Here is a 56,631-nt window from a genome sequence, read left to right as displayed (position 1 = left end):
AACGCCGAAAGCGCCGTACATGCTTTTCGACGCGACGCCCCTCATATAGCTGCCGAGCAGCAGTTTGAGCAGCTCGAAGCCGACCGCGCCGATCAGTGCCGCCACGACCAGGCGGCGGCGCGGCGGCTGCACCCCGGGCAACAGGGTCAGCATGTACAGCAGAATCAGGAAGTCCGCGACGACGGCGATCACGAGGGCCACGATCTGCAGCAGTACGCCACTGGCTCCGCCCTCGTCGATGCCGAGCCGCTCGGCGGTCCAGCCGACGGTGGTGGAGCCGAGCGCGGAGGCGGCGAGCGAGGCGAGCGCGGTCGCGCCGAGCCCGAGCAGCACACCCGCGTCCTTGAACTTGCGCAGGACGGGGTTGCCCTGGACCTCGTCGTCCAGCTCCCAGACGGCGCGCAGACAGTCCCTCATCGAGCCGATCCAGCCGATGCCGGTGAAGAGCAGCAGCGCGCCCGCGACAAGCCCGACCGTGCCCGCGTTGGCGACCAGGGAGTTGATGTCGAGCTGGTCGGAGATGCCGGGCACCTGCTCGCTGAGCTTGTTCTCCATCTTGTCCAGCTGCTCGTCGTCGAGCAGCGCGGCGCCGATCGCCGCGACGACCGTGATCAGCGGGAAGAGCGCGAGAAAGCTGATGAACGTGATGGCGCCGGCGAGTCGCGTCCAGTGCACCCGGTCGAGAGTCTCGTACGAGCGCCACGCGTGGGTGCGCATCAGCCTGGCCACGAGCGGGCCGATGACGGGGAGCTTGGTCAGCCAGTCCATGTCGTACGCGTACCCTCCACACCGAATACCAGCGTCCCCATTCGCCGGAATCGCAGGCAGGCGGCGAGGACTGCCCCTGCCGACCCGATCCGACCGGTCCGACCGGTCCGGCCCGATCCGATTCGCAGGCCGCTCACAGATCGGCGACCGCCATCCCGTACATCGCCGCCCACACCAGCCCGATGACGGCGAGCGCCCGGTCGCGCAGCACGACGTCCTCGGGCGCGCCGGCCGTACCCCTGTCCGCGAAGACCGCGTACCGCAGCACGGCCAGGATGAACGCGATCATCGACAGCTGCCGCCAGGGCAGCAGAGCCCGGTCGGCCACGCCACCGCTCTCCATGGCCCACAGACAGTAGGCGAGCACGGCGACACCGGCCGCGAGCTGCCAGACGAAGCGCAGATATCCGGTCGTGTACTCATTCAGCAGCGCACGCGTCACGCCCTTGGCGCCCTCCATCTGCACGGCCTCCGAGTACCGCTTGGCCGCCACCATGAAAAGCGCGCCGAAGCCTGTGGTGATCAGGAACCACCGGGACAGGGGGATGCCGAGCGCGATCCCGCCGATCATCGCGCGCATCAGGAACCCGGTGCTGACGACTGCCAGATCGACGACGAGAACATGCTTGAGCCAGATGCAGTACGCGAGTTGCATCGACAGATACGCGATGAGCAGCGCGCCGGTCATGGCATTGCACAAAGTGACGGCGCCGGCGATCGCAGCGCCGGCGAGCAGCGCGCCGACGGTATGGGCAAGGGCCACCGGGACGTCCCCGGCGGCGACCGGCCGTCGGCATTTGACGGGGTGCGCACGGTCGGCACCGGCGTCCCGGGCGTCGTTGATCAGGTAGACGCCCGCGGCGGCCGTCGTGAACAGAACGAAGACAACGGCCAGTTGGACGGCGGTGTGCCGCGAGTCCAGCGCTCCGGCAGAGGCGGGGGCGGCCATGACAAGTACGTTCTTGACCCACTGGCGCGGCCGGGCGGTCCTGATCAGGCCGACGGGCAGTCTCATGGCCCGAAGTGAGGTGGGCTGATCCGGCCGGTCCAGCAGCGCGGTGCCGCGCTCAGTCATCCCGCCCGCCTCCGGCGGCTCCTGCGGCGCCCGAGGCGAGTTCCGCGGCTCCCGCGAGGGGGCGCGTCATCCAGGCCGCACCCAGACCCGCGGTGAGCCCGCCGAGCACGGCACCCGCGGCGATGTCCGTCGGATAGTGGACGCCGGCGACCAGGCGGGACACGCACATCGCGGCAGCCAGCGGCGGCGCCAGCCGGCGGCCGACGGGGCGCACCGCACCGAAGGCGACGGCGGCCGCGGCCGACGATGTGGCGTGCGAGCTGGGAAAGGAGTGCCGTCCGGCGGTGCGCACGAGGGGCTCACGAGCCAGGAGTTCGGGCCGGGGGCGGCGTACCAGCCGCTTGATTCCCGTACTCGCCAGATGAGCTGCGCCCACCAGGGTCGTGGCGCGCAGCCATGCCCCGCGCCGCTCCCGGTCGGCAGCCGCTCCCGCGAGCCCGGCGACGAGCCAGAGCGCGCCGTGCTCTCCGGTGAAGGAGAGTGCGCGGGCGACCGCGGCCACACGCGGCTCGCCGCCGCAGTCGCGCATCGCCGCCAGCAGCCGCCGGTCGGCGGTCGCACAGTCGACGTATCCCATGTGCCTTCGCCACCCCTTCTCATGAGCCAGGGGCGACTCTTCTCGGCGATCGGCCCACTTTCACGCCCATCTTTAATGACACTCGTTTAATCACCCATTTCGGCGAGTCCGGTGACGTACAGAGCAATTGATCAATAGGCGGCTATACGGTCAAGGGCATGCTCAGTGCCGACTTCGTGTCCGTCACCGGTTGGGGCCGGACCGCCCCGACGACCTCCCGTATGCTGCGGCCCCGTACATCCACGGAGGCCGCGGCGGCGGTACGGACGTGGGGGGCGCGCGGCGGCATCGCCCGCGGGCTCGGGCGGGCGTACGGCGACGCGGCGCAGAACGCGGGCGGATCCGTACTCGACATGACCGCGCTGGACCGGATCCGTACCGTCGACGCGGAGGCAGGCCTCGTCGTGTGCGACGCGGGCGTGAGCCTGCACCGGCTGATGGAGGTGCTCCTGCCGCTCGGCTGGTTCGTGCCGGTGACCCCCGGGACCCGCTATGTCACGGTGGGCGGCGCGATCGGCGCCGACATCCATGGCAAGAACCACCATGTCTCAGGATCCTTCTCCCGCCATGTGCGGTCGCTGGAACTGCTCACCGCGGACGGCGAGATCCTCGATGTCGTCCCGGGTACCGACCTCTTCGACGCGACGGCGGGCGGCATGGGACTGACCGGGGTGATCCTCTCGGCGACCGTGCAGCTCCATCCGGTCGAGACCTCGCTGATGTCGGTCGACACCGAACGGACCACGGATCTCGACGATTTGATGGCCAGGCTCACCACCACCGATCACCGATACCGGTACTCGGTCGCCTGGGTCGACCTCCTCGCGCGCGGCCGTGCGCTGGGGCGCTCGGTTCTCACCCGCGGGGAGCACGCACCGCTGGACGCGCTTCCTCCGCGCGCGCGGCGCACGCCGCTCGCATTCCGCCCGGCACAGCTGCCGGCCGCCCCCGGCTTCGTACCGGAAGGACTGCTGGGACGAACCACCGTCGGGCTCTTCAACGCGTTCTGGTACCACCGGGCGCCGCTGCGGCGGACCGGTGAACTGCAGAAGATCTCGGCCTTCTTCCACCCCTTGGACGGCGTCCCGCACTGGAACCGGATCTACGGGCGCGGGGGCTTCGTGCAGTACCAGTTCGTCGTCGGCCACGGGCAGGAGGAGGCACTGCGCCGGATCGTGCGGCGCATCTCGCGGCGCGGCTGCCCCTCGTCGCTGGCGGTGCTGAAGCGGTTCGGCGAGGGCGACCCGGGGTGGCTGTCCTTCCCGATGCCCGGCTGGACGCTGGCTCTGGACATCCCGGCCCGGCTGCCGGGCCTCGGCGCGTTCCTGGACGAGCTGGACGAGGAGGTCGCGTCGGCGGGCGGCCGGGTCTATCTCGCGAAGGACTCCCGGCTGCGCCCGGAACTGCTCACCGAGATGTACCCGCGGCTGCCCGAATTCCGCGCACTGCGGGCCGAGGCGGACCCGAGGGGCGTCTTCGTCTCGGACCTGTCGAGGCGCCTGGCCCTGTGACGCCCGGCTGCGGCAGCCCCTGGGCCCGTCCGGCGTCCGAGCCCCCGCACCCGCCTACCGCCCCCCCGCCCCCTCCCTCCTTGAGGAGCCCCTGTCATGAAGGACGCCTTCGGCACCCCGCAGTCCCTGCTCGTCCTCGGCGGTACGTCGGACATCGGGCTGGCCACCGCCCGCCGGCTCATCGCCCGCCGCACCCGTACGGTCTGGCTGGCGGGCCGCCCCTCGCCCGCTCTGGAGACCGCCGCGGCCGAGCTGCGCACGCTCGGCGCGGACGTGCACACCATCGGCTTCGACGCCCTCGACCCGGCCGCGCACGAGCCTGCACTGGGCAAGGTCTTCGCGGAGGGCGACATCGACATGGTGCTGCTCGCCTTCGGCGTCCTCGGCGATCAGGCGAACGACGAGTCCGAGCCCCTGGCGGCGGTCCGGGTCGCGCAGACCAACTTCACAGGGGCGGTCTCGGCCTCACTGGTGTGCGCGGGCGCGCTGCAGAGCCAGGGACACGGCTCGATCGTGGTGCTGTCGTCGGTGGCGGGCGAGCGGGCCCGCCGCGCCAACTTCATCTACGGCTCGAGCAAGGCCGGCCTGGACGCCTTCACACAGGGTCTGGGTGACGCGCTGCACGGGACGGGTGTGCATGTGATGGTCGTACGCCCCGGATTCGTACGCACGAAGATGACGGCGGGGCTGGCCGAGGCGCCGCTGGCCACCACGCCGGACGCGGTCGCCGCGGCCATCGAGCAGGGGCTGCGGCGCAGGTCGGAGACGGTGTGGGTGCCAGGGGCGCTGCGTTTGGTGATGTCGGCGCTGCGGCATGTACCGAGGCCGGTCTTCCGCCGGCTGCCCGTCTGACGGCCTCGCGGGGCGTTGGCCACCGGTCGCGGGCTGCGACTCGCCGGTCGCGGGGTGCGAGTCGCGGGGTGCGAGTCGCGGCGGCCGGTCGCGGGGCACGGTGGGCCGGACGCGGGGCGGGGGCCGGACGGTCGGGTCAGATGGTCGCGGCGGGCTCGTCGATCGGGGCGCCCTGCGCCGGGACCGCCGCGATGCCTCCGCCGAAGGCGTACGAGCTGAGCTTGCGCCACACGCCGTCCGCACCCTGCTCGTACAGGGCGAAGGAGGCGCAGGTCCACGCCGCCTCGTAGTCCGACAGCTCCTCGTAGGCCCGGTCCATCGCCTCCTCGGCGATTCCGTGCGCCACGGTCACATGCGGGTGGTACGAGAACTGCAGCTCGCGCACGAGCGGCCCGGAGGCGTCCCGCACCCGCTTCTGCAGCCAGGTGCAGGCCGCCGCGCCCTCGGCGACCTGGACGAAGACGACGGGCGAGAGCGGACGGAACGTTCCGGTACCGGAGAGCCGCATCGGGAACGGCCGGCCGCAGCGCGCGACCTCGGCGAGATGCGCCTCGATCGCGGGCAGGGCGTCGGCCTCCGCCTCGGTGGGCGGGAGGAGCGTGATGTGCGTGGGAATACCGTACGCGGCGGGATCCCCGAAGCCCGCGCGCTGCTCCTGGAGCAGGCTGCCGTAAGGCTCCGGGACCGCGATCGAAACGCCGAGCGTTACGGTCCCCACGTCGTTCTCCTCACTCGTCGGTAGCTAGGTCTGCAGCCGCCAGTGTGGCGGCTGCACCGTAGGTGTGACCAGAGTCCTTGGACACAGTGCTGATTCAGTGATGAATCAGCACGGAATCAGTGTCCTCAATGTTTGGCGGGAAGGAAGCCCACCTTGTCGTATGCGGCGGCCAGGGTCTCGGCGGCGACCGCGCGGGCCTTCTCCGCGCCCTTGGCCAGGATGGAATCCAGCGTCTCGGGGTCGTCCAGATATTCCTGCGTACGGCTCCGGAACGGCGTGACGAAGTCCACCATGATCTCGGCGAGGTCGGTCTTGAGCGCGCCGTACATCTTGCCCTCGTACTCCGCCTCGAGCTCGGCGACGGTCTTGCCGGTGAGGGTGGAGTGGATGGTGAGGAGGTTGGAGACACCCGGCTTGTTCACGGGGTCGAACCGGATGACGGTGTCGGTGTCGGTGACCGCGCTCTTGACCTTCTTGGCGGTCACCTTGGGCTCGTCGAGCAGATTGATCAGGCCCTTGGGCGTGGAGGCCGACTTGCTCATCTTGATCGACGGGTCCTGGAGGTCGTAGATCTTCGCGACCTCCTTGACGATGTGCGGCGCCGGGACGGTGAAGGTGTCGCCGAAGCGGCTGTTGAAGCGCTCGGCGAGGTCACGGGTGAGCTCGATGTGCTGGCGCTGGTCCTCACCGACCGGGACGGCGTTGGCCTGGTAGAGCAGGATGTCCGCGACCTGCAGGATCGGATACGTGAAGAGGCCGACGGTGGCGCGGTCGGCGCCCTGCTTGGCGGACTTGTCCTTGAACTGCGTCATCCGGGAGGCCTCGCCGAAACCGGTGAGGCAATTCATGATCCAGCCGAGCTGGGCGTGCTCGGGAACATGACTCTGGATGAAGAGGGTGCAGCGCTCGGGGTCGAGACCGGCGGCCAGCAGCTGGGCGGCGGCGAGCCGGGTGTTGGCGCGCAGCTCGGCGGGGTCCTGCGGCATGGTGATCGCGTGCAGGTCCACAACCATGTAGAACGCGTCGTGGGTCTCCTGCAGCGCCACGTACTGGCGGATCGCACCGAGGTAGTTCCCAAGGTGGAACGAGCCTGCGGTGGGCTGGATACCGGAGAGCGCGCGGGGTCGGTCAGAGGCCATGCTCATCATTCTCTCAGGTGTGGAACCGATCTACGGCCGCCGGTGTATCAAAGGTGTGAGTACGCGCGAGGGGACGCCGGAGGGGGCTGCACCGTCGTGGAGGGGGGCGGCTTCGTCGTCGACGAGGCTGCGGTGATCGCACGGGTGCGCGCCGGAGAGCCGGAGGCGTACGCGGAGCTGGTGCGCGCCCATACGAATGTCGCGCTGAGGGCGGCTGTGGCCTTCGGAGCGGGTGCAGATGCGGAGGATGTGGTGCAGAGCGCCTTCCTCAAGGCGTACCAGTCGCTGGGACGGTTCCGGGACGGCGCGGCCTTCCGTCCGTGGCTGCTGCGGATCGTGGTCAATGAGACGAGGAACACAGTGCGCTCCGCAGTGCGGCTGCGGGCGCTCGCCGGGCGGGAGGCGCTGCTGCTCGGCTCCGAGCCGCTGATACCGGAATCGGCGGACCCGGCGGTGGCCGCCGTGGCGGAGGAGCGGAAGGCGCTGCTGCGGGCGGCGCTGGACGAGCTGAGTGAGGAGCAGCGGCAGGTCGTCACCTACCGCTATCTGCTGGAGATGGACGAGGCGGAGACGGCCGAGGCGCTGGGCTGGCCGCGCGGCACGGTGAAGTCGAGGCTGAACCGCGCGCTGCGGAAGCTGGGGCGGCTGCTTCCGGGGCTTCTGCCGGGGAAGGGAGGTGAGGAGCAATGAGTGACGAGGATCGTCCTGGCGACGAGCACGAGGCCCTGCGTGAGGAACTGCGAGGGCTGGGGCGCGGGATCAGGATCCCGGATGTCGACGGCGGGACGATGGCGGAGCGGGTGCTGGCGCAGCTCCTCGCCGAGGCGGTGCCCGTGCCCGCCGCGCCCGGGAGGGCCGAGCGGTTCAGGCGCTGGACGCGCAGGCGGGGCCGGGCACTGACGGTCGCCCTCTCCGGGCTCGTGGTGGTGCTGGTGCTCACGCCTCCGGTGCGGGCGGCCGTGGCGGACTGGTTCGGCTTCAGCGGGGTGGACGTGCGGTACGACCCGTCGCTGCCGCCACCGCCCGAGGGGCCGGTGCCGTGGTGCCACGACCCGGTCCCCTGGGCGGAAGCGGAGCGGCGCGCGGGCTTCCGGGCGCGGGTGCCGGGAACGCTCGGCGAGCCGGACGCGGTCTCGGTGACCGTGGGACCTGCGGGCAGGTCGGTGATGAGCCTGTGCTGGAGCGAACGGGGTCGCACGATACGGCTGGACGAGTTCCCGGCGAGGCTGGACCTCGGCTTCGCCAAGGAGGCTCGGCTCATGCCGGAGTGGGTGGCGCTGAGCGGCGGGACGGGCCTGTGGTTCGCCGAGCCGCATCTGCTGCGGTTCCGGATGACCGACGCACAGGGCGCCGGGTGGACCGAGGCCGAGCGCACGGCGGGGCCGACGCTGCTGTGGACGGCTGCGGACGAGCGGACGACGCTGCGGCTCGAGGGCGTGGCATCGCTGCCGCGCGCCAAGGAGATCGCGGAATCCACGCCCTGAAAAAACCCGTCGCGCACTGCCGAGCGATTGTCCCGGAACGGGAACCTGGAGCGGGCGAGCGGTGTACCAGAGGTGACGCGGACGCGGTGCGGATGGTCTGCACCGGCTCCGGCTGGGGGAAGTATGCGACTGCTACGACGACTTGCCGCACTGGCGGCGGTGCTCGCACTGACCTGGATCTTCGCCCCGAGCGCGGTGGCGGGAGGGCCGACGAGTGTCCTGATCACCTCTCCCGAGAGCGGTGAGACGGCCTCGCTCTACTACTCCGACAAGGAGTACACGACCCTGTTGGGCCTGCTGGGGGCAGAGCGGGTGGAGGGCCAGAAGGAGCGGCCGCCGTCGCTGGACATGGCGGTGGGGACGCGGCAGATCAATGTGACCTGGATGGTCCACGATGTGGCCCCGTGGCGCGTGGACCGGGTGTATCCGGGCGAGCGACCGGGCCTCGTCTGGATACATACCTCTACGGAGCCGACGCCGCAGAAGGGCTACTGGCATCAGGCGCGGAATCCGGCGGAGCTGACCCGGCACTTCAAGAAGCTGGGCCTGATGGGCAAGAAGTCCGGCGGGAGCGGTGTCGCGATGTTCCCACCCGCATGGGGGCAGGAGCAGGACCGGGGCGGGAGCTCCGAAGCCGCCGCTCCCCCGCAGGAGGAGCGGCCGCGGCCCACGGCGGCGGCTGCCGACGGCAGCACGGACTGGTGGTGGGCGATACCGGGGCTCGCTGCCGGGGCCGTGCTGGCACTGGTGCTCCGTCCGGTGGTCTCACGGCTGCCGCGCCCGCCGTTCGGGCGGGGCAGCGGCGCGCCGGAGACCGGACCCCGTCAGGAGCTGCTCGACAGCTAGGCACTCTCCGGTCGGGCTTGCCGGACAGGCTTGCTTTCAAGCCCGTCCGGCGATCGAACCCGTCCGGCGATGGAGGACGAACCGGCTGCCGACCGGACCCGGCCGGCCATGGCGGTCACCGATGGCTGACCGGTCACCCGTCAGCGTGCTGGGCGGACAGTCCGGGCGCCGGGAAGGCGGCCATCAGCTCGGCGACCTCGGACCGGATGGCGGCCAGCGCGTCCTCGTCCCCCGTGCCGGCCGCGGTGACACCGCGGTCGATCCAGTCGGCGACGGCGGCCATGTGCTGCGTACCGAGACCGCGCGAGGTGAGGGAGGGGGTGCCGATGCGTACGCCGGAGGGGTCGAAGGGCTTCCTCGGGTCGTACGGGACGGTGTTGTAGTTGACGACGATCCCGGCCCTGTCGAGGGCCTTCGCCGCCACCTTGCCGGGCACGTCCTTGGGGGTGAGGTCCATCAGGATCAGATGGTTGTCGGTTCCGCCGGACACCAGATCGAAGCCGCGGGCGAGCAGCTCCTCGGCGAGCGCCTTGGCATTGGCCACGACCGACTGAGCATAGGTACGGAAGGAGGGCTGGGCCGCCTCGTGCAGGGCGACCGCGATGGCCGCGGTGGTCTGGTTGTGCGGGCCGCCCTGGAGTCCGGGGAAGACCGCCTTGTCGATCGCCTTGGCGTGCTCCGCGCGGGACATCAGCATCGCGCCCCGGGGCCCGCGCAGGGTCTTGTGGGTGGTCGTGGAGATCACGTCGGCGTGCGGCACGGGGGAGGGATGGGCGCCACCCGCGATCAGGCCCGCGATATGCGCGACATCGGCGACCAGGACGGCGCCGGACTCGCGGGCGATCTCCGCGAAAGCCGCGAAGTCGATGGTGCGGGGCAGTGCGGTGCCACCGCAGAAGATGAGCTTCGGGCGCTCCTTCAGGGCGAGTTCGCGGACCTCGTCGAAGTCGATCAGGCCCGTGTCCTGGCGTACGCCGTACTGGACACCGCGGAACCACTTGCCGGTGGCGGAGACGCCCCACCCGTGCGTGAGGTGGCCGCCCATCGGCAGGGCCATGCCCATCACGGTGTCGCCGGGCTCCGCGAAGGCGAGATAGACGGCGAGGTTGGCAGGAGAGCCGGAGTAGGGCTGGACATTGGCGTGCTCGACACCGAAGAGGGCCTTGGCGCGGGCGATGGCGAGCAGCTCGACCTGGTCGATGTTCTGCTGGCCCTCGTAGTAGCGGCGGCCCGGGTAGCCCTCGCTGTACTTGTTCTGCAGGACCGTGCCGGAGGCTTCCAGCACGGCCCGGGAGACGTAGTTCTCGCTGGGGATCAGTCTGAGCGTCTCTGCCTGGAGCTGTTCCTCGGCGCCGACGAGGGCCGACAGTTCCGGGTCGGTGGCGGAGAGTGCGGGGTGCGGCAGGGGAAGCGTCATGGTGTCCTCCGGGGCGATCCGTTGCTCGGTCGTGGTCCCGGGGTGCGGCTCGCGGGTCCCCTCGGCCTGCGGCGAGGGGCGGGCAGCACCCGGATGGGATGTTTCCCGGAGTACCCAGGCGGGCGGCACCTCGTGTGGTCTTCCGCGCGCGGTTCCCTCGAGGTCACTTCCCCGTACGCCAGTCGCCGTGCGTAATGCCCAGCCTAGCGGCCAGGACCCGCAGCAAGGTTTCTTAGTCCACCATGCGAGCGACGATAGAAACAGGGGCATCACCCCGCCCCGACCGGACGGCTCGTCTCTACTGAACGGAGATCCCGTGTCCACATCGGAGAGTGCCATTGCCTCCGCGGAGGCTCACAGCGCGCACAACTACCACCCTCTGCCCGTCGTCGTCGCCACGGCGGAGGGCGCCTGGATGACCGATGTCGAGGGGCGCCGCTACCTCGACATGCTCGCCGGGTACTCGGCGCTCAACTTCGGTCACGGAAACCGTCGTCTCATCGACGCCGCCAAGGCGCAGCTGGAGCGCGTCACGCTCACCTCCCGCGCCTTCCATCACGACCGGTTCGCCGACTTCTGTACACAGCTCGCCGAGTTGTGCGACATGGAGATGGTGCTGCCGATGAACACCGGGGCGGAGGCAGTCGAGACTGCCGTGAAGACCGCCCGGAAATGGGGCTACCGGGTCAAGGGTGTCCCGGACAACATGGCGAAGATCGTCGTCGCGGCCAACAATTTCCACGGCCGTACGACGACGGTGATCAGCTTCTCGACGGATCCGGAGGCACGGGCGGACTTCGGTCCCTACACCCCGGGCTTCGAGATCGTTCCGTACGGGGACCTGACCGCGATGGACGCGGCGCTGACCGAGAACACCGTCGCCGTGCTGCTGGAGCCGATCCAGGGCGAGGCGGGAGTGCTGGTGCCGCCGGCCGGGTACCTCTCACGGGTGCGGGAGCTGACCCGCGAGCGGAACATCCTCTTCATCGCGGACGAGATCCAGTCGGGCCTCGGGCGGACCGGCCGGACCTTCGCCTGCGAGCACGAGAACGTCGTGCCGGACATGTATGTGCTGGGCAAGGCGCTGGGCGGCGGTGTCGTGCCGGTGTCGGCGGTCGTCTCCTCCGCCGAGGTGCTCGGCGTCCACCGTCCCGGGGAGCACGGCTCGACCTTCGGCGGCAATCCGCTGGCCTGCGCGGTGGCTCTGGAGGTGATCGCGATGCTGCGCACCGGCGAGTTCCAGCAGCGCGCCACCGAGCTGGGTGAACATCTCCACCACGAGCTGGGCCTGTTGACGGGCGGCGGCGCGGTGGAGGCGGTGCGCGGCCGCGGGCTGTGGGCGGGCGTCGACATCGTGCCGAGCCGCGGCACCGGCCGGGAGATCTCCGAGAAGCTGATGGACCGCGGGGTCCTGGTGAAGGACACCCACGGCTCGACGATCCGGATCGCCCCGCCGCTGGTGATCAGCAAGGAGGACCTGGACTGGGGCCTGGACCAGCTCAGAGCCGTACTGGAGGGCTGAGCGGCCGGTCCGGGCCGTACTGGACGTACGGCCCGGACTGGACGCACGGCCTGTACGGCCCGTACAGGCCGTTCGGGCCGTTCGGGCCGTTCGGGCCCGGGCTAGAGGATGACGTGGGGCAGGAAGCGGGCGTACTCGTCCGTGACCAGCCCCGCCGATTCCCGGATGCCGAGCCCCGCCGCCTCGTTCTCGACGACCCACGCGCCCAGCACCACGCGGTTGCCGTCGAAATCGGGCAGCGGGGCCAATTCCTGGTAGCAGCACGGCTCGTCGCGCAGTACGGGCCGGGCGCCGGGCTCATGGATGGTGACTCCGGCGCCCTCCCGGCCGAGCAGCGGCTTTGCCACGTAACCGCGCTCCACGGCGAGTTCACGTGGCCCGTCGAGGTAGGCGGGAAGCAGGTTCCGGTGGCCCGGACTGAGCTCCCAGAGGATCGCCAGCAGCGCCTTGTTGGAGAGCAGCATCTTCCAGGCGGGCTCGATCCAGCAGGTGGTGCCGGTGCCGCCGCCGTTGTCCAGGGTGTCGAGGACGTACGGCCCGAAGCGGTCGGTGGTCAGCCACTCCCACGGATAGAGCTTGAAGCAGCTGCGGATGAAGCGCAGCCGGTGGTCCACGAAGCGTCCTGACAGCCGGTCCCAGCCGATCTGTTCGACGGACAGTGCTTCGGTGGCGAGGCCGGCCTGCTCGGCGGTCTCGCGCAGATACGCGACCGTCATCAGGTCCTCGCCCAGCTCGTCGCCGTCGGAGTGGACGAAGTGCAGCGGCCCGGGCGGAAGCAGCGGCGCCTGACGCTTCCAGGCGTCGACGAGGCGTTCATGAAGGGAGTTCCACTGGTCGGCGCCCGGAAAGCGGTCCTCCATCCAAAACCACTGCGAACTGGCGGCCTCGACCAGAGAGGTGGGGGTGTCGGCGTTGTACTCCAGCATCTTGGCCGGGCCGGTGCCGTCGTAGCGCAGATCGAACCGGCCGTAGACAGCGGGGAGTTCGTCCCGTCGCCGCCAGGACTCGGCTATCAGCGAGGCGAGTCTCGGGTCGGTGATGCCGAGGTCGGCGAAGCGGTCGTGCTCGACGATGTGCGCGGCGGCGGCCAGGCACATGGCGTGCAGTTCCTCGACGACCTCTTCCAGCGCCTCGACCTCGGGCAGCGAGAATTCGTAGTACGCGCTCTCGTCCCAGTAAGGGCGCAGGGAGCCGTCCGGATAGCGGGTGAGCGGGTAGATGAGGCCCTGTTCCTCGACGATCTGCTGCCAGCCGGGGCGGGGCTCGATGGTGTGACGCTTCATGCTCCGTATGCCCCGTACTCAGCCGCCGCCGGAGCTGGAGCCGCCGAAGCCGCCGCTGTCGACGGCGGTCCTGTCGAAACTGCCGCCCCCGGCCCGGTCACCGCTCACCCTGCCGCCGTAGTAGTACCTGCCGGAGCTGCTGGTTCCGTCACTGTCGCCGTCGCCGTCGCACTTGTAGTCCGGCAGCACTTCGTAGGTCACCGGATCGACACACCGCTCGTCCGGCTCCGAGCCGCACGCCGTCAGCGTCGCCGCGAGCACCCCCATGCCGCCGAGCACTACCGTGCTCGACCTCAGTCTGCGTCGTGCCATCAGCCGGTCGCCCCCGTTCGAATCAAGCCAGTGGATCGCCGGACAGACTAGAGGGCCGCCCCGCGCGGCTGTCAGCCCGGTCCACCAGCCCTCCTCATCCGAGGTTCATCTACAGTCGCTCTGTGCTCTTTGGGATGATCTGTGCACTCGGTTCCGCGGTCTGCTTCGGCACGGCCTCCGTCCTCCAGGCCGTCGCCACCCGTGCCGCTGAACCCGGCACCGGCTCCGGTGTCGATCCGGCGCTGCTGCTGCGGGCGCTGCGCCAGTGGCGCTATGTCGCCGGACTCGCCCTGGACGGACTCGGCTTCGTCCTCCAGATCGTCGCGCTGCGCTCCATCCCCATCTACGCCGTCGGCGCGGCGCTCGCCGCCAGCCTCGCGGTCACGGCCGTGGTGGCGGCCCGCCTGCTCAATACCCGTCTGAGCCGGACGGAATGGGCCGCGGTGGCCGCGGTCTGCGCGGGTCTTGCCATGCTGGGCCTCGCCTCGGGCGAGGAGGGCGACCGCGCCGGATCGGACGCGCTGCGCTGGGCGATGCTCGGCGTCGCCTTCGCCGTACTCCTCGCCGGCACGGTCGCCGGCCGCCTCCCCGACAGGGCGCGCGCCCTGGTGCTCGGCCTCGGCGCGGGCTGCGGCTTCGGGGTGGTCGAGGTCTCGGTCCGCCTGATCGACACGGTCTCCCTGCCCGAAGTTCTCACCAACCCTGCCGTGTACGCACTGCTGCTCGGCGGCGGCGCGGCGTTCCTGCTGCTCACCTCCGCCCTGCAGCGCGGCTCGGTGACGACGGCCACGGCGGGCATGGTGATCGGCGAGACGATCGGCCCGGCACTCGTGGGCGTGGTGTGGCTCGGCGACCGGACCCGCGAGGGCCTGGAGTGGCTGGCCGTCGCGGGCTTCGTGGTGGCGGTGGCGGGTGCGCTGGCTCTGGCACGGTTCGGCGAGCCGCCATCGACGGCGCCGGCGGAAACCAGCCCCTCGGGCGGTTGAGGAACGGGGCTCGGGGCGGAGCCCCGGCAAGAGCCTCGCCGGCGCGGATCAGCCTCTCCGCGCGATCGAGGCGCGGCCCCCGGGCCCGAGCCCTTGGGCGCTCCTCATGGCAGCGCCCGGCACAGCGCGTCGAGCGCTCCTGCCCAGCCGCTGTCCGCCGGCGTCGCATAGCCCACCACCAGCGCGTCCCTCCCCGGCGGCGCGTCCTTGTGGCGGAATCGCGAGATGCCCTCCACCGCCAGACCCTGCCAGGCCGCCGCCTGAATCACGGAGCCCTCCGTGCCCGGCGGGAGTTCGAGCACCGCGTGCAGTCCGGCGGCGATACCGCTGACCCGGATGTCCGGCGCGCGCTCCGCCAGTGCCCGCACCAGCTGGTCACGCCTTCTGCGGTAGCGCAGCCGCATTCCGCGTACATGACGGTCGTACGCACCCGATCCGATGAACTCCGCGAGCGTCAGCTGGTCCAGCGCGCTCGACGCCCAATCGACGGACCCCTTCGCCTCGGTCACCTCGCCGACCAGTTCCTCGGGCAGCACCATCCAGGCGAGCCGCAGCCCCGGCGCCAGCGATTTGCTCGCCGTGCCCATGTAGACCACCCGCTCCGGGTCCAGCCCCTGGAGCGCGCCCACCGGCTGCCGGTCGTAGCGGAACTCCCCGTCGTAGTCGTCCTCCAGGATCAGCCCGCCCGACCCGCGCGCCCAGTCGACGGCGGCCGCGCGCCGGTCGGGGTGGAGTGGAACCCCTGTCGGGAACTGGTGCGCGGGCGTCATCAGTACGGCGCCCACCCCGCGCAGCGCGGCCAACCCGCCCGTCTGCGAGCCCAGTTCGTCGACGGGCAGTGCCGGAGTCCGCAGACCTGCCTCGGTCAGCAGGTTCCAGTGCACATCGAGCCCGTACGACTCCACGGCCACCTCACGTACCCGACGCTGTCTCAGCACTTTCCCCATCAGCATCAGTCCGTGTACGAAGCCGGAGCAGATGACGATGCGCCCGGGATCCGCGTACACACCGCGCGCCCGTGCCAAATAGTCGGCGAGTACGGTCCGCAGCTCGATACGCCCGAGTGAGTCGCCGTATCCGAAGGCCTCGTGGGGCGCGGTGGTCAGTGCCCGGCGAGCCGCCTTCAGCCACTCCGCGCGCGGAAAGGAGGCCAGGTCGGGTGTGCCGGCATGCAGGCTGTAGGTGGGGCGTCGGCGGGCCGGCCGGGCTCTGACCACGCCGGCCGGCGGTTTCTTCGGCACGGCTCGTCTGGCCACCCGTGTCCCCGAGCCCTGTTGCGCCGTGAGCCACCCTTCGGCGACCAGCTCCCCGTACGCGTCCGCGACCGTATTGCGGGCGATGCCCAGGTCGACGGCGAGCGAGCGCGAGGACGGCAGCCTGGTCCCAGGCGCCAGCCGGCCGGTGCGCGCGGCCTCCCGCAACGCGTCCATCAGGCCCGACCGCAGCCCGGAGCCGCGCAGTTCGACATGCAGATCGGCACCGAAAGTGGCCCAGGAATCTGTCATGGAAGTGGACCATACTCCTGTGCCACCAGCCGCGTAGCGTCGTCGCCATGACGACGAACGGAAACGACTCCTACGCCCACGAGCACACCCCCCGTCTCCAGATCGGACAGCTCGCCCCCGAGGTCTACAAGGCCATGGTCACGCTGGACACGGCCGCCCGGCAGGGCGTCGACCCGGTCCTCCTCGAGCTGGTGAGGATCCGCGCCTCGCAGATCAACCACTGCGCCTTCTGCCTCGATATGCACACCAAGGACGCGCTGGCGGCGGGCGAGTCGGTGGATCGGATCATCCAGCTCAGCGCCTGGGAGGAGTCGCGCCACTTCTACACGGAGAAGGAGATCGCGGCGATCGAACTGACGGAGGCCGTGACCGTCCTGACCGACGGCTTTGTGACGGACGAGGTGTACGAGAACGCCGCGAAGCACTTCGACGAGAAGGAGCTTTCCCACCTGATCGCCTCGATCACGGTCATCAACGCCTGGAACCGTTTCGGCGTGTCGACCCGCATGGTCCCCGGCCACTACACGGCCGGCCAGTTCAAGCACTGACCGCCGCACACTGCCCCAGCAGATCCAGCAGATCCAGGAGAGAAATGACCGTGACCGTCTTCCGCGCCCTGCACCACGGCCGTTCGCCGGGCGATCCCCTGGTGCTTCCCGGCCCCTGGGACGCGGCCAGCGCCCGCGCCTTCGCGGACGCGGGCTTCCCGGCGCTGGCCACGCCGAGCGCCGGTGTCGCCGCCGCACTCGGATACGAGGACGGGCAGACGCCCGCGGACGAGATGTTCGCGGCCGTCACCCGTATCGCCCGCTCGGTGGAGGTGCCCGTCTCCGCGGACGTCGAGGACGGCTACGGCCTGTCTCCGAAGGAACTGGTGGCCCGGATCCTCGACACCGGCGCGGTCGGCTGCAATCTGGAGGACTCCGACTCGGCCACGAAAGCCCTCAAGGACCCGCAGCGGCACGCGGACCGGCTGGCGGAGGTACGCGCGGAGGCGGGCGACCGGCTGTTCATCAACGCACGGGTCGACTCGTTCCTGCGCGGCGTGAGCGATCCGGCCGAGGCGATCACCCGGGCGCGGCTCTATGTCGCGGCCGGGGCGGACTGCGTCTACCCGTTCGCCGTACCGCCGGAGCACATCCCACTGCTGCGCGAAGGGATCGAGGGCCCGATCAATGTCGCGCCGCTGCCGGGCAGTCCGAGCATCGCCGAGCTGGGCCGCCTCGGCGCGACCCGGATCACCTTCGGGCCCGGCCTGCACCGGAAGGCGATGGCGGCGGTACGGACCATCGCCGAGAACCTGCGCGCGGAGCACACACAGCGCGCGGACTAACCTGCCTGGTCCGCCGGGCCGGCCTTCCCGGCTCCGGGCCTGGTCGCCTCCGCGTCCTTCGCCAGGCCCACCGCCGCGAGAAGACTCAGCCCGCGCTCGGCCTGGCGCAGCGCCTTGATCGCGGTGATCGAGTCGGCCGGCCCTTCGATGCCGGCCGCGGCGAGATGCGCGCGCACCCAGCGGCCGCGCAGCTCGGCGTCCGAGGCCGCGGCGGCTTCGGCGACGAGAGCGGCGGCGCGCTCAAGACCGGGGCGCTCCTCGGGCGTGGCAGTGTCCAACGCGGCGCGGACGGCATCGCCGATGCCGTCCGCGTCACGCAGTACGAGTACGTTGAGTTCCTGCTTGCCGAGTCCGAACATGTATGGATCCTCGGCCGCAGAACCCCTTCCCCTCAAGAGAGTTGAGGGGATTCTGAGGCTACTTCTTCGGGAGCCACGCCTTCCACGTCGACTCGTTCTCCTTGACCCACTTCTCGGCCGCCGCCTCCGGCGACATCTTTTCGCCGGCGATCATCAGCGCGACCTCGTTCTGCTGCTCGGTCGTCCACTTGAAGTTCTTCAGGAACTGAGCCGCCTCGCCGCCGTTCTTGGCGAAGTCGGCGTTGAAGTACTTCTGCAGCGGTGTGTTCGGGTAGGCGCAGGCGATCTTCTTCGGGTCCGCGTCACAACCGGCCTTGTACTGAGGCAGCTTGACCTCGACCATGTCGATCTGGGCGTTCAGCCACTGCGGGGTCCACCAGTACGTCAGGAACGGCTTCTTCGCCTTGGCGTACTTCTTCATCGCGGTGATCTGCGCGGCCTCGGAGCCCGAGTAGTTGGTCTTGAGGTCCAGCTTCAGGTTCTTGATGAGCGCGTCGTCGTTGGTGACGTAGTCCGGCGAACCCTCGAGGATCTCGCCCTTGTCACCGCTCTCCGCGGTCTTCAGGTCCTTCACATACTTGTTGAGGTTCTTGGCGTCCGTGACGTCGGGGTGCGCGTCCGCGTAGTACTTCGGCACGAACCAGCCGATGTGTCCGGTGACGCCGAGGTCGCCGCCCTTGACGACGGTCTTCTTCGTCGCGACGTACTGCTTCTCCTCCTTGGGGTGACCCCAGTCCTCCATGATCGCGTCGACGTCGCCCTTGGAGAGCGCGTCCCAGGCGAGGACCTCGCCCATCTGCTGGGTCTTGACGGTGTAGCCCAGCTCCTTCTTCAGGATGTAGGCGGCGACGGCCGTGTTGGCCTGGGCGCCGACCCAGGACGGGACGGTCAGCGTCACGGACTTCTTACCGCCCACGTCGTTCTTCTTGCCGGTGTCGGCGGCGCCGCAGGCGCTGAGAGTGAGGACACCGAGGGCACTGACGACAGCGGTGGTGATACGGAGGGTGCGCATGGTGCTCCTGTTACATGGAAGGACGGGTTCAGTCGGTCTTGCGGGTGGTGGGCTGCGTGATCCGGTCCAGTACGAGACCGAGGCAGACGATCGCGACTCCGGCTGTCATCCCGATGCCCATCTCGCCCCGGGAGAGGCCCTTCACGACGTCGTAGCCGAGCGCGCCTCCGCCGACCAGGCCGCCGACGACGACCACGGCGAGGACCAGCACCACACCCTGGTTGACGGCGAGCTGGAGCGCCGGACGGGCAAGCGGCAGCTGGACTTGGAGGAGTTGCTGCCGGGGCGACGCGCCGAGCGAGCGGGAGGCCTCCAGCGCGGCCGGGTCGACCTCGCGCAGACCCTGCGTCGTGATGCGTACGACGGCCGGCAGCGCGTACACGACAGCCGCGATGATCGCCGAGGCGCGGGTGACGCCGAACAGCGCGACCACCGGGATGAGATAGACGAACTGCGGCATGGTCTGCATGGCGTCGAGTACGGGCCGCAGCCATCGCTCCAGACGACCGGCCCGCGCGCAGAAGATGCCCGCGAGCACGCCGAGGAAGAGCGTCAGGACGAGCGCCGCGAGCACCTGCGAGAGCGTGTCCAGCGACTTCGCCCAGACCCCGAGTACGCCGATGGCCGCCATCGAGACAGTGGCGGTCAGCGCCGTCACCCAGGTGCCGACCAGCCAGGCCAGGGCCGCCACCAGCAGCAGCAGGGACCACCACGGCAGCCAGGTCAGGACGTCGCGCAGCGGGTTGAGGACCCAGAGCGTGAAGTGCTCCGACCACACTTCCGTGCCGCCGAGGACCGGGACGCCGGAGGAGAGGTGCTCGGTGATCCAGTTCTGGGCCTTGTTGACGGGCGTGGAGATGTCATATGTCCAGCCCTCCGGCCAGGCGGTGCCGATCGCCGGCCGTGCCAGCACCGCGGCCACGACACCGGCGAACACCAGCGCCCACGCGGACCGGCCGTGCAGCAGCCCGCCGCCCGGTGCGCTCTCGCCGATACGGTCGCCCGCGGACGCTGTCGTACGGTCCAGCCAGACGGCGATCAGCACGATCGGGATGCCGGCGGCGAGTGCCTTGCCGACGTCGACGGTGGAGAGCGCGGAGTACACCTGTTCACCGAGTCCGCCGGCGCCGACGAGGGCCGCGATGACGACCATCGAGAGCGCCATCATGATCGTCTGGTTGAGGCCGAGGAGCATCTGCCTGCGGGCGAGCGGCAGCCGCGCGGTCCGCAGCCGCTGCCAGCCGCTCGCGCCGAGCGACGCGGACGCCTCGAGCACGGCGGGGTCGGCGCCGCGCAGTCCGAGCGCGGTGAGACGGGCCATCGGCGGGGCCGCGTAGATCACCGTGCAGAAGAGCGCGGCCGGCGTGCCGGTGCCGAACACCAGCACGAACGGCAGCAGATACGCGAAAGCCGGCATCACCTGCATGGTGTCCAGCACAGGCCGCAGTACCCGGTCGACGCGGTCGGACAGTCCGGCCGCGAGACCGATCAGGACGCCGAGCAGCGCGGCGACGGCCACCGCGACGACCATCAAGGCGATGGTGAGCAGCGTGGCGTCCCACATCCCGAGGAGCCCGCACACGGCGAAGGCCACGAACGCGGTCCCCGCGACCTTGACCCCGCGCCGCCCGAGCCCGGCGGCCCGCCAGGCGATCAGCACACCGGCGACCACGACACCCAGCCAGCCCATGGCGTCCAGGAACCGGTAGACCACGTCGACGGCGTCCACGGCCGTGTTGGAGAAGTGGAGCAGGAAGTAGAGGAAGACAGGGTGGGTGTCGCGGTTGTCGATGACCCACTGGTTGGCGTCGTCGAGCGGCCCGGAGACATTGACCGTCAGCTCGCCGGGCCAGCTTCCGCTGCCCCACAGCGCGATGCCGGCGGGTATGAGCACCAGCGCGGCAACGGCGATCAGCAGGAGCTTGCCCTTGACGCGGTGGCGCAGCAGGGTCCGGAGAGTGCGGTCGGGTGCGGCCGCTTCCTTGGCGGGGGCGGTGACGACGGCTGTCATGCGGCCGCCGCCTTGTCCGTGTCGGCACCCCGGTCGAGGCCGGCCACGACATCCAGCAGCCCGCGGTGGTCGACGACCCCCACGCACCGCCCGTCCTGCATGACACGCGCCGTCATACCGCTGCGGGCGACCGCCTCGATCGCCTCGAAGACGGTCGCGTCGGCGGCGACCGCCGGTCCGGTATCGGCCTCGCCGGCATCCGCGGGGCGCATCGCCGTACGCACCGTCATGACCTGCTCGCGCGCGACATCGCGGACGAAGTCGCGTACGTAGTCGTCGGCGGGCGAGCCCACGATCTCCTCCGGCGTGCCCAGCTGCACGATCCGGCCGTCCCGCATCAGCGCGATACGGTCGCCCAGCTTCAGCGCCTCGCTCAGATCGTGCGTGATGAAGATCATCGTCCGGCCTTCCTCGCGGTGCAGCCGGATGACCTCCTCCTGCATATCGCGGCGGATCAGCGGGTCTAGCGCGCTGAACGGCTCGTCGAAGAGCAGCACTTCGGGGTCGACGGCAAGCGCACGGGCAAGCCCGACCCGCTGCTGCTGACCGCCCGAAAGCTGTCCGGGACGGCGGTGTTCGAGGCCCTCGAGGCCCACCTTGGCGATGATGTCCGCGGCCCGGGAGCGGCGAGCGGCCTTGCCCATACCCTGGATCTCGAGGCCGTACGCGATGTTGTCGATCACCGAGCGGTGCGGCAGCAGGCCGAAGTGCTGGAAGACCATGGACGCCCGGTGGCGGCGCAGTTCGCGCAGCCGCGCCGTGTCCATGGACAGCACGTCCTCGCCGTCGATGGCGATCGCCCCGGACGTCGGTTCGATCAGCCGGGTCAGACAGCGTACGAGCGTCGACTTGCCGGAGCCGGAGAGGCCCATGACGACGAAGACCTCGCCCTTGCGCACATCGAATGAGACATCGCGTACGGCGGCGGTGCAGCCGGTGCGCTCGCGCAGCTCTGCCGGGGAGAGCGCGCCGAGTTCGGCGTCGCCGGGGATGCGGCCGGCCTTCGGACCGAAGACCTTCCACAGGTCGCGTACGGAGAAGACGGGCGGCTGACCGGTGTCGGAAGCAGTCTCCTCGTTCACATCCACTCGCTTCGTCTCCGCGCTGGTCTCGGCCTCGGACTCGGTCTTCATCGGGTCATGCCCCTCTCCTCGGAAGCCACGGACAGCAGCTCCGCGCACTTCTCTCCGACCATCAGGACCCCGATCATCGGGTTCACGGCCGGCATCGTCGGGAATACGGACGCATCCGCGATACGGATGCCGTCGAGACCTCTGACCGTCAAGTCCGGGGCAACTACGGCAAGTTCATCAGCGGCGGCACCCATTCGGCAGGTACCCGCGGGGTGGTACACCGTGTGCGCGACCTTTCGCGCGTACTCACCGATCGCCTCGTCGGAGGTGATCTCGGGCCCCGGGCAGACCTCCCTCTTCAACCAGCCCGCCAACGGTTCGGCCTCGGCTATCCGACGGGCGATCTTGATGCCGTCGACGAGCGTACGGCCGTCGTAGTCGTCCTCATCGGTGAAGTAGCGGAAGTCCAGCGCAGGCTTTACGTCCGGATCCGCGCTGGTCAGATACAGCCGGCCGCGGCTGCGCGGCTTGGGGATGTTCGGCGTCATCGACACCCCGTGCGCGGGCCGCCGGTAGCCGAGCCGCTCCGGGTTGTCGGTGAACGGTATTTGGTAGAAGTGGAACATCAGGTCGGGCCCTTGCGCGTCCGGATCCCGCTGCACGAAGAGGCCCGCGTCGCTGTCCATCGCCGAGTTCTCGGGGATCGGCCCGTGCGTCTCCCAGACGATCACCGATTCCGGGTGGTCGAGCAGGTTCTCGCCGACGCCCGGCAGATCGTGTACGACAGGGATGCCGAGTCGCTCCAGATCGGCGCGCGGCCCGATGCCGGAGTGCAGCAGCAGCCGCGGAGTGTCCACCGCGCCCGCGCAGACCAGGACTTCATGACAGGCCCCGACGAACTGCTCCTCGCCGTCCTTCGTACGGACATGCACTCCGGTCGCCCTGGGGTTTCCCCCGCCGGAGACTGCGGGAGCGTCCAGCTCCAGCCTGTACGCCCAGGTCTCCAGGGCGATATGCAGGTTCGGGCGGTCCAGGAACGGGTGCAGGTACGCGACCGAGGCGGAGGACCGCTTGTTGTTCTCCGGGTGGTACGCGAGGTCGAAGAAGCCGACGCCCTCGTGGAACGGCTTCCTGTTGAAGCTCTCGACGCGCGGGACGGCCACCGCCGCCTGGGCCGCGTCGACGAAGTCACGGGCGATGGCGTTACGGTCCGCCTCGTCGACGGGCACGATGTTGTTCCGGAGCCGGTCGAAGTACGGGTCCATCGTGGCCGCGTCCCAGCCCTCGGCGCCGGCCGCCGCCCACTCGTCCCAGTCGGACGGCAGCGGCCGGAAGGCGATGAGGGTGTTGTGGGAGGAGCAGCCGCCGAGCACCCTGGCCCGGCTGTGCCGGATGTGGGAGTTGCCGCGAGGCTGCTCGGTGGTCGGGTAGTCGTAGTCGAGCTCGCCGCCGAGCAGCCCCATCCAGCGCCGCAGGGTGAGGACTTCGGGGCGGTCGACATCGCTCGGGCCGCCCTCGATGACGGCGACGGTGATGTCCGGGTTCTCGGTGAGCCGGGAGGCGATCACCGATCCCGCGGTGCCGCCGCCGACGACGACATAGTCGTACATGGTCATGTTCTGTTCGGTCATTTCCGCGTACCCCTGCTCAGCCCGCGAACCAGCGCACGGGGCGCGGGGCCAGGTTCTGGTAGATGTGCTTGGCCTCGCGGTATTCGGCGAGCCCGGCGGGCCCCAGCTCCCGGCCGATGCCGCTCTTCCCGAATCCGCCCCACTCGGCCTGCGGCAGGTACGGGTGGAAGTCGTTGATCCAGACGGTCCCGTGCCGCAGCCGCCCGGCGACGCGCCGCGCCCGGCCCGGGTCGGAGGTCCATACGGCGCCTGCGAGCCCGTACTCGGTGTCGTTGGCGAGGGCGACGCCCTCCTCCTCCGTACGGAAGGTCTCGACGGTCAGGACGGGCCCGAAGACTTCTTCGCGTACGACGCGCATTTCGCGGTGGCACTGGTCGAGGACGGTGGGCCGGTAGAAGTACCCCTCGTACCCCTCGCCCTCCGGCCTTGCTCCACCGGCCCGCAGCACCGCGCCCTCCGCAAGGGCGGAGGCGACGTAGTCCTCGGTCTTGGCGAGCTGCTGCCGCGAGACGAGGGGCCCGCACTCCACGCCCGTCTCGGTGCCGCGTCCGAGGCGGATCTTCTCGGCGCGGCGGGCCAGTTCGCCGACGAAGCGCTCGCGCAGCGACTCCTCGATGATGAGCCGCGACCCGGCGGAACAGACCTGCCCGCTGTGGATGAAAGCCGCATTGAGCGCCTGATCGACGGCAGTGTCGAAGCCCTCTTCCGTCCCGCACGCATCGGCGAAGACGAGATTGGGGTTCTTGCCGCCGAGTTCGAGGGCGACCTTCTTGACGCTGTCGGCTGCGGCGCGCATCACCTTGGTACCGCTGGACAGTCCGCCGGTGAAGGACACCAGATCCACATCGGGGTGCTCGGCCAGCCTGGCACCGACGGGGTCGCCCGCGCCGGTGACGATGTTCGCCACCCCGGCAGGCAGTCCGGCCTCGACGAGCAGCTCGATGAGCGCGACGGTGGTCAGCGGGGTGATCTCGCTGGGTTTGACCACAAAAGTGTTGCCCGCGGCCAGCGCCGGGGCAATCTTCCAACTCGCTTGCAGGAGTGGGTAGTTCCACGGCGTGATCAGCGCACAGACCCCGACCGGCTCATACACCACCACACTGTGTATCTCCTCGGATCCCGCGTCGACGACCCGTCCGCCGCTCTCGTTCATGACGAGGTCGGCGAAGTAACGGAAGGCGTCGCTCACGCAGTCGACGTCGACGCGGCCTTCCTCGAGGGTCTTTCCGGCGTCCCGGCTCTCCAGCAGACCGATCTCTTCACGGTCGCGCTGGAGCAACTCGGCGACGCGCCGCAGCAGCGCGGCACGCTCGGCGACGGGGGTGTGCGGCCACTCGCCCTGGTCGAATGCGGTACGCGCGGCGGCGATCGCGGCGTCGGTGTCCTCGGTCCCGCCCTCCGCCACGACGGCGAAGACGGTCGCGTCAGCGGGGTCGAGTATCTCGCGCGTGGCGCCGGATGCGGCTGCGCGCCACTCTCCGCCCACGTGGATGGTCTGTTGTGCCGACACGTCGCGTTTCGCCTTCCGTTCCCGAAATGTTTCACGCCGGTGATAGCCGGCGGACGGGTCGCCTGCCCAGGGGATCGGAAAGCATGCGCATGGATGTCTCAAAGTTGCCCGTATCACTTTGCCGCGGCGGGGCAGGTGTACTCCGGCCTTGAATAATGCGGTGAGCCCGTCGGCCGCGACTCCCCCGGAGGGCGGTCGGTTCGACGGCCGCGACTCCTCCGGAGGGCGGTCGGCCCGGCTTTCTGGACGCCGCCGGTGTCCGCTCCGGCATCGGCATCGCTCGTGCCACCCGGCGACTGCGGATCAGCGCGTCCGCGCCGCCTCCGGGGGGAGAGCTACGTCACATGCGGGCCGCCCATGGCCACCTGGACGCCCCGGGCCCGGAAGTGGGCCCCCGGCCCCCGGGTGAGTTCCACCGACAGAACAAACGCCCCCGGCGGCCAGTCGGCTGCCGGGGGCGTCGGGTACGTACGTGAGGCGTACGGATCAGATGAGGCCGAGCTCGCGGACCGCCGCGCGCTCCTCCTCCAGCTCCTTCACCGACGCGTCGATGCGCGCACGCGAGAAGTCATTGATCTCCAGGCCCTGGACGATCTCGTACCTGCCGTCCTTCGTGGTGACCGGGAACGACGAGATCAGGCCCTCCGGGACGCCGTACGAGCCGTCCGACGGGATGCCCATGGAGGTCCAGTTGCCCTCCGCGGTGCCGTTGACCCAGGTGTGGACGTGGTCGATCGCGGCGTTCGCGGCCGAGGCGGCCGAGGACGCGCCACGGGCCTCGATGATCGCGGCGCCGCGCTTGGCGACGGTCGGGATGAAGGTGTCGGCGAGCCACTGCTCGTCGTTCACGACCTCGGCGGCGTTCTTGCCCGCCACCTCGGCGTGGAAGATGTCCGGGTACTGGGTCGCGGAGTGGTTGCCCCAGATGGTGAGGCGGCGGATCTCGGAGACCGGGGCGCCGGTCTTCTTCGCGAGCTGGGAGATCGCGCGGTTGTGGTCGAGGCGGGTCATCGCGGTGAAGCGCTCGGCCGGTACGTCCGGGGCCGCGGCCTGCGCGATGAGCGCGTTGGTGTTGGCCGGGTTTCCGACGACGAGGACCTTGATGTCGTCCGCGGCGTTGTCGTTGATGGCCTTGCCCTGCGGCTTGAAGATGCCGCCGTTGGCGGAGAGGAGGTCGCCGCGCTCCATGCCCTTCGTACGCGGACGGGCGCCGACCAACAGGGCCACGTTGGCTCCGTCGAAGGCGACGTTCGGGTCGTCCGTGATCTCGATGCCGCTCAGCAGCGGGAAGGCGCAGTCCTCGAGCTCCATCGCGGTGCCCTCGGCGGCCTTCAGGCCCTGCGGGATCTCGAGGAGCCGAAGCGCGACCGGCACATCCGCGCCGAGCAGGTGGCCGGAGGCGATGCGGAAGAGCAGCGCGTAGCCGATCTGGCCGGCCGCGCCGGTCACGGTGACATTCACGGGAGTGCGGGTCATGGCGATCTCCGTAAGACAGCTGGCGGTGGGGGTCCCTGCCCCTGGTGCTGGACACCCCTTCGCCCGTCTTCTGAATCTTGACGTGAAGAGACATCCAGCGTCAGGCTATCCGACCCGCGACCCCGCCATACCCCGCCCCCTTGTGGCGCCGCTCACGCACGGCTCACAGCCGCTCACACGCAGGCTCAGGCGCCGCTGAAGCGCCCGCAGTCGCTGCAGTCCCGCGCGGCTCACCCCCGCGCGCTCACTGCTGCCCGGTGCAGCCCGTCGTCCCCGTCTTCAGCGTCGCGCACGCCTTCACATCGGCCGGCGCCGCCGCCGCGGTCATGGGCGTGTAGGCGTCCTTGTCCGCGTTCACCAGGCCGTTCTGCGCGCCTTTGCCGCCCACGGTTATCTGCACCGTGTCGCCGGGGGCCGCCTGAGTGATGCGGGCCCAGGCCGCCTGGCAGGTCTTGCTGTACCGGACCTCGACCAGGGCCTTGCCGACGGTCGCGCTGGAGACGGTCTTGGCGAACTGTCCACCGCAGCCCATGGCCTCCGGGTCCTGGCCCGTGCAGTCATCGCCGCTGCACTTCACACCGGCCGGGAGCGGCGGGCTGCTGGTTGTCGGCGTGGCGGACGGCGTCTTGGCCGCGCTCTTGCCGTCGCCGGCGCCGCCGAGGTCGGTCAGGAGCACGGCCGCGGCTATCACCAGCAGCGCGCCGACCACGCCGGCCAGGAACATGGTCACCCTGCGCTTTCCGCGCCCCTGGCCGGGGGATGCGGTGGGGCCGGAAGGTGCGCTCGGCGGTGACATCGGCGGGCCCTGGTGGCCGGTCGACTCCTGGTGGCCGGGCGAGCCGTGATGGTCGGGGCCGGGCTGCACCGGTACCCGCGGACGGCGCTGCTCATCGGTCCCGAACGCCCCGGCCTCCGGGCCGGCCGGATCCGCGGGCGCCGCCGTCCGGCCGCCCGAGCGGCCGTTCGCGGTGCCCGCCGGGGCCGGGCCGAACTCCCCGAGCGCAGCCCGCGCCTGGGAGATCCGTATCGCTTCCATGGTCATGTCGTGGCGCATCTCGGAGCGGCTCCAGGCACGCTCCGCCAGCTCCCACATCGTGGTCAGATGGACCGTGTTCGTACCGGTCACCTCCGCCAGCGCGACGATCGCCCCCTTGGGCGCGAGCAGTCGGCCGTTCAGATACCGCTCCCACGACGTCTTGCTGTACCCGGTTCGGTCCGCGACCGCGGCAAGGTTCAGCCCGCTGCGGTCGACGAGCCGACGGAGCTGGCTGGTGAACTCCCGGACCTGCGGGTCCAGCTCCTCCGGTAGTGCCTTCCAACGAGGCATTGCCTCCCCCTTGTCCCCCGATCGTGCCTGATGTGCCCCGCGCTGTCCCGGCCCCCGCCGTGCCCTTCGGGCGTCCGTGTTCCGGACTACCCAATGGGATGCGCAGAGCCAGGATGTCAGTTCCTGTTTTTGGTGTGCACGGGAGCATTCGTTGCGGTAGCCGCGCCCCCTTGCACGCCCCGCCCCGGATGCCGCTTCAGTCTCGCATCCGTAGCCCAACGATCGCACCGTGGCGGAATGGTCACTTCCATGCCACAGGCGCCAGGCGTCCCTTGAACGCGGTTGGCGCGTCCATGACTCTTGAAACACGACGGCGCCCGTCCTCCCTCGGGGGAGAGGACGGGCGCCGTCGGTGTTCGGTGCCGGTTGCCCGGAACCCGGCCGGCTCTGAGGGCTCAGACGGACGTCATCCTCTTCCGCAGGTTGGCGTCGAGAGCGTCCAGGAACTGCTCCGTCGTCAGCCACGGGGTGTCCTTGGAGATGAGCAGCGCCAGGTCCTTGGTCATCTGGCCGCTCTCGACCGTGTCGACGCAGACCTGCTCGAGCGTCTCGGCGAACCTGGTGACCTCGGGGGTGCCGTCCAGCTTGCCGCGGTGGGCGAGACCACGGGTCCAGGCGAAGATCGAGGCGATCGGGTTGGTCGAGGTCGCCCTGCCCTGCTGGTGCTGGCGGTAGTGCCGGGTGACCGTGCCGTGCGCGGCCTCGGCCTCGATGGTCCTGCCGTCGGGCGACATCAGAACCGAGGTCATCAGGCCGAGCGAGCCGAAGCCCTGCGCGACGATGTCGGACTGGACGTCGCCGTCGTAGTTCTTGCAGGCCCAGACATAGCCGCCCTCCCACTTGAGCGCCGCGGCGACCATGTCGTCGATCAGGCGGTGCTCGTAGGTGAGGCCCTTGGCGTCGAACTCGGCCTTGAACTCGGCGTCGAAGATCTCCTGGAAGATGTCCTTGAAGCGACCGTCGTACTTCTTGAGGATCGTGTTCTTCGTGGACATGTAGACCGGGTACTCACGGGCCAGGCCGTACCGGAACGAGGCGCGCGCGAAGTCGCGGATCGAATCGTCGTGGTTGTACATGGCGAGGGCGACACCGGAGCCCGGGAACTCGTGGACCTCCAGCTCGATCGGCTCGGAGCCGTCCTTCGGAGTGAACGTCATGGTGAGGGTGCCCGGGCCCGGAACCTTCAGGTCGGTGGCGCGGTACTGGTCGCCGAAGGCGTGACGGCCGACGACGATCGGCTTGGTCCAGCCAGGAACGAGCCGCGGCACGTTCTCCATGATGATCGGCTCACGGAAGATGACGCCGCCGAGGATGTTGCGGATGGTGCCGTTCGGCGAGCGGTACATCGCCTTGAGGTTGAACTCCTCGACCCGCTGCTCGTCCGGCGTGATCGTGGCGCACTTGACGCCGACGCCGTACTTCTCGATGGCGTTGGCGGCGTCGACGGTCACCTGGTCGTTGGTGGCGTCGCGGCGCTCGATGCCCAGGTCGAAGTACTTCAGCTCGACATCGAGGTACGGCAGGATCAGCTTGTCCTTGATGAAGGACCAGATGATGCGGGTCATCTCGTCGCCGTCGAGCTCGACGACGGGGTTGGCTACCTTGATCTTGGCCATGAGGTGGAACGTCCCTCTCACGCGCGTCGGCTGGGGTCGGCGATGCCCGCGATGTCGCGTCCGGGGCCCCGCCGATTTATCTCGTCATCAAGATACTCGAACGTCGCGACTAACGGACGGTGAAGTGGACAGCGTCCTCGAGGAACGGGACGTCGAGCCACGGCTTCGGCTGGGCCACGAGCGCGAGCAGCACGATCAGGGTGCCGAGCAGTCCGTACGTGACCATGTCCGTGAAGCGCGACCGCACCGCGAGCATGCCGACGGAGGGCAGCGTGCGGCGCATCACGGCACCGGTGATCAGCGCCACGCCGATCAGGATGGTCCCCACCCGGAAGGCGTCGGCGAAGGTGTCGCTGCCGACGATCACCAGGCCGATACCGGCGAGGGCCAGGACGGTGAGCAGGGGCCACTGCCGGGCGGGCGCGGAAGCGTCCCCGGGCGCTGCCCGGCCGCCACCCTCGGGCCGGGCGGTGTCGCGGGTGAGGGAGGGGGGCCGGCGGGAGGGCTTCTTGCCGGTGTCGGGGCGGACCCCCTGATCGGCGGCCCCTGTCACGGACGCGGCGTCGGCGTCCGTGTCGGTGGCGTCCGGGCCGGTGGCGTCCGGGCCGCTCGTGTCCGGGCCGGTGGCGTCCGGGCCGGCATGGCGGGGGTGGACGGCATTGGCGATCACGACGGCGGCAGCGGCGTCCGGGGCCTCCGGCTTCGGGGAGGCGGCCTCGATGTCCGGACGGGGTCCGCTGTCCGCTGCGGCAGTGTCCGCGGCCGGCTGTGGGCCGGCGCCGTCGGCGTCCGGCCGGGACGTCCCGGCCTCTGCGGAGGACGCCCTCCTGCGGGCGGCCGCCGTATCCACCTCGTCCCCACGCATCCCTGTCCCGTTCGGGTTCGCGCCGGCGCCCCACGGCTCCGCCGCGTCGGCTCCGTCGTTCGTGCGTACACCCATGGGCTCAGCCTTCCCGGTCAGCCCGCGACGGCGACCGCGGCGCGCTCCGCCGCCTCGACAACGTTGACCAGCAGCTGCGCGCGGGTCATCGGGCCGACGCCGCCCGGGTTCGGGGCGACCCAGCCGGCCACCTCGGCGACGCCCGGGTGGACATCCCCGACGATCTTGCCGTTCTCGTCGCGGCTGACACCGACGTCGAGTACCGCCGCGCCCGCCTTGACGTCTTCCGGCTTGACCAGGTGCGGGACACCGGCCGCGGCCACGATGATGTCCGCCTGCCGCAGATGCGCGGACAGATCGCGCGTACCGGTGTGGCACTGCGTCACCGTCGCGTTCTCGGACTTACGGGTCAGCACCAGCGGCATCGGCCGCCCGATGGTGATCCCGCGGCCCACGACCACCACATTCGCGCCGTTGATCTCGACGCCGTGATGCCGGAGCAGCTGGACGATGCCGTACGGAGTGCAGGGCAGCGGGCCCTCCACACCGAGCACCAGCTTGCCGAGGCTCATCGGGTGCAGCCCGTCCGCGTCCTTGGCCGGGTCCATCAGCTCCAGGACGCGGTTGGCGTCGATGCCCTTGGGAAGCGGCAGCTGGACGATGTAGCCCGTGCACTCGGGGTTGTCGTTGAGTTCCCGGACGACCGCCTCGATCTCTTCCTGCGTGGCGGTGTCGGGCAGTTCGCGCTGGATCGAGGCGATGCCGACCTGCGCGCAGTCACGGTGCTTGCCGTTGACGTACCAGCGGCTGCCCGGGTCGTCCCCGACAAGCAGGGTCCCGAGACCGGGGGTGATGCCCCTCTCCTTGAGCGCCGCCACGCGGGCGGTCAGGTCGGACTTGATCGCGGCTGCGGTGGCCTTGCCATCGAGAATCTGGGCGGTCATGGACCCATCCTCGCGGATGGACCCGCCACTGTTCCAATTCGGTCCTGATCGCTCCGCCGCTGCGGCCCGCGTCACACCGCCGCCCCACCCCCGGCCGACGCGACCGGGAGGTTGCACTTGCACAACACATACGAATACCGACTGGACAAAAAGTCGATGTTAAGACCACGATGTGCCGCGCAGTACCGCGGCAGTGTTGGGGGGCAAACCGCATATTTCGTTACGTTCCTCCGCTCGGACCGCATCGTCCCCGCACTTTCCAACGGAGGAATCCCGTAATGAGCTTCGGCGACCCGAACAACCCCTACGGCCAGCAGCAGGGCGGTCAGCCGGGTTACGGCTATCCCCAGGGTCAGCAGCCTCAGGGCCAGCCCGGTTACGGCTACCCCCAGGCACCGCCGGTCCAGCCGTACGGCGCCGGCGGCTTCGCGGCCGGTCCGACGGAGATGCCGGGCGGCGTGAAGGCGGCCCGCGTGATGCTCTTCATCATCGCCGGCTTCCAGGTGATCGGCGCGATCTTCGCGGCGATGGGCGCCGTCGGCCTCAACAAGGCCAAGGACGACCCCGCGCTGCGGGACGACGTCCAGTTCCAGCAGATCGCCGACATGTCGGTCGGTGCGGTGTGGGCCATCGCCTTCCTCATCCTGGCCTGGGGAATCCTCGCGATCGTGCTCGGCGTCAAGTTCAGCAGTGGCGGCAACGGCATCCGTATCACCGCACTGGTCTTCGGCGTCATCACGGCGATCCTGGGCATCTACCCGTTCGTCCTCGTCGGGCTGGTGCACACCGTCCTCGCCATCCTGATCGCCGTCTTCGTCGGCAAGTCCGATGGCAGCGCCTGGTTCACCCGTCAGCGCGCCTGAGCCACCGGCTGAGAGCTGTACGGCAAAGGCCGCGTCCCCACTTCGGGACGCGGCCTTTTACGTCGGCTGCACAGTGGACGTGGCTGCTCAGTGGAAGAAGTGCCGCGTCCCCGTGAAGTACATCGTCACTCCGGCCTTCTTCGCGGCCTCGACGACCTGCTCGTCACGGACCGAACCGCCCGGCTGCACCACCGCCTTGATGCCCGCGGCGGTCAGGATCTCCAGGCCGTCCGGGAACGGGAAGAACGCGTCGGACGCGGCGTACGAACCCTCCGCGCGCTCGGCGCCGGCCCGTTCCACCGCGAGCTTCGCGGAGTCGACGCGGTTGACCTGGCCCATGCCGACACCGACCGACGCGCGGTCCTTGGCCAGCAGGATCGCGTTGGACTTGACGGCGCGGCAGGCCCTCCACGCGAAGGAGAGCTCGGCCAGCTCGTCCGCCGACAGTGCCTCACCCGTCGCCAGCGTCCAGTTCGCCGGGTCGTCGCCGTCCGCCTGCAGGCGGTCCTTGATCTGCAGCAGCGCGCCGCCCTCGATGGGCCGGAGTTCGACGGGGGCCGCCGGGGATCCCGTGCAACGCAGCACACGAATGTTCTTCTTGCGGGCCAGCACCTCGACGGCGCCGTCCTCGTACGCCGGAGCGACGATGACCTCGGTGAAGATCTCGGCGACCTGCTCGGCAAGCGCTACGGTGACCGGCCGGTTGACGGCGATGACCCCGCCGAACGCCGACAGCGGGTCGCAGGCGTGCGCCTTGCGGTGCGCTTCGGCGACATCCGCGCCGACCGCGATGCCGCACGGGTTGGCGTGCTTGATGATCGCGACACAGGGCTCGTCGTGGTCGTGCGCCGCGCGCCGGGCCGCCTCCGTGTCGACGTAGTTGTTGTACGACATCTCCTTGCCGTGCAGCTGCTCCGCGTCGGCGAGGCCCCCATTGCCGTTGGAGTACAGCGCCGCGGCCTGGTGCGGGTTCTCGCCGTAGCGAAGCACGTTCGTACGCTCGAAGGTCGCGCCCAGGAAGTCGGGGAGAACCGAATCGTCGGCGGGCGCGTAGGAGGAGGCGAACCAGGAGGCGACGGCCACGTCGTACGCGGCGGTGTGCTGGAAGGCCTCGGCGGCGAGCCGCTTGCGGGCGGTCAGGTCGAAGCCGCCCTCCTTGACCGCGTCGAGGACATCCGCGTACCGAGCGGGGCTGGTGACGACCGCGACGGAGGGGTGGTTCTTGGCGGCGGCGCGGACCATCGACGGGCCGCCGATGTCGATCTGCTCGACGCACTCGTCGGGAGAGGCGCCCGAGGCGACGGTCTCCCGGAACGGGTAGAGGTTGACGACCACGAGGTCGAAGGGCTCCACGCCGAGCTCGGCAAGCTGTTCGCGGTGCGACTCGAGCCGCAGGTCGGCGAGGATCCCGGCGTGCACGCGCGGGTGCAGGGTCTTGACCCGGCCGTCCAGGCACTCGGGGAAGCCGGTGAGCTCCTCGACCTTGGTGACCGGCACTCCGGCCGCGGCGATCTTCGCGGCGGTCGAGCCGGTGGAGACCAGCTCCACACCCGCCTCGTGCAGCCCACGGGCGAGCTCCTCCAGACCCGTCTTGTCATAAACACTGACCAGCGCTCGCCGGATGGCCCGCTTCGCAGCCTCAACAGTCACGGGAAAACTACCTTTCGTCCCTCAATGCGGTAGCCGTTACGGGCCAGACGCCCCACGACCTCGACGAGCAGCCGTCGCTCGATTTCCTTGATCCGCTCATGGAGAGCGGCTTCATCGTCCTCGTCCCGCACCTCGACCACGCCCTGCGCGATGATCGGGCCGGTGTCGACGCCGTCGTCGACGAAGTGGACGGTGCACCCGGTGACCTTCGAGCCGTACGCGAGCGCGTCGCGCACTCCGTGGGCTCCGGGAAAGCTGGGCAGCAGGGCGGGATGCGTATTGACACAGCGGCCACCGAAGCGGGCGAGGAATTCCTTCCCCACGATCTTCATGAAGCCGGCCGAGATGACGAGATCCGGTTCGTACGCCGCGGTTGCCTCGGTGAGTGCGGTGTCCCACGCGTCCCGCGTCCCGTAGTCCTTGACCCGGCACACAAAGGTCGGCAGCCCGGCGCGCTCGGCGCGCTCCAGGCCGGCGATCCCGTCCCGGTCGGCACCGACGGCGACGATGCGGGCGCCGAAGCCCTGCGGGTCGTCGGCGATCGCGTCGAGCAGGGCCTGGAGATTCGTTCCGGAGCCGGAGACCAGGACCACGAGGCGGGCCGGTCGGGCGGAGGGGGGCGGGGAGGCCACGGCGGGTCTCTTTCTCGCGTTGCTGTACGTCTTTGTGTGGTCGTACGAACGAATCGCGCTCCCGGATACGGGGAACTCTACGAAGGGGCCGACCGTCAGCAACGATACCGGCACACAGAACGGCCCCCACGGGACGGGGGCGTGGCCGGGAGGTAGCGTCAGGGGACAGGCCCCGTCCCTCGACGGGGAAGACGACACAAAGACCCCATGTGCGCTGGGTCTGAGGGGAAGACATTCACCAGATGCCGGACCGACGCCGCCGTAAGGACCTCCTGTTGCCGCGGGAGCGCCAGTCCACGGATGACAACAATCCCTTCGCGCCGCCGCCGGAGGGCAGGCCGGACCAGCCCTGGCAGCCGCGGCGGCCGGCGAACGACGGCTCGTCCGACGGCTCGTCCGACGATTCCTCCTCGTCTTCCTCCGATTCCCCGGACGACCGTGGCGACGATTCCGACCGGTCCGGCTGGGGCAGCCGGTGGAGCAGCCGCCAGCCCGGCCGCTCTTCGGGCGGCGGCTTCGGCGGCCGCCCGAGCGGCCAGAACGGGCAGAACAGCCAGAACGGCCCGGGCGGCGGCCAGCAGGGCCCTGACGGCGGCGGCTCCCCCGGCGGACTGAAGTGGGACCCGACGGACCCGGCCCAGCGCCGCGCGCGCTATGCCCTGCTCTCCGGCATGTGGGCGTTCTTCTTCGCGCTGTTCGACCTCCCGGAGATCGCGCTGCTGCTGGGCGCGCTGGCGCTGTACTGGAGCATCAGCTCCCTGCGCGCCAAGCCCCAGCGCCGCGCGCCGGACGCCATGACATCTCCCGGACCGTCGGCCCCGGCGCCATCCGCGAATCCGGGCAAACCGCAGATCACTGCGGCGGTGAGCGGTCTGGTGATGGCGAGCATCGCGCTGGTGATCGTGGCGGCGTCGTTCACGGCACAGCTGGTCTACCGCGACTACTACACCTGCGTGAACGACGCGCTGACCAAATCGGGCCAACTGGCCTGCAACGATCTGCTTCCGGACCCGCTCCGCGGAGTGATCGGCATCCAGGAGTAACGGCCGCCGACCGCGCGGTTTCTTTGGCCCCTGCCCCCTGGAGGGGGTGGGGGCCGCGCGCGTGCCCCACTTGTCGCGCTGCGGCGCCAATGCCCCCGCGGCCGGGCACTCCTGCCCCCGGCCGGCCTCCGGAAGGTGCACTGGGGACACCGTGCTAAGGCTCCCCGGGCTTCTCCGGTTCCCCCGGCTTCTCCGTTGCGCCCAACTGCTCCGGCTGCTCCGGCTGCTCCGGCTGCTCCGGCTTCTCGGGCTGCTTCGGCTGTTCCGATGCGCCCCGCTCCGGCTCCTCCGGCTTCTCTGTTGCGGCCGGTGGCGCATCCCCCGGTGCGGTCGGCGGCTCCGGCATCCGCATCGGCGGGAACTCCGCCAGCAGACCCCCAGACGCCTCCTTCAGCGCCGCCCGCCGTGCCTCCCGCTCGCCGCCCCTCTCACTCCACGAACCCGTCGGCAGTACGTCGTACGCCTCCAAGGCCGGGTCCTCGGGCTCCGTCGGCTCGGCGGCATCCGCGGCAGGCACCGCCTCCGCCGGAACCGGAACCGCGACCGGAACCCAAGCCGAAGCCGAGGCCGAAGCCGGAGCGGGAACCGAAACCGGCGCATCCGCCTCGCCCCGTCGCCCCCGCAACCGCCACGCCCGCAGCCCCAGTGCCACCGGCACCCCGATCCCCGCCGACCAGAGCAGCGCCGCCGGGCCCGTCAGCCACCACACCGGGCCGAACTCCACCAGTGCCCGCGTACCCATCGGGCCGCCCGACGCCGCCGTCAGGATCGCCGTGCAGGCCGCGCATCCAGTCGCCCCGAGCAGCGCCGTCAGCGCGGTCTCGCGGCAGCCCCACACCTCCTCCCGTTCCGCGTACCGCAGCGCCGCCGCCCGCCCCGTGAACCATGCGATGACCGCCCCCGCGGCGACCGGCACCACCACCGCCGCCCAGTTCAGCGGCGTGCCAGGCCCCTTCGACGGGACCGCGGCGAGCAGCGGGAAGTACGGCAGCGCGGGATCCCCGGCCAGCGCCAGTGGCATCGCCGTCGCGCCCGTACCGAGCGCGAAACCGGGACCGAGGCCGTACGCCGCGCCCCAGACCGCCGCGTTCGGGACCAGCGCCAGCCCCAGCAGCAGCACCGCCAGTCGGCCCGACCACTCCTCCGCGAGGTGCATGAACGAGTCCTGCGTGGCGTCCGCGTGCCACACCAGCGACGCCGCGACCAGCAGCGCGCCTCCGCCAAGCAAGGTCAGCGATCCGGCCGCCGCGGACCGCAGCGCGACGGCCGCCCGGGGGCGGGCGAGCTCGAGCCGTACCCGTTCCGGCAGCCCGGCCGGCAGCGGCCGGAGCGGCCGGCCTCTCGCCGTCCACACGCCGGCCACCGCCGACAGCACGGTCACCACAGGCAGATGGAACAGCGCGCTCAGCGGGTCGGCCGACAGCGGACCGCCCGCCGCGTACAGCACCGCCCCCGCGCCGACCAGCAGATATCCCGCGGTCACCGCGCACAGCGCACCCCGAGCGGACGGTCGCGGCCGTCCCCTGTCCTGCTCGAGCGCGTCCCGCGCCGCCCGGTGCGTGAGCCAGACCGGCAGCGCGACCAGGAACAGCGGCACCACACCCACCGGCGCCGGGCTCCCGGACAGCGTGCCGGACCGTACGAGCTCAGTGCCATGTGCCAGCAGCCACAGCCCGGCCGCGACATGCAGCGCCCCGGCCGGACCGCTGTCCGGGTACGGGGAGCTGACCCACAGCACCATCACGAGAACGGCGAGCGCGCCGAGCCCGAGCCCCGCCGCGGTCGCGCCGCGCACGAAGGACGCGGCGAGCGCTTCCAGCCGGCCGCCTTGCACGGCAGCGGGGGTCTGCGGCAGCGACGGTCTGTGATCGGTCATCGGGGTCACGCGGCCATGCTGCCAACGACACGCGCTCCAACCGCGTAACAGGCGAATAGCCGCTGTGTCGCTCAATATACGTTTATGTACTTTTTCCGCCGAGTGCAGCACTGCGGAGAGCCCCTGATGACTGAGCGCACCCCACGTTCCACTTCCGCCGCCCCACTGCCCGCCCCCGAGGAACGGCGCACGCTGCGCGAGGCGAAGTCACTGAGCGAGGAGCAGGTCGCCTTGGCCGTCGGCGTGACAAGCGCGACGATCAGGTCCTGGGAGGCCGGTCGCACGAGCCCGCGGGGGCGCAGGCGCGAGGTGTACGCAGAGCTGCTGGCAGCCCCTGGCGCAGAGCCCGGGGAGTGGTCCGCCACGACCGCGGTCCCCGGGACCCAACCCGTCTATCAGGCCCCGGACCTCACCGAGCGGACCGGTGCCAACGCCCGGCCGGTGCCCGTCGGCCATCGGGCGGCCGAGCCGCAGCCGGTCCTGCCGACCCGCCCCGAGACGCATGTCCCGGTACCGGAGCTCACCGCCGAAGCCCTGTCCTGGGAACCGGCCCCGGCCCCGGACGGCGGCGGAGCCGGCACCACCCTCACCTCGGCACCCGCCGCCGGCGACGCCCCGAAGCAGGACCCGCCGCTGCCACCGCCACCGCCGCGCGTCGAGCTCACCCCCGCCGAGGCATTCGACGCGCTGTACTCGTACGTCGCCCCCGCTCTCGTACGCCAGACCTACCTGCTCACCGGTCGGCGCAGGCTCTCCCACGAGTCGGTCGAGCGCGCGTTCCACCTCGCCTGGCAGCACTGGCCCGAGGTCGCGTGCGACGGGGACCCCGCGGGCTGGGTGCGGGCCGTCGCGTACGAGTACGCCATGTCCCCCTGGCACCGGCTCCTGCGCACCCACAGCCGACCCGACTGCCGGCCGCCCACCGAGCCGGGCCGTCGCGCCCTGCTCGACGCGCTGCTGGAGCTGCCGCCGCCGTACCGCCGCACGCTGCTGCTCTACGACGGACTGGGCCTCGGCCTGCCGGAAACCGCGGCCGAGACCGAGGCCAGCACCCCGGCCACGGCGAGCCGGGTGCTTCACGCACGGGCGGCCATCGCCGAGCTGCTCCCGGAGCTCAGCAAGGGGTCGGTGCTTCACGAGCGGCTCACCGATCTCGCCCGCGAAGGGCTGGTGCCGCAGATGGCTCCCGCCGATACCGTGCGGACGGGCAGTGAGCGCCGGGCCCGGTTCTGGACGCGGGCGGCCATCGCCGTGACCACGCTGATCGTGAGCGCCACGGCTTTCACCCTGGCCACCGCGCCGACGCGGTACGAGCCGCCGATCGCTCCCGGCCGGCAGGTCGACGGCGTACCGGGGCGCGGCGGACCGCAGCCGCTGTCCCACCTGGACACGGAGCTGCGCAAGAAGCTCCGCTCCGCGCTCGCGAACGGTCCCGGGCGACTCGCACCCCAGACCCGATAGCCAGACCCGAAAGCCGCAGGTACGCGAGTGGGCCCGCACCTCACCAGGAGGAGCGGGCCCACTCGTACGTACTGCGCGCTGCTGTGCGTACCGCGTTGTCGCGAAGGTCAGCCGGCGAGGATCGCGCGTGCCAGCTTGGCCGTCTCGGTCGGCGTCTTGCCGACCTTGACGCCCGCGGCCTCGAGGGCCTCCTTCTTCGCCTGCGCGGTGCCGGAGGAGCCGGAGACGATGGCGCCGGCGTGGCCCATGGTCTTGCCCTCGGGCGCCGTGAAGCCCGCGACGTAGCCGACGACCGGCTTGGTCACGTTCTTGGCGATGTAGTCGGCCGCACGCTCCTCGGCGTCGCCGCCGATCTCGCCGATCATGACGATCAGGTCGGTCTCGGGGTCGGCCTCGAACGCCGCGAGGGCGTCGATGTGCGTCGTGCCGATGACCGGGTCGCCACCGATGCCGACGGCCGAGGAGAAGCCGATGTCACGGAGCTCGTACATCATCTGGTAGGTCAGCGTGCCCGACTTGGACACGAGACCGATGCGGCCCGGCTTGGTGATGTCGCCCGGGATGATGCCGGCGTTGGACTGGCCGGGGGTGATCAGGCCGGGGCAGTTCGGACCGATGATCCGGGTCTTGTTGCCCTTCGAGCCGGCGTACGCCCAGAAGGCGGCCGAGTCGTGGACAGCGATGCCCTCGGTGATGACGACCGCGAGACCGATCTCGGCGTCGATAGCCTCGACGACGGCGGCCTTGGCGAAGGCCGGCGGCACGAAGACGACGGAGACGTTTGCGCCGGTCTTCTCCATCGCCTCGGCGACGGAGCCGAAGACGGGCACCTCGGTGCCGTCGAAGTCGACGGACGTGCCGGCCTTGCGCGGGTTCACACCGCCGACGATGTTGGTGCCGTCAGCGAGCATGAGCTTGGTGTGCTTCATGCCGGTGGCGCCGGTCATGCCCTGGACGATGACCTTGCTGTCCTTGGTGAGGAAGATAGCCATGGTGTTGGAGTCCCTCGTCCCTTACTTCGCAGCCGCGAGCTCAGCGGCCTTGTCGGCCGCGCCGTCCATGGTGTCCACGCGCTGCACGAGCGGGTGGTTGGCGTCGGACAGGATCTTGCGACCCAGCTCCGCGTTGTTGCCGTCGAGGCGCACGACCAGCGGCTTGTTGACTTCCTCGCCCTTGGACTTGAGCAGTGCCAGGGCCTGGACGATGCCGTTGGCGACCTCGTCGCACGCGGTGATGCCACCGAAGACGTTGACGAAGACGGACTTCACGTCCGGGTCGCCGAGAATGATCTCGAGGCCGTTCGCCATGACCTCGGCCGAGGCGCCGCCACCGATGTCGAGGAAGTTGGCGGGCTTCACACCGCCGTGCGCCTCACCGGCGTACGCGACGACGTCGAGGGTCGACATGACCAGACCCGCGCCGTTGCCGATGATGCCGACCTCGCCGTCGAGCTTGACGTAGTTGAGGTTCTTGGCCTTGGCGGCAGCCTCGAGCGGGTTGGCTGCGTCCTTGTCCTCGAGCGCCTCGTGATCGGGCTGGCGGAAGTCGGCGTTCTCGTCGAGGGACACCTTGCCGTCCAGCGCGATGATGCGGCCGTCGGCGACCTTCGCGAGCGGGTTGACCTCGACGAGGAGCGCGTCCTCGGCGACGAAGGTGTCCCACAGCGTCACCAGAACCTCGGCGACCTGCTCGGCAACCGCGGCCGGGAACTGCGCCTGGGCGACGATCTCGCGGGCCTTCTCGATCGTCACGCCGTCCACGGCGTTGACCGGAACCTTCGCGAGGGCTTCGGGGGTCTTCTCCGCGACCTCCTCGATGTCCATGCCGCCCTGGACGGACGCCATGGCGAGGAAGGTGCGGTTGGTACGGTCGAGGAGGTACGAAACGTAGTACTCCTCGGCAATCTCGGGGGCAGTCTCGGCGATCATCACCTTGTGGACCGTGTGGCCCTTGATGTCCATGCCGAGAATGTCCGTCGCACGGGCGACAGCCTCGTCCGGGGTGGCCGCCAGCTTCACGCCGCCGGCCTTGCCGCGGCCGCCGACCTTCACCTGCGCCTTGACGACCGACTTGCCACCCAGCTTCTCGGTGGCTTCGCGCGCCGCCTCAGGCGTGTCAATGACTTCACCGGCCAGCACCGGTACACCGTGCTTGGCGAAGAGGTCCCTCGCCTGGTACTCGAACAGGTCCACGCGCGTCCGTCCCTTTTCAGTGGTCTCGCGGTTCGTTTTCTGCGTGGGCGTGCCGCGAAGGGCAACGTGACTGCGCTGTCACTGAGGGAGGCGTACACGGTGTCCGAGTACGCGGCATGTCCGTCTCGCAGGTTATCCCCGTGGGCCCGAGGTCCCTAAATCGCAGATCACACCTGAGCGGTGATACCTGTCACAGAGCGCACGCGCGGCCGCGTCGGACGTGGACACGAGGCGGACACGGGGTCATCTTGCCGCTGGATACGGGCGGCGGGATCGCGGCTGCGAACAGGACCGGGCGGCCCCCACCCCAATGAGGACCGCCCGGGAACATCGGACCCGCCTGTCAGATGCCCTTCGTCACATGTGCCGCTTGTCTGTGACGCCTGCCTTGCGTCAGATGCCCTGCGTCAGGTGCGACACATAGCCCGGGGTGGTCGAGGAGGCCACGCCCTGGACGCCGGAGACGGCGTTCCCGGCGAGCGGCGTCGAGCCGGCCGTGCCGTACACGTGCTGCGCGAACGGCTGGACCTCGGAGGCGACACCACCGGCGAACGGCGTGGCATCGGCCACGACGCCCTGCGCCAGGGTGCCGGCGCTGCCGCCGACGCCATGCACGACCGGCTGGGCATGGTCGACGACGGTTTCGACGAGCGGCCGGACCGCACCGACGACCCCACCCGCGAAGGGCTGGACCTCGGAGACGACTCCACCGGCGAGGGGCTGGACCTCGCCCACGACGCCACCTGCGAACGGCGTCACGTCACCGACCACGCCCTGGGCGAAACCGTCGACGTCGCCGACCGCCTGACCCGCGACCGGGAGCACACCGCTCACAGCACGGTAGGCGATGGGCGGCAGGGTGTCCTGCGCGGCGGCGGCGGCGAGCGGAGTGGCGGCGGCGACGGCGCCCTCGGCCTCGTAGTGGACCTGGGACGGGGCCTGCTCAGCGAGCTGCGGCGCGAAGTCGGCGAGCGGACCGAAGAGGTAGTCGATCTCGCCCTGGACGTCGGCCGCGTCGGGGGTGGCCGGCACCTGGTACGCGGGGAGCCCGGCCTCGGCGTAGTGGCGGGCCTGGGCAGCGGTGCCGGTAGCCGTGCCCTTGGCCTGAGCGGTCCTGGCGGCCGCGGTGTTCTTGGCCTGAGCGGTCCTGGCGGCCGCGGTGTTCTTGGCCTGAGCGGCCGTGCCGGCAGCGGTGCCCTTGGCGTCGGCGGCGGCGTCCTTGGCGCCCTGGACGGCAGTGGCGTCCTTGACCACGTCGACAGCCTTGACGTCCTCGACTGCGTCGGCCGCCTCGTCGGGCGTGGAGTGCGGAACGGAGACGTGCACCTCGTCGGCGCTGGCCGCGGCGGTCCCGAGAGCCCACATGCCGGTGGCCGTGGCAGCGACGGCTATGGAACGGCGGATGTTCTTATGCATGCTTACGTCAGATCCTTCGAATTCGTTCGGCTGTCCGGAACTATCCGGTTGGCGGGCAGACCTGTCCCGCCCCCGCGCGGCAGGTCTTGAGCGGGGAAAGGACTGCCCTAGCCGGGGAATTCGAGGATGTCGCGCGGTCGTTCGCGGGGCGGCGTTCCGGCCGCGACCCAGCCGGCGCCCGGTACGAGGGCGAACGGCGTGCCGTAGACGCTGGTGGCCGCGTGCTGGTCTCCCGTACGCGGTGTGTGAATCTCGCCGGACTGCTGCAGGACGCCGTGGGTGGAGTCGCAGGGCTTGCCGGGGACTTGAGTCGGCGCGGGTGCCGTTGCGGGCCGCTCGTACCGGACTTCGGCCTGTCCGGGACCAAAGGCGCCGTCGTACCCGCCGACCGGACCGGCCGTGGTGCCTGCCCCGCCGAACCACCGGGAAGGGACGGAGTCCGCGAGGTCGTCGGCCGTGAAGCGGTCCGCGGAGTCGTCCACGGGCCTGTCGGCGGGGTACTGCGGCGTGAGGCCCTGGTCCGCGCCGTCGCCCGGAGGCGGCAGCGGCACGGGGAGGAGCCCGTTCAGTGTCTCGCTGAGAGCCCCGGTCAGCGGCCGGGCCACCGGCAGTACGACGCCCCGCACAGTGTCCGCGGCCGGCTTCACCACTCGGCGAACGGTCCGGACGGGCTGCGCGGCCCGGCCGGGTCGGCCCGGCCGCACGGATTGCGCGGACGTCGCGGCGTCGACCGTTTCGGTGGGGCCGGCATCGGCGGAGTCCGCCGCCACGCGCCGCAGTTCGCGCGCCGGGGCCGGCCGGGTCGGCGGCGCGACGCTCACCCTGGTCTCGGCCGACACCGTCGATTCCGGCATACCCGCCGACTCCGACGCGTGCGCCTGGCCGCCGTAGAGACAACCGAGGGTCATAAGTCCCCCGAGGAACAGCACCACTTGCAGCGCACGCCGCTCGCCCGCCGCCCGGCGCAGTGCGCACAGGACGGCAGCGGAACGAGCGGCTGCGACGGTCACAGTGAGAGGAACCTTCCCGGTCGGCGGAAGTGGACCTTCCGCGGGGGATCGGGACGATGCTCGCACGAGCCTCCCGGGGGGACGCAAGCCCCCTGTTACTGATGAGTCACCATGTCCGATATGGGCAATGGTCTCTTCTCGATCGCGGCGGCCATCACATCCGGGAAAAGATCGGGCGTACAGGCGAACGCCGGTGCGCCCAGGGCCGCCAGCGCCGCCGCGTGCTCGTGGTCGTACGCCGGCGTCCCCTCGTCCGAGAGCGCCAGCAGTGCGACGAATTGCACACCGGACGCCTTCATCGCCGCGACCCGCTTCAGCATCTCGTCCCGTATACCGCCCTCGTAGAGGTCGCTGATGAGCACGACGACGGTGTCGGCGGGGCGGGTGATCTGCGACTGGCAGTACGCGAGCGCTCTGTTGATGTCGGTGCCGCCGCCGAGTTGAGTGCCGAAGAGGACGTCCACGGGGTCGTCGAGCTGGTCGGTGAGGTCGACGACGGCGGTGTCGAAGACGACGAGACGCGTGGCGATGGAGCGCATGGACGCGAGGACCGCGCCGAAGACGGAGGCGTAGACGACGGACGCCGCCATGGAGCCCGACTGGTCGATGCAGAGCACCACGTCCTTCTTGACCGACTGGGACGCGCGTCCGTATCCGATGAGCCGCTCGGGGACGACGGTGTTGAACTCCGGAAGGTAGTTCTTGAGATTGGCCCGGATGGTCCGGTCCCAGTCGATGTCCCGGTGGCGCGGGCGGCTGATCCTCGCGGACCGGTCGAGTGCACCGGTGAGGGTGGACCTGGTGCGCGTCGCGAGCCGCTTCTCGAGATCGTCGACGACCTTGCGTACGACGGTCCTGGCCGTCTCCTTGGTCGTCTCGGGCATAGCCTTGTTGAGGGAGAGCAGGGTGCCGACGAGATGGACGTCCGCCTCCACGGCCTCCAGCATCTCCGGCTCCAGCAGCAGCGTGGACAGCCCGAGACGGTCGATCGCGTCACGCTGCATGACCTGGACGACGGAGCTCGGGAAGTAGGTGCGGATGTCGCCGAGCCAGCGCGCGACGGACGGTGCGGACGCCCCGAGCCCGGCCGAGCGGTTGCCGGCGGTGCCCTTGTCCTTGCCCGTGCCGTAGAGGGCGTTCAGGGCGCCGTCCATCGCCGCGTCGGTGCCGCCGAGCGCGCAGCCGGTTCCGTCGGCGGCGTCACCGCCCAGCACGAGCCGCCACCGCCGCAGCCGCTCGCCGCCGGTTCCACTCGCACTCGCGGCCGCGCTCTCGCCGGCGGTCTCGTTCGCTGTCGCCGCGCTCATCGGGCCACCCCCGCGAGGTCGTTGTCGTCGATTCCGAGGAGCAGGCGCAGCACCGGCAGCACCGCGTCCGCCCGCTGCCCGTCGAGACCGGCGCCGAAACCGGGCATCGTGGACTCGGCGTGTGCGGGACCGGAAGCCGCCGCGGGTCCGCGCCGGACCAGCTCTCCCAGGGTGCGGCGCACGCCCGGTTCGTAGGCCGAGAAGGTGCGGCGCAGCAGCGGCAGTACGTCGGTGAACGCGTCCGCGGGCACGCCGCTCAGCCAGGTGTCCACGAGGGCGAGCAGTCGCTCGTCGTGGACCAGGAGCATTCCGCCGCCGGAAGCACCGCCGACGAAACCCTCGATCCAGGCGGCCGCGTCGGCGGGCGGTGTGCCGGCCGACAGCGCGAGGCCCATGAGCCGTGCGGCCTCGTCCTCCTCGAGCCGTCCGTCGTCCAGCAGCAGCCGTGCGGCCCTGCCGCGTATGACTCCGGGCACGGTGTCCCGGCCCGCGAGCCGATGCAGGACCGATCCCCAGCGCTCGATCAGCTCACGGCCCCTCGGCAGCAGCCCGATCGCGGTGTGCACGCCGTCCAGATGGCCCCGCATCCCGGCCGCGCCGTCCGCGTCGAGTCCGGTGCAAGCGGGCGGCAGGCCTACGCAGATCCGCTCGGCAATACCGGCCGCGACCTCACCGAGCGCGACCGTGTCGGTCGACCGCACGTCCCCGTACCGCAGCGAGCGGGCGAGGGCAGGCAGTGCCTGGGCGAGATGACCGACGTCCGCGTCGAGTGCGGCGCGGTCGGCCAGCGCCCGCATCACCACGGGCAGCGCGTCGGGCAGTTCGGCCAGCAGGCACTGTTCGGCGAGCGCGGTGACCTCGGCGAGAGCGGTCGCGGACACCGCCTTCGACTCGGCCTTGGCCGTGGCGGCGGAGAGCACGGTCGTGCCCCACACTCCGGCCTCCGCCACCTTGACGAAGAGCTCCGGCTCCCAGCGCAGCCGCCAGCTCTCCCGGAATGTGCCGGTGCTCCCCCGCCCCGTGACGGGCTCGCCCCAGCCGATGGAGAGCAGCCGAAGCCGGTGCAGCAGCCGACTCTTCGCCGCGTCGGTCTCCTTGCGCAGGTCCAGCTCCAGCTCCCGCTCCAGTGCCTCCGGTTTGATCCGCAGGCTTCGCTGAAGCCGGGTCAGGTCGCGCTGCAGCGGCACGGCGGGCGCGGCGTCCGGCACCTCGCCGAGCACATCCCCGACGACGAGCCGGTCCCGGATGAGGTCGAGCGGCACATCGGAGCCCTCGCACATCACGGCCCGTATCGCGTCGGTCGTCTCGGTCAGCCCGGCGAGGGGCCGGCCGCGCATGGCGGCGAGGGTCTCGGCGAGCCGTACGGCCTCGATGACATGGGCGGAGGAGACCAGCCTGTCCTCGTCACGCAGCAGCCCGGCGACCTTGGTCATCCAGCGCTCGACGGGCCGGTCGGCCACGCCGAAGAGATGCCCGTACCAACCGGGCGAGTCGATGCCGGCGCCGTATCCGCTGTGCCGGGCGAGCCTGCGGTAGGTCCAGGGCACCCAGGTCATCTCGGTCTTGACCTTGGGCAGCCCCTTGAGAAGTGCCTTGTCGGCGGCGAGGGTTGTCTTCTCCTCGAGCGCGGGCACATGCCAGGCGCCGCAGACGACGGCGACCTCGTCTCCGAACTCCTTTCGCGCGGCACGGATTTGGATCCGCATATGTGCCTCGCGGGCGAGATCCCGGTCGTGTCCGCCGTGCCCGTATGTCTCGCGCAGCGCGGCCATGGCGTCCCCGAGTGCGGCGAAGGGCGCGCGGGCGTCAGCCACGCCGGATGCCGTACCGCGATGCTCGATGACGTCTTCCCACCACCGCTCGGGATCGTCGTATCCGGCCGTCTCGGCAAGCACGGCGATGGGATCGATCCGCAGCCCACTGGTGTCGGGAGCACCGCGCTCGCCCTTGGGCCCGACCATGTGCGGCCCCGCGCCGTCGCCGCCCCGCGCACCGGGCGTCCCCCCGTCGGGCGCCAGGTTTCCAGCGGGCGCGGCCGCTCCCGGTGTTGCCACCGGACCCCCGGCACCGCTGCCCTCGGGCGCCTGGCCCGGAAGCGGTGCGACCCCGCTCGGTCCGACCGACGCCGGGCCTCCGGGGTCGACGCTGCCCGCCCCCGCTCGGGGCGCACCCGCCCCGGCACCGCAGCCCTCGGGCGGCTCGGCCCCGGCAGGTGGACCTGGCTCGCCGTCGGCGGCTTCCGGGCTCGACGACTCCTCCTCCGCCGCCTGCGCCAGCGAATGCGCCGCGGGGAGGTCGATGAACCGGACCGGGACCCCGCGTCCGAGCGCCCAGCGGAGCGCCACCCACTCCGGGGAGAACTCGGCCAGCGGCCAGAACGCCGCCCGCCCCGGGTCGTCCACAGCGTGCGCGAGAAGCGCGACCGGCGGGCGCATCTGCTCGTCCGCGGCGAGCGCCAGCAGCGCGTCGCCCTCGGGCGGTCCCTCGATCAGCACGACCGCGGGCGACGCCGCCTCCAGCGCGGCCCGCACCGCCCGGGCCGAGCCCGGCCCGTGGTGGCGGACGCCCAGCAGCAGGGGGCCGGTCATACGCTCACCTCGCGGCAGGCGCGGTAGAAGTCCTTCCACCCGTCGCGCTCTCGGACCACCGTCTCCAGGTACTCCTGCCAGATGACCCGGTCCGCCGCCGGGTCGCGTACGACCGCGCCGAGAATGCCGGCCGCCACATCACCAGGACGCAGCACGCCGTCACCGAAGTGCGCGGCGAGCGCGAGACCGCCCGTGACCACAGAGATCGCCTCGGCCGTGGAGAGCGTCCCCGAGGGCGACTTGAGCTTGGTGCGGCCGTCCGCCGAGACCCCGTCCCGCAGCTCCCGGAAGACGGTGACCACACGGCGGATCTCCTCCAGTCCCTCCGGCGCGGCCGGCAGATCGAGCGAGCGCCCCAGCTGGTCGACGCGGCGCGACACGATGTCGACCTCGGCCTCCGCAGTGGCGGGCAGCGGCAGCACGACGGTGTTGAACCGGCGGCGCAGCGCGCTGGAGAGGTCGTTGACCCCGCGGTCGCGGTCATTGGCGGTGGCGATGAGATTGAACCCGCGGACCGCCTGCACCTCCTGCCCCAACTCAGGGATGGGCAGCGTCTTCTCGGAAAGGATCGTGATCAGCGTGTCCTGCACGTCCGCGGGGATACGGGTGAGCTCCTCGACCCGAGCGGTCATGCCCTCTGACATCGCACGCATGACGGGGCTCGGCACCAGCGCATCCCGGCTGGGGCCGTGGGCGAGCAGCTGCGCGTAGTTCCAGCCGTAGCGAATCGCCTCTTCCGGCGTGCCCGCCGTGCCCTGCACGAGCAGGGTGGAGTCGCCGCTGACGGCCGCGGCGAGATGCTCGGAGACCCAGGTCTTGGCGGTGCCCGGCACGCCGAGGAGCAGCAGTGCCCGGTCGGTTGCCAGAGTGGTGACGGCCACCTCGACGATCCGGCGCGGCCCCACGTACTTGGGTGTGATCACCGTGCCGTCGGGCAGCGTGCCGCCGAGCAGATAGGTGGCGACGGCCCACGGCGACAGCCGCCATCTGGCGGGCCGCGGCCGGTCGTCGGCCGCGGCGAGCGTCTTGAGCTCGTCGGCGAAAGCATCCTCGGCATGCGGCCGCAGGGCCTCGGCGCCGGTGGCTGCGCCGGTTTCGGACACGGTCATGGATCCCCCTCCAGATCGGTTCCAGATCGTTCGACCCGATGTGAGTCCCACCGTGCACCATGCCACTGACAATCGACCGTTTCCGCAGGTCGGAGCCGATTGTCAGTGGTGGCCCGTAGCGTCGTTCCCATGAATCAGCAGGGGGTGCGCTGGACGTCGGAACAGGTGCTGGCTCTGGCTCCTGACGACGCGTCACGCAGAGCGGGAAACAAACTCGGCGCGGCCGGGCCGTGGTCCGGTACGGGCAGCAGCGGATCGGGGGGTGTCTGGGGCCTGTGCAAGGGCAGCGGCAGCAAGCCCTACCAGACGGTTGTCGACACCACGGGCCCCGCCTACAAGTGCAGTTGCCCGAGCCGGAAGTTCCCGTGCAAGCACGCGCTGGGGCTGCTGCTGCTCTGGGCGGCGGACGAAGAGGCGGTACCGGACTCCACGACCCCGGACTGGGCCGAGGAGTGGCTGGAAGGGCGCCGAAAGCGGGCCACGGACAAGGAACAGGAACAGGGCGACGCGGGCACGGGACAGTCCCCGAAGTCCGCGGACCCGGAGGCGGCCAGGCGCCGGGCCGAACGCCGGGCGGGGCGGATCACCGCGGGAGCGACGGAGCTGGAGCGGCGGCTGGCGGATCTGCTGCGCGGCGGCCTGGCCGCGGCCGAGCAGTCGGGGTACGGGCTGTGGGAGGAGACCGCGGCCCGCATGGTCGACGCGCAGGCACCGGGCCTGGCCGCGCGGGTACGGGAGTTGGGCGCGATCCCGGGCTCCGGGCCGGGCTGGCCGGTGCGGCTGCTGGAGGAGTGCGCGCTGATCCATCTGCTGGACGCGGCCTGGCTGGGCATCGAGCGGCTGCCGGAGCCGCTCGCAGCGACGGTCCGCACCCGGGTCGGCCTCACCTCGCCGGCCGAAGGCCCGCCGGTCCGGGACCGCTGGCTGATCCTGGCCCAGTACGACTCCTCGGACGGCAAAATCACCACCCGCCGCATCTGGCTGTACGGGCGGGAATCGGGGCGCACGGCGCTGCTGCTCTCCTTCGGCGCGGCAGGCCGGTCCCCGCAGCAGGCGCTTCCGGTGGGGCTGACGATCGACGCGGAGCTCACTCCGTACGCGGGCGCGGGGCAGCTGCGGGCGGACCTGGGCGAGCAGTTCGGCGCCCCCGTCGCGATCGCCTCACCTCCGCCGGGAGGGCCTACCGCGGCGGCCCTCGATGCGTACGGGCGGGCGCTGCGGGACGATCCCTGGCTGGATTCCTGGCCGGTGACTCTGAGCGGAGTCATACCCGTCCCCACGAGCCCAGGGTGGCAACTGGCGGACGCCGATGGCGGGACCGCGCTGCCCGTCGCGCCCGCCGCGCTCGCCCGCCCCGGGCTGCTGAAGCTCGTGGCGCTCTCCGGCGGCGGACCTGTCACCGTCTTCGGCGAGTGCGGCCACCAGGGCTTCTCGCCGCTCGCCGCCTGGTCCGAGGACGGGTCCGAGACGGTCCCGCTCATCTGAACGTACGGAGGACCCATGACTGGCACCACCAGCACCTCACTCTGGGAAGAGCTCGTCACCTCGGCTCTCCTCGGCACCGACCGCCGTACGCCACCGGCCGAAGTCCTGACACCGGGCAAGCACGCGCCGGCCGGGCTGCTGGACGCCGCGGCCCTGCAGACCGGACGGCGCAGGGCGGGACTGCTGCCCGCACCCGCCGCCGCCCTCCCTGAGCCCGCGCCGCACGACGCGCGGCCGCGGCTGCCCGCGCGCGCCCGGCGCCGGCTCGCCCAGCTGCTGGCAGACCGGTCCGCCCCGTCCGCCGGGGGGCGGCGCGGTACGGCGCCGGATCTGACCGAGCTGCTCCCCCAGTGGCTGGCCGCGGCCAACGATCACAAGTACCAGGCGCCGGCGTCCGTGCTGCCCGCGCTGCTGGACGCGGCCCGTGCGCGTACGGATCTGCGGCCGCAGGCTCTCACCTTCGCCGGGCCGCGCGGGCTGTGGCTCGCCCGGCTCAACCCGGAGTGGAAGTTCGCGCTGCGCGGGGCGTCCGGCGGCCCCACGCTTTTGGACCCGGATGACGCGGAGGCCGTCCGACGTCTCTGGGAGGAAGGGCTGTTCGCCGAACGGGTCGCGCTGCTGGCCGCCGTACGGGCGCACGACGCGGATAAGGCACTGGCGCTGCTGGCGGCGACCTGGTCCACGGAGCGCGCCGAGGACCGTCTGATGTTCCTGGACTCATTGCGTACGGGACTGTCCGACGCGGACGAGGCGTTCCTGGAAAAGGCCCTCTCCGACCGCAGCCGCAATGTCCGCGCCACGGCGGCCGAGCTGCTCTCGGCACTGCCGCACTCCGCACTCGCCGGGCGGATGGCGGCGCGGGCGGCTTCGTGCATAAGCCTGGACCGCAGCGGTGACGGAACCGGCGCGGCAATCGCGGTGGAGGCGCCGCACGAGTGCGATGCCGATATGCAGCGCGACGGCGTGGTGCCGAATCCGCCGTCGGGACGGGGCGAACGATCCTGGTGGCTGGGCCAGTTGGTGGAGGCGGCGCCCCTGGCGACCTGGCCGGCGCGGCTCGGCGGGCGCACGGCCGACGAGCTCGTCGCGATGCCCGTCGCCGACGACTGGGGGGACGAGCTGCACGCGGCGTGGTGCAGGGCGGCGGTGCGGCAGCGGGACGCGGAGTGGTCCCGGGCCCTCCTCGGCCCACCTGGCACCCCACCGGAGACCGGGCCCGGCACGACGTCGCTCGCCGAGCGGGCGAAGCTGCTCGCGGCGCTGCCGGCGGATGAACGGGCGGGCTGGGTCGCGGAATTCATCGCGGCGCACGGGCTCTCGGAGGCGTTCCAGCTGCTGGGGGTCTGCCAGGTCCCGTGGTCGGAGCCGCTGGGCCGTTCGGTGGTCGACGCGCTCGACATCGCGCGGGACGCGGGCAGCTACCCGTGGAGCTTCAGCGGAGTGATGGGCCTGGCCGAGCGCTGCCTGGCGCCGGAGGAGGCCGGCCGCCTGGAGATCCTCACGGCCACGCCCGACGAGCCGGAGGGAGCGTCACCGGGCGCGGGCGGTTACTGGTCGGAGGCGTTCCAGCGCCTGGTCTCGACGCTCCGGCTGCGCGCGACGATGGGGGCGGAGCTGCGGGGTCCGGCGGAGTAGGGGCGGGTCAGGGATGCGGGGCCGGCGGGGCGGGCCATGGGCACCTGGGCCGCTGGGCATGCTCGGAGATGCGGGTCATGGGTAGGGGCCAGGGGTAGCTGCGCCAGACCGCGAGGCTGACGCCCCGTACCCCGCCGTGCGGCAGCTTCACGCCGCTCCGGTGCGGCGGCTCCGGACCTCTGACCAAGCGGGCCGGGGCGCCGGAGCCCGCACCCGACAGGCCGGGGGCGCCGGAGCCCGCACCCCACAAGACCCGGCCCGGGCAACACCCGTCGCCCGCACCTGCAAGGAGCCGGATGACCCGGGCTGCCCTGGCAACAGGGTTCCGCACCCGGCAACAGTCACCCGCGTCGGCTCACGCTTCCGCAGGCTGGCGGACGTTCGCGTTGACCCAGGCGACGATCGACGCCGTCGTCGCTCCCGGCGTGAAGATCTCCGCGACGCCCTTCTCCTTCAGCGGAGCAATGTCCGCCTCCGGGATGATGCCGCCGCCGAACACCTTGATGTCCTCCGCCTCGCGCTCCTTCAACAGCTCGATCACCTTCGCGAACAGCGTGTTGTGCGCCCCGGACAGGATGGACAGGCCGATCGCGTCGGCGTCCTCCTGGATCGCCGTGTCGACGATCTGCTCAGGGGTCTGGTGGAGCCCGGTGTAGATGACCTCCATACCGGCGTCGCGCAGGGCCCGCGCGATCACCTTGGCCCCGCGATCGTGGCCGTCGAGACCCGGCTTGGCCACCACCACGCGGATTGGACCGGTCACACCCATCACTGCCTCCACATACCGACTGCGCCGCCACGGGCACGGGTCCCGTACCGACCAAGGTCCGGGCAAGTGAACGAACGTTATCTCCAGCATCCCGCAACCCGCCGTTTCACGGTGGGTAGCGAGGGGGAAATCACACATGGGACATGTTCGCTATGCGTCGTACCCGCATCACGCGGCACACAAGCCGCGCCGGGGACGGTCGCACGGGGAGCCGCTACAGGGTCGTCGCAGCACCGCGCCGTCAGCCGCACGGCGCGGTGCTGCGACCCCTTCGACACCGGCCCGGCACGGGCACAGAGCCGTACAAGAGCCTGAGCGGCGCCCCATGAGGGCACAACGGGGGACGGAGCCGTCTCCAGCGTGCCATTCGGGAGGTCGGCCATGAAGGTCTTGCCCTTTCCGCTGTGTCTGCGCCCCGTGCGACACCTACGGATCTCGGCCGCGCTGCTGCGGGCCACCGCCCTCGAGCTGGCGATCCTCGCCGGGCATCTGCTCCTCTACCCTTCCGGCCTCACCCCGGAGCGCCGCACCCCCGACCGCCCAGCCTCGGACCACCCCGGACCGAGTAACGCCGAGCTGCCGCCCCACACCGCGACCCTGCCGACCGGCCCGGGCCTGTCGCACCCGCCCGCCGTCCTGCTCCACGGTTTCGTCGACAACCGCTCCGTCTTCGTCCTGCTCCGCCGCTCCCTCGCCCGGCACGGCTGGCGCCATCTCGAGTGCCTCAACTACTCCCCTCTGACGTGCGACATCCGCGCCGCCGCCGATCTGCTCGGCCGGCACATAGAGGAGATCTGCGCACGTACGGGGCACCGCGAGGTCGATATCGTCGGGCACAGCCTCGGCGGCCTGATCGCCCGCTACTACGTGCAGTGCCTCGGCGGTGACCAGCGGGTACGCACCCTGGTCACGCTCGGCACTCCGCACTCGGGCACCACTGTCGCCCCGCTCGCGAGCGCGCATCCGATAGTTCGCCAGATGCGTCCGGGATCCACCGTGCTCGAGGAGCTGCGCGCGCCCGCGCCAGGATGCCGTACCCGGTTCGTCAGCTTCTGGAGCGACCTCGACCAGGTGATGGTCCCGGTCGAGACGGCCTGCATCGACCACCCGGACCTCATCGCGCAGAACGTGCGCGTCAGCGGAATCGGACATCTCGCCCTTCCTGTCCACTCCGCCGTCGCGACCGGAATCCGCCAGGCGCTCGAATCGAGCGAGTCGGCGGCAGGCACTTCGGGAGCCGCCTCCGTCGCCTGATGCGGCGCCCGGCCGGACAACCAATGTCGAACACTTTTCGAACGTAGGGCCAAAGCTGTGCCCGCAGTCCCCCGAAAGACGGCCGAATGCCCGTTTCCTGATTGCTTAAAACCTGCCGAAGATTGTCGCCGTCGCATACCGCCGGGTACAGTCGCGCCACTGCTTTCCCTCTGGGGCTCCCCCGCTCTTCCGGGCCCCGGAACCAGGTCCTGCTGCCGAGGCGAGAGAGAAGTTGGTGAACGACCAGCACGCCCACGCCGGGTACGTCGGATACGACGAGCACTCCACTGGCAGCTTCGACGCCGATCCCCTCTTCGGCGCCCTTCCGGGCAGTTACGAGGCGGGCCACAGCGGTCAGCACGACAGCAGCCAATGGAACACCGGGTCTCATCAGACCGCCGGCTACGACGGCTACGCCACGCAGCAGGCACAACAGCCTCAGCAGACGCAGCAATTCCCGCAGTACGACATGACGGGTCAGTACGACACCACGGGCCAGTACGACACCACAGGCCAATGGGGTACGGCCGGGCAGCACGACACCACCGGTCAGTACGGCACCACCGGTCAGTACGACACGGCGGGTGAGTACGACGCCACCGGCCAGTGGGACGCCGGCGCCTGGAACCAGACCGCGCAGACCGGTCAGTACGAGACCGCCGCGGCCACCTTCGCTTACGACGCGACCGGCCAGTGGGCGGCGCCCGCCTTCGACACCGGCTCGTACGACGCCACCGCCTGGAACACGGGCGCGGAGGCCCACGTACCGCAACAGTTCACGCCGGAGCAGGAGTTCAGTCCGGCGCCCGAGTTCACGGTCGACGCCGGATACGAGACCGGCTACGACAGCCCGGCCGAGTACCAGGCCGAGTATCAGCCGGACTTCCAGGCCGAGGCCCACCTCCAGCCGGAGCCTCGGCACGGCACCGCCGACGAGGCCGACGCCGAGTTCGAGTTCGAGACGGAGTTCGACACCGAGGCAGCCGAGCCCGCATCCGAACTCGACCCCGAGGCCGAGTTCGAGCAGGAAGCCCTCACCCCCGTCGCACCCGTCACGCCCCGCCCGGTCCGCCGTTCCGGCGGAAGCCGAGGCCGCCGCCGTACCCCCGCCAAGCGCTCGGCGCTCCTCACCGTCGCCGTGCCCTCCGCCTGCGTCATGGGCGTCGCCGGTATCGCTGCCGCCTCCGTCGGCGGCCTCGCCGGCAGCGACAGCGACACCAAGGACACGACCAGTCTGGCGGCCGCCGATCCGGCCTCAGTGAAGCCCGTCGCCGCCAACAACAAGATGGACACGCAGCTCGCCGCTCTCAGCGCCGACGCCCGCGACTTCGGCGACCGTGCGTCGCGCACCCAGGAACGCCTCGATCTCAAGGCGCGCCAGGAAGCGGAGAAGAAGAAGCGCGAGGACGAGGCCAAGCGCCGCGAGGCCATGCGCCCCAAGTTCGTACTGCCGGTGGAACGTCAGGGCCTGAGCGCGTACTACGGCCAGGCCGGCGTCAACTGGATGTCCGTGCACACCGGCATCGACTTCCCTGTGTCGTACGGCACCGAGGTGATGGCCGCGACCGACGGCACCGTCCGTACGCAGTGGAACAGCGCCTACGGCAACATGGCCATCGTCACCGCACCCGACGGCACCGAGACCTGGTACTGCCACCTCAGCAGCACCAAGATCCGCTCCGGTTCGGTCAAGGCCGGTGACGTCATCGCATACTCGGGCAACTCCGGCAACTCCACCGGACCGCACCTCCACTTCGAGGTCCGGCCGGGCGGCGGCTCGGCGATCGACCCGCTGCCGTGGCTTCGCAGCCACGGCCTCGACCCGACGTAACAACAGCGCGTCGCAACGACGGAGCGACGTCACAACAGCGCGTCGCAACGACGGAGCGACGTCACAACAGCGCGTCGCAACGACGGAGCGACGTCACAACAGCGCGTCGCAACGACGGAGCCGCGTAACAACAGCGCGTCGCAAAGGCGACTCCGCCAAAGGCGACGACCGACGTAACGGCGAAGCCGGCTACAGCTTCTCGACCGGCGCGTACCGCAGAAGCAGCCGCTTCGGCTTGGTGTCCCCGAAGTCGATCGTCGCCTGTGCGTCCGCGCCCGACCCCCTCACCTCCACCACGGTCCCCAGACCGAACTGGTCGTGTGTGACCCTGTCGCCGACCACCAGCGCGATCACCGGCTTGTCGCTCGTACGCCGCGTGGCGAATCCCGAAGCACCGCCGCCCGACCGCGAGCGCGACGACGACAGCGACGAGGCGATGCCGGACGTCGGACCGGCGGCCGCGGCCATCGGGCCCGTCCGCTTCCACTCCAGGTGGCGGCCCGGGATCTCCTCCAGGAACCGCGACGGCGGGTTGTACGAGGGCTGACCCCACGCACTGCGCATCGACGACCGCGTCAGATAGAGGCGCTCGCGGGCGCGCGTGATTCCGACGTACGCAAGCCGCCGCTCCTCCTCCAGCTCCTTCGCCTGGCCGAGGGCGCGCATGTGCGGGAAGACGCCGTCCTCCATGCCGGTCAGGAACACCACGGGGAATTCGAGGCCCTTGGCGGTGTGCAGCGTCATCAGCGTGATGACACCGGACCCCTCCTCGTCCTCGTCCGGGATCTGGTCGGAGTCGGCGACGAGAGCCACCTTCTCCAAGAACTCGGCGAGCGTGCCCGCGCCGTCCTCCTCGCCGCGCTCCTGCTCGAACTCGAGCGCCACGGCGGCCAGTTCCTGAAGGTTCTCGATACGGGTCTCGTCCTGCGGGTCGGTGGACGCCTGCAGTTCGGCGAGATATCCGGTCCGCTCGAGGACCGCCTCCAGCACCACCGCCGGACCCGCGCCCGAGTCGACGACCGTACGCAGCTCCTCCATGAGCACGTTGAAGCGCTTGACGGCGTTGGCGGAGCGGGCCGCCATGCCGTACGCCTCGTCCACGCGGCGCAGTGCCTGCGGGAAAGTGATCTTCTCGCGCAGCGCGAGCGCGTCGATCATCGCCTCCGCGCGGTCGCCGATACCCCGCTTGGGGACATTGATGATCCGGCGCAGCGGAACATTGTCCTCGGGGTTGGCGAGGACCCGCAGATACGCGAGGACGTCCCGGACCTCCTTGCGCTCGTAGAAGCGCACTCCGCCGACGACCTTGTACGGCAGCCCGACCCGGATGAAGATCTCCTCGA

Annotated in this window: 48 protein-coding genes and 1 riboswitch (2 of these 49 only partly in view); of the genes, 16 read left to right on the top strand and 32 right to left on the bottom strand. The window is 70.9% G+C overall.

Annotated features, from left to right (window positions below):
• From ACWDZ6_RS13100 to ACWDZ6_RS13090, 3 genes are all read right to left on the bottom strand, one after another.
• Positions 1-768: the 5' portion of a YihY/virulence factor BrkB family protein gene (locus ACWDZ6_RS13100; RefSeq protein ID WP_451502889.1), read on the bottom strand. It extends 162 nt beyond the left edge of the window; 768 of the gene's 930 nt are visible here — the first part of the coding sequence; it begins with the start codon at positions 766-768; its stop codon lies beyond the left edge, outside the window.
• 133 nt (positions 769-901) lie between these two features.
• Positions 902-1,843, bottom strand: a complete 942-nt coding sequence (locus ACWDZ6_RS13095) for a decaprenyl-phosphate phosphoribosyltransferase (protein WP_451502888.1) — start codon at positions 1,841-1,843, stop codon at positions 902-904.
• Complete coding sequence (locus ACWDZ6_RS13090) at positions 1,836-2,420, bottom strand: phosphatase PAP2 family protein (protein WP_451502887.1); 585 nt, start codon at positions 2,418-2,420, stop codon at positions 1,836-1,838. Before ACWDZ6_RS13090 ends, ACWDZ6_RS13095 begins: the two co-directional genes overlap by 8 nt.
• Positions 2,421-2,578: 158 nt before the next feature.
• Here ACWDZ6_RS13090 and ACWDZ6_RS13085 point away from each other — a divergent pair, with 158 nt between their 5' ends.
• Together ACWDZ6_RS13085 and ACWDZ6_RS13080 are read left to right on the top strand one after the other, a co-directional pair.
• The gene (locus ACWDZ6_RS13085; RefSeq protein ID WP_451502886.1) at positions 2,579-3,931 is read left to right on the top strand and encodes an FAD-binding protein; all 1,353 of its coding nucleotides are present in this window, start codon (positions 2,579-2,581) and stop codon (positions 3,929-3,931) included.
• Between the two features lie 96 nt (positions 3,932-4,027).
• Positions 4,028-4,783 (top strand): decaprenylphospho-beta-D-erythro-pentofuranosid-2-ulose 2-reductase, encoded by a 756-nt coding sequence (locus tag ACWDZ6_RS13080; protein WP_451502885.1) that lies wholly within the window; start codon positions 4,028-4,030, stop codon positions 4,781-4,783.
• Between the two features lie 136 nt (positions 4,784-4,919).
• Here the strand turns inward: ACWDZ6_RS13080 and ACWDZ6_RS13075 are convergent, their stop codons facing one another.
• Positions 4,920-5,501 carry a 2'-5' RNA ligase family protein gene (locus ACWDZ6_RS13075; RefSeq protein ID WP_366730078.1) on the bottom strand — a complete coding sequence of 194 codons (582 nt, stop codon included), beginning with the start codon at positions 5,499-5,501 and terminating at the stop codon, positions 4,920-4,922.
• 125 nt (positions 5,502-5,626) lie between these two features.
• Entirely contained in the window at positions 5,627-6,649 is a 1,023-nt protein-coding gene (gene trpS, locus ACWDZ6_RS13070; protein WP_389174388.1) for a tryptophan--tRNA ligase, read from the bottom strand.
• An 87-nt stretch (positions 6,650-6,736) separates the two neighbouring features.
• Between trpS and ACWDZ6_RS13065 the strand changes: the two genes are divergently transcribed.
• From ACWDZ6_RS13065 to ACWDZ6_RS13055, 3 genes are all read left to right on the top strand, one after another.
• The gene (locus tag ACWDZ6_RS13065; protein ID WP_451502884.1) at positions 6,737-7,330 is read left to right on the top strand and encodes an RNA polymerase sigma factor; all 594 of its coding nucleotides are present in this window, start codon (positions 6,737-6,739) and stop codon (positions 7,328-7,330) included.
• Positions 7,327-8,124, top strand: coding sequence for a hypothetical protein (locus ACWDZ6_RS13060; protein WP_451502883.1), 798 nt, complete (start codon positions 7,327-7,329; stop codon positions 8,122-8,124). Before ACWDZ6_RS13065 ends, ACWDZ6_RS13060 begins: the two co-directional genes overlap by 4 nt.
• A gap of 123 nt (positions 8,125-8,247) precedes the next feature.
• Positions 8,248-8,970, top strand: a complete 723-nt coding sequence (locus tag ACWDZ6_RS13055; protein ID WP_451502882.1) for a hypothetical protein — start codon at positions 8,248-8,250, stop codon at positions 8,968-8,970.
• A 133-nt stretch (positions 8,971-9,103) separates the two neighbouring features.
• Here ACWDZ6_RS13055 and ACWDZ6_RS13050 read toward each other — a convergent pair whose 3' ends face one another.
• Complete coding sequence (locus ACWDZ6_RS13050; protein ID WP_451502881.1) at positions 9,104-10,387, bottom strand: serine hydroxymethyltransferase; 1,284 nt, start codon at positions 10,385-10,387, stop codon at positions 9,104-9,106.
• Between the two features lie 105 nt (positions 10,388-10,492).
• Positions 10,493-10,583: riboswitch (ZMP/ZTP riboswitch) on the bottom strand.
• A gap of 120 nt (positions 10,584-10,703) precedes the next feature.
• Here ACWDZ6_RS13050 and rocD point away from each other — a divergent pair.
• Complete coding sequence (rocD, locus tag ACWDZ6_RS13045) at positions 10,704-11,909, top strand: ornithine--oxo-acid transaminase (RefSeq protein ID WP_451502880.1); 1,206 nt, start codon at positions 10,704-10,706, stop codon at positions 11,907-11,909.
• A 101-nt stretch (positions 11,910-12,010) separates the two neighbouring features.
• On the opposite strand, the gene ACWDZ6_RS13040 is transcribed toward rocD, so the two are convergent.
• A complete protein-coding gene (locus ACWDZ6_RS13040) occupies positions 12,011-13,192 on the bottom strand; it encodes a glutathionylspermidine synthase family protein (protein WP_389174371.1) in 1,182 nt (393 codons plus the stop codon).
• 18 nt (positions 13,193-13,210) lie between these two features.
• Complete coding sequence (locus ACWDZ6_RS13035) at positions 13,211-13,504, bottom strand: hypothetical protein (protein WP_389174368.1); 294 nt, start codon at positions 13,502-13,504, stop codon at positions 13,211-13,213.
• A gap of 134 nt (positions 13,505-13,638) precedes the next feature.
• Here ACWDZ6_RS13035 and ACWDZ6_RS13030 point away from each other — a divergent pair, with 134 nt between their 5' ends.
• The gene (locus ACWDZ6_RS13030) at positions 13,639-14,490 is read left to right on the top strand and encodes a hypothetical protein (RefSeq protein WP_451502967.1); all 852 of its coding nucleotides are present in this window, start codon (positions 13,639-13,641) and stop codon (positions 14,488-14,490) included.
• A gap of 104 nt (positions 14,491-14,594) precedes the next feature.
• Here ACWDZ6_RS13030 and pdxR read toward each other — a convergent pair whose 3' ends face one another.
• Positions 14,595-15,995, bottom strand: a complete 1,401-nt coding sequence (gene pdxR, locus ACWDZ6_RS13025) for a MocR-like pyridoxine biosynthesis transcription factor PdxR (protein ID WP_451502879.1) — start codon at positions 15,993-15,995, stop codon at positions 14,595-14,597.
• Positions 15,996-16,042: 47 nt separating this feature from the next.
• Between pdxR and ACWDZ6_RS13020 the strand changes: the two genes are divergently transcribed.
• Positions 16,043-16,543 (top strand): carboxymuconolactone decarboxylase family protein, encoded by a 501-nt coding sequence (locus ACWDZ6_RS13020; RefSeq protein WP_451502878.1) that lies wholly within the window; start codon positions 16,043-16,045, stop codon positions 16,541-16,543.
• Positions 16,544-16,587: 44 nt separating this feature from the next.
• A complete protein-coding gene (locus tag ACWDZ6_RS13015) occupies positions 16,588-17,328 on the top strand; it encodes an isocitrate lyase/PEP mutase family protein (protein WP_451502877.1) in 741 nt (246 codons plus the stop codon).
• Here the strand turns inward: ACWDZ6_RS13015 and ACWDZ6_RS13010 are convergent.
• From ACWDZ6_RS13010 to ACWDZ6_RS12960, 11 genes are all read right to left on the bottom strand, one after another.
• The gene (locus tag ACWDZ6_RS13010; RefSeq protein ID WP_366730066.1) at positions 17,325-17,687 is read right to left on the bottom strand and encodes a hypothetical protein; all 363 of its coding nucleotides are present in this window, start codon (positions 17,685-17,687) and stop codon (positions 17,325-17,327) included. The two genes, ACWDZ6_RS13015 and ACWDZ6_RS13010, sit on opposite strands and share 4 nt — an antisense overlap.
• A gap of 58 nt (positions 17,688-17,745) precedes the next feature.
• Positions 17,746-18,699 (bottom strand): glycine betaine ABC transporter substrate-binding protein, encoded by a 954-nt coding sequence (locus ACWDZ6_RS13005; protein WP_451502876.1) that lies wholly within the window; start codon positions 18,697-18,699, stop codon positions 17,746-17,748.
• A 28-nt stretch (positions 18,700-18,727) separates the two neighbouring features.
• Positions 18,728-20,710, bottom strand: a complete 1,983-nt coding sequence (locus ACWDZ6_RS13000) for an ABC transporter permease subunit (RefSeq protein ID WP_451502875.1) — start codon at positions 20,708-20,710, stop codon at positions 18,728-18,730.
• The gene (locus ACWDZ6_RS12995) at positions 20,707-21,843 is read right to left on the bottom strand and encodes a quaternary amine ABC transporter ATP-binding protein (protein ID WP_451502874.1); all 1,137 of its coding nucleotides are present in this window, start codon (positions 21,841-21,843) and stop codon (positions 20,707-20,709) included. The genes ACWDZ6_RS13000 and ACWDZ6_RS12995 overlap by 4 nt, the downstream gene beginning before the upstream one ends.
• Entirely contained in the window at positions 21,840-23,414 is a 1,575-nt protein-coding gene (locus tag ACWDZ6_RS12990) for a GMC family oxidoreductase (protein WP_451502873.1), read from the bottom strand. The genes ACWDZ6_RS12995 and ACWDZ6_RS12990 overlap by 4 nt, the downstream gene beginning before the upstream one ends.
• A gap of 16 nt (positions 23,415-23,430) precedes the next feature.
• Positions 23,431-24,924 (bottom strand): aldehyde dehydrogenase family protein, encoded by a 1,494-nt coding sequence (locus tag ACWDZ6_RS12985; protein ID WP_451502872.1) that lies wholly within the window; start codon positions 24,922-24,924, stop codon positions 23,431-23,433.
• A 486-nt stretch (positions 24,925-25,410) separates the two neighbouring features.
• Positions 25,411-26,400 (bottom strand): malate dehydrogenase, encoded by a 990-nt coding sequence (locus tag ACWDZ6_RS12980; protein ID WP_451502871.1) that lies wholly within the window; start codon positions 26,398-26,400, stop codon positions 25,411-25,413.
• Between the two features lie 244 nt (positions 26,401-26,644).
• A complete protein-coding gene (locus ACWDZ6_RS12975; protein ID WP_451502870.1) occupies positions 26,645-27,727 on the bottom strand; it encodes an XRE family transcriptional regulator in 1,083 nt (360 codons plus the stop codon).
• A gap of 395 nt (positions 27,728-28,122) precedes the next feature.
• Positions 28,123-29,343, bottom strand: coding sequence for an NADP-dependent isocitrate dehydrogenase (locus ACWDZ6_RS12970; RefSeq protein WP_451502869.1), 1,221 nt, complete (start codon positions 29,341-29,343; stop codon positions 28,123-28,125).
• Positions 29,344-29,452: 109 nt separating this feature from the next.
• On the bottom strand, positions 29,453-30,283 hold the full coding sequence (locus tag ACWDZ6_RS12965; protein WP_451502868.1) for a DUF3017 domain-containing protein: 831 nt from the start codon (positions 30,281-30,283) through the stop codon (positions 29,453-29,455).
• Positions 30,284-30,300: 17 nt separating this feature from the next.
• The gene (locus tag ACWDZ6_RS12960) at positions 30,301-31,167 is read right to left on the bottom strand and encodes a bifunctional methylenetetrahydrofolate dehydrogenase/methenyltetrahydrofolate cyclohydrolase (protein WP_451502867.1); all 867 of its coding nucleotides are present in this window, start codon (positions 31,165-31,167) and stop codon (positions 30,301-30,303) included.
• Between the two features lie 278 nt (positions 31,168-31,445).
• Between ACWDZ6_RS12960 and ACWDZ6_RS12955 the strand changes: the two genes are divergently transcribed.
• Positions 31,446-32,030: a hypothetical protein gene (locus ACWDZ6_RS12955; RefSeq protein WP_326652063.1), complete on the top strand. Its 585-nt coding sequence runs from the start codon at positions 31,446-31,448 to the stop codon at positions 32,028-32,030.
• Positions 32,031-32,117: 87 nt separating this feature from the next.
• On the opposite strand, the gene purH is transcribed toward ACWDZ6_RS12955, so the two are convergent.
• Together purH and purN are read right to left on the bottom strand one after the other, a co-directional pair.
• The gene (gene purH, locus ACWDZ6_RS12950) at positions 32,118-33,680 is read right to left on the bottom strand and encodes a bifunctional phosphoribosylaminoimidazolecarboxamide formyltransferase/IMP cyclohydrolase (RefSeq protein WP_451502866.1); all 1,563 of its coding nucleotides are present in this window, start codon (positions 33,678-33,680) and stop codon (positions 32,118-32,120) included.
• Complete coding sequence (gene purN, locus ACWDZ6_RS12945; protein ID WP_389174325.1) at positions 33,677-34,312, bottom strand: phosphoribosylglycinamide formyltransferase; 636 nt, start codon at positions 34,310-34,312, stop codon at positions 33,677-33,679. Before purN ends, purH begins: the two co-directional genes overlap by 4 nt.
• Before the next feature lie 242 nt (positions 34,313-34,554).
• Between purN and ACWDZ6_RS12940 the strand changes: the two genes are divergently transcribed.
• Positions 34,555-35,355, top strand: coding sequence for a hypothetical protein (locus tag ACWDZ6_RS12940; protein WP_451502865.1), 801 nt, complete (start codon positions 34,555-34,557; stop codon positions 35,353-35,355).
• Positions 35,356-35,509: 154 nt separating this feature from the next.
• Here ACWDZ6_RS12940 and ACWDZ6_RS12935 read toward each other — a convergent pair whose 3' ends face one another.
• Positions 35,510-37,231, bottom strand: a complete 1,722-nt coding sequence (locus ACWDZ6_RS12935; protein WP_451502864.1) for a cell division protein PerM — start codon at positions 37,229-37,231, stop codon at positions 35,510-35,512.
• A gap of 126 nt (positions 37,232-37,357) precedes the next feature.
• Between ACWDZ6_RS12935 and ACWDZ6_RS12930 the strand changes: the two genes are divergently transcribed.
• A complete protein-coding gene (locus ACWDZ6_RS12930; RefSeq protein ID WP_451502863.1) occupies positions 37,358-38,692 on the top strand; it encodes a sigma factor-like helix-turn-helix DNA-binding protein in 1,335 nt (444 codons plus the stop codon).
• 107 nt (positions 38,693-38,799) lie between these two features.
• Here ACWDZ6_RS12930 and sucD read toward each other — a convergent pair whose 3' ends face one another.
• From sucD to ACWDZ6_RS12895, 7 genes are all read right to left on the bottom strand, one after another.
• Complete coding sequence (gene sucD / locus ACWDZ6_RS12925) at positions 38,800-39,684, bottom strand: succinate--CoA ligase subunit alpha (RefSeq protein ID WP_351444744.1); 885 nt, start codon at positions 39,682-39,684, stop codon at positions 38,800-38,802.
• A gap of 21 nt (positions 39,685-39,705) precedes the next feature.
• Positions 39,706-40,884: an ADP-forming succinate--CoA ligase subunit beta gene (gene sucC, locus ACWDZ6_RS12920; RefSeq protein WP_389174313.1), complete on the bottom strand. Its 1,179-nt coding sequence runs from the start codon at positions 40,882-40,884 to the stop codon at positions 39,706-39,708.
• Between the two features lie 393 nt (positions 40,885-41,277).
• Positions 41,278-42,300 carry a hypothetical protein gene (locus ACWDZ6_RS12915; RefSeq protein WP_451502862.1) on the bottom strand — a complete coding sequence of 341 codons (1,023 nt, stop codon included), beginning with the start codon at positions 42,298-42,300 and terminating at the stop codon, positions 41,278-41,280.
• A gap of 107 nt (positions 42,301-42,407) precedes the next feature.
• Positions 42,408-43,310, bottom strand: coding sequence for a hypothetical protein (locus ACWDZ6_RS12910; protein WP_451502861.1), 903 nt, complete (start codon positions 43,308-43,310; stop codon positions 42,408-42,410).
• A gap of 95 nt (positions 43,311-43,405) precedes the next feature.
• Entirely contained in the window at positions 43,406-44,617 is a 1,212-nt protein-coding gene (locus tag ACWDZ6_RS12905) for a VWA domain-containing protein (RefSeq protein WP_451502860.1), read from the bottom strand.
• Entirely contained in the window at positions 44,614-47,205 is a 2,592-nt protein-coding gene (locus ACWDZ6_RS12900) for a DUF5682 family protein (RefSeq protein ID WP_451502859.1), read from the bottom strand. Before ACWDZ6_RS12900 ends, ACWDZ6_RS12905 begins: the two co-directional genes overlap by 4 nt.
• Positions 47,202-48,314: an ATP-binding protein gene (locus ACWDZ6_RS12895; protein ID WP_451502858.1), complete on the bottom strand. Its 1,113-nt coding sequence runs from the start codon at positions 48,312-48,314 to the stop codon at positions 47,202-47,204. Before ACWDZ6_RS12895 ends, ACWDZ6_RS12900 begins: the two co-directional genes overlap by 4 nt.
• Before the next feature lie 129 nt (positions 48,315-48,443).
• On the opposite strand from ACWDZ6_RS12895, the gene ACWDZ6_RS12890 reads away from it, so the two are divergent.
• Positions 48,444-49,799 (top strand): SWIM zinc finger family protein, encoded by a 1,356-nt coding sequence (locus ACWDZ6_RS12890; RefSeq protein ID WP_451502857.1) that lies wholly within the window; start codon positions 48,444-48,446, stop codon positions 49,797-49,799.
• A gap of 15 nt (positions 49,800-49,814) precedes the next feature.
• A complete protein-coding gene (locus ACWDZ6_RS12885; protein ID WP_451502856.1) occupies positions 49,815-51,434 on the top strand; it encodes a DUF5691 domain-containing protein in 1,620 nt (539 codons plus the stop codon).
• Between the two features lie 355 nt (positions 51,435-51,789).
• Here the strand turns inward: ACWDZ6_RS12885 and ACWDZ6_RS12880 are convergent, their stop codons facing one another.
• A complete protein-coding gene (locus tag ACWDZ6_RS12880) occupies positions 51,790-52,203 on the bottom strand; it encodes a cobalamin B12-binding domain-containing protein (RefSeq protein WP_366730041.1) in 414 nt (137 codons plus the stop codon).
• A 381-nt stretch (positions 52,204-52,584) separates the two neighbouring features.
• On the opposite strand from ACWDZ6_RS12880, the gene ACWDZ6_RS12875 reads away from it, so the two are divergent.
• Positions 52,585-53,457 (top strand): lipase family alpha/beta hydrolase, encoded by an 873-nt coding sequence (locus tag ACWDZ6_RS12875; protein ID WP_389174289.1) that lies wholly within the window; start codon positions 52,585-52,587, stop codon positions 53,455-53,457.
• A 235-nt stretch (positions 53,458-53,692) separates the two neighbouring features.
• Complete coding sequence (locus ACWDZ6_RS12870; protein ID WP_451502855.1) at positions 53,693-55,288, top strand: peptidoglycan DD-metalloendopeptidase family protein; 1,596 nt, start codon at positions 53,693-53,695, stop codon at positions 55,286-55,288.
• 189 nt (positions 55,289-55,477) lie between these two features.
• On the opposite strand, the gene pcrA is transcribed toward ACWDZ6_RS12870, so the two are convergent.
• A protein-coding gene (gene pcrA / locus ACWDZ6_RS12865) for a DNA helicase PcrA (protein WP_451502854.1) crosses the window boundary here: on the bottom strand, positions 55,478-56,631 show its final stretch. The gene runs 1,318 nt beyond the window's last position; 1,154 of the gene's 2,472 nt are visible here — the last part of the coding sequence; its start codon lies beyond the right edge, outside the window; the stop codon is at positions 55,478-55,480.

The sequence above is a fragment of the Streptomyces sp. NPDC002926 genome, from assembly GCF_053591755.1.
Note: the sequence above shows the minus strand (reverse complement) of the source record. Positions and strands in the feature narration are given on the sequence as shown.

Coding starts and splice junctions, on each gene's coding strand:
- ACWDZ6_RS13095 (WP_451502888.1), bottom strand. CDS start 1,843: ATGACTGAGCGCGGCACCGCGCTGCTGGACCGGCCGGATCAGCCCACC.
- ACWDZ6_RS13090 (WP_451502887.1), bottom strand. CDS start 2,420: ATGGGATACGTCGACTGTGCGACCGCCGACCGGCGGCTGCTGGCGGCG.
- ACWDZ6_RS13085 (WP_451502886.1), top strand. CDS start 2,579: ATGCTCAGTGCCGACTTCGTGTCCGTCACCGGTTGGGGCCGGACCGCC.
- ACWDZ6_RS13080 (WP_451502885.1), top strand. CDS start 4,028: ATGAAGGACGCCTTCGGCACCCCGCAGTCCCTGCTCGTCCTCGGCGGT.
- trpS (WP_389174388.1), bottom strand. CDS start 6,649: ATGATGAGCATGGCCTCTGACCGACCCCGCGCGCTCTCCGGTATCCAG.
- ACWDZ6_RS13060 (WP_451502883.1), top strand. CDS start 7,327: ATGAGTGACGAGGATCGTCCTGGCGACGAGCACGAGGCCCTGCGTGAG.
- ACWDZ6_RS13055 (WP_451502882.1), top strand. CDS start 8,248: ATGCGACTGCTACGACGACTTGCCGCACTGGCGGCGGTGCTCGCACTG.
- ACWDZ6_RS13050 (WP_451502881.1), bottom strand. CDS start 10,387: ATGACGCTTCCCCTGCCGCACCCCGCACTCTCCGCCACCGACCCGGAA.
- ACWDZ6_RS13040 (WP_389174371.1), bottom strand. CDS start 13,192: ATGAAGCGTCACACCATCGAGCCCCGCCCCGGCTGGCAGCAGATCGTC.
- ACWDZ6_RS13035 (WP_389174368.1), bottom strand. CDS start 13,504: ATGGCACGACGCAGACTGAGGTCGAGCACGGTAGTGCTCGGCGGCATG.
- ACWDZ6_RS13030 (WP_451502967.1), top strand. CDS start 13,639: ATGATCTGTGCACTCGGTTCCGCGGTCTGCTTCGGCACGGCCTCCGTC.
- pdxR (WP_451502879.1), bottom strand. CDS start 15,995: ATGACAGATTCCTGGGCCACTTTCGGTGCCGATCTGCATGTCGAACTG.
- ACWDZ6_RS13020 (WP_451502878.1), top strand. CDS start 16,043: ATGACGACGAACGGAAACGACTCCTACGCCCACGAGCACACCCCCCGT.
- ACWDZ6_RS13015 (WP_451502877.1), top strand. CDS start 16,588: ATGACCGTGACCGTCTTCCGCGCCCTGCACCACGGCCGTTCGCCGGGC.
- ACWDZ6_RS13010 (WP_366730066.1), bottom strand. CDS start 17,687: ATGTTCGGACTCGGCAAGCAGGAACTCAACGTACTCGTACTGCGTGAC.
- ACWDZ6_RS13005 (WP_451502876.1), bottom strand. CDS start 18,699: ATGCGCACCCTCCGTATCACCACCGCTGTCGTCAGTGCCCTCGGTGTC.
- ACWDZ6_RS13000 (WP_451502875.1), bottom strand. CDS start 20,710: ATGACAGCCGTCGTCACCGCCCCCGCCAAGGAAGCGGCCGCACCCGAC.
- ACWDZ6_RS12995 (WP_451502874.1), bottom strand. CDS start 21,843: ATGAAGACCGAGTCCGAGGCCGAGACCAGCGCGGAGACGAAGCGAGTG.
- ACWDZ6_RS12990 (WP_451502873.1), bottom strand. CDS start 23,414: ATGACCGAACAGAACATGACCATGTACGACTATGTCGTCGTCGGCGGC.
- ACWDZ6_RS12980 (WP_451502871.1), bottom strand. CDS start 26,400: ATGACCCGCACTCCCGTGAATGTCACCGTGACCGGCGCGGCCGGCCAG.
- ACWDZ6_RS12975 (WP_451502870.1), bottom strand. CDS start 27,727: ATGCCTCGTTGGAAGGCACTACCGGAGGAGCTGGACCCGCAGGTCCGG.
- ACWDZ6_RS12970 (WP_451502869.1), bottom strand. CDS start 29,343: ATGGCCAAGATCAAGGTAGCCAACCCCGTCGTCGAGCTCGACGGCGAC.
- ACWDZ6_RS12965 (WP_451502868.1), bottom strand. CDS start 30,283: ATGGGTGTACGCACGAACGACGGAGCCGACGCGGCGGAGCCGTGGGGC.
- ACWDZ6_RS12960 (WP_451502867.1), bottom strand. CDS start 31,167: ATGACCGCCCAGATTCTCGATGGCAAGGCCACCGCAGCCGCGATCAAG.
- ACWDZ6_RS12955 (WP_326652063.1), top strand. CDS start 31,446: ATGAGCTTCGGCGACCCGAACAACCCCTACGGCCAGCAGCAGGGCGGT.
- ACWDZ6_RS12940 (WP_451502865.1), top strand. CDS start 34,555: ATGCCGGACCGACGCCGCCGTAAGGACCTCCTGTTGCCGCGGGAGCGC.
- ACWDZ6_RS12935 (WP_451502864.1), bottom strand. CDS start 37,231: ATGACCGATCACAGACCGTCGCTGCCGCAGACCCCCGCTGCCGTGCAA.
- ACWDZ6_RS12930 (WP_451502863.1), top strand. CDS start 37,358: ATGACTGAGCGCACCCCACGTTCCACTTCCGCCGCCCCACTGCCCGCC.
- sucD (WP_351444744.1), bottom strand. CDS start 39,684: ATGGCTATCTTCCTCACCAAGGACAGCAAGGTCATCGTCCAGGGCATG.
- ACWDZ6_RS12915 (WP_451502862.1), bottom strand. CDS start 42,300: ATGCATAAGAACATCCGCCGTTCCATAGCCGTCGCTGCCACGGCCACC.
- ACWDZ6_RS12905 (WP_451502860.1), bottom strand. CDS start 44,617: ATGAGCGCGGCGACAGCGAACGAGACCGCCGGCGAGAGCGCGGCCGCG.
- ACWDZ6_RS12900 (WP_451502859.1), bottom strand. CDS start 47,205: ATGACCGGCCCCCTGCTGCTGGGCGTCCGCCACCACGGGCCGGGCTCG.
- ACWDZ6_RS12895 (WP_451502858.1), bottom strand. CDS start 48,314: ATGACCGTGTCCGAAACCGGCGCAGCCACCGGCGCCGAGGCCCTGCGG.
- ACWDZ6_RS12890 (WP_451502857.1), top strand. CDS start 48,444: ATGAATCAGCAGGGGGTGCGCTGGACGTCGGAACAGGTGCTGGCTCTG.
- ACWDZ6_RS12885 (WP_451502856.1), top strand. CDS start 49,815: ATGACTGGCACCACCAGCACCTCACTCTGGGAAGAGCTCGTCACCTCG.
- ACWDZ6_RS12880 (WP_366730041.1), bottom strand. CDS start 52,203: ATGGGTGTGACCGGTCCAATCCGCGTGGTGGTGGCCAAGCCGGGTCTC.
- ACWDZ6_RS12875 (WP_389174289.1), top strand. CDS start 52,585: ATGAAGGTCTTGCCCTTTCCGCTGTGTCTGCGCCCCGTGCGACACCTA.